Annotated in this window: 60 protein-coding genes (1 of these 60 only partly in view); 40 read left to right on the top strand and 20 right to left on the bottom strand. The window is 65.5% G+C overall.

Translation table 11 applies throughout. The features are described from left to right. Nucleotides 1–828, top strand: partial view of an FUSC family protein gene (locus VL52_RS16415; RefSeq protein ID WP_046158029.1) — the 3' portion only. Its footprint begins 102 nt before the window's first position; 828 of the gene's 930 nt are visible here — the last part of the coding sequence; the start codon falls outside the window, past its left edge; its stop codon occupies nucleotides 826–828. Between the two features lie 25 nt (nucleotides 829–853). On the opposite strand, the gene VL52_RS16410 is transcribed toward VL52_RS16415, so the two are convergent. Further along, the gene (locus VL52_RS16410; protein ID WP_046158028.1) at nucleotides 854–1,744 is read right to left on the bottom strand and encodes a sensor domain-containing diguanylate cyclase; all 891 of its coding nucleotides are present in this window, start codon (nucleotides 1,742–1,744) and stop codon (nucleotides 854–856) included. 114 nt (nucleotides 1,745–1,858) lie between these two features. On the opposite strand from VL52_RS16410, the gene VL52_RS16405 reads away from it, so the two are divergent. Beyond that, nucleotides 1,859–2,428 carry a TetR/AcrR family transcriptional regulator gene (locus tag VL52_RS16405; protein ID WP_046158027.1) on the top strand — a complete coding sequence of 190 codons (570 nt, stop codon included), beginning with the start codon at nucleotides 1,859–1,861 and terminating at the stop codon, nucleotides 2,426–2,428. On the opposite strand, the gene VL52_RS16400 is transcribed toward VL52_RS16405, so the two are convergent. Both VL52_RS16400 and VL52_RS16395 read right to left on the bottom strand, forming a co-directional pair. Next, nucleotides 2,416–3,207, bottom strand: a complete 792-nt coding sequence (locus VL52_RS16400) for a substrate-binding periplasmic protein (protein ID WP_052729360.1) — start codon at nucleotides 3,205–3,207, stop codon at nucleotides 2,416–2,418. The two genes, VL52_RS16405 and VL52_RS16400, sit on opposite strands and share 13 nt — an antisense overlap. A 134-nt stretch (nucleotides 3,208–3,341) precedes the next feature. Further along, complete coding sequence (locus tag VL52_RS16395) at nucleotides 3,342–4,763, bottom strand: DEAD/DEAH box helicase (RefSeq protein WP_046158026.1); 1,422 nt, start codon at nucleotides 4,761–4,763, stop codon at nucleotides 3,342–3,344. Nucleotides 4,764–4,997: 234 nt separating this feature from the next. Here VL52_RS16395 and VL52_RS16390 point away from each other — a divergent pair, with 234 nt between their 5' ends. Both VL52_RS16390 and VL52_RS16385 read left to right on the top strand, forming a co-directional pair. Continuing rightward, complete coding sequence (locus VL52_RS16390; RefSeq protein WP_082107183.1) at nucleotides 4,998–5,669, top strand: MliC family protein; 672 nt, start codon at nucleotides 4,998–5,000, stop codon at nucleotides 5,667–5,669. Between the two features lie 74 nt (nucleotides 5,670–5,743). Then, nucleotides 5,744–6,280, top strand: coding sequence for a YaeQ family protein (locus VL52_RS16385; RefSeq protein ID WP_021475672.1), 537 nt, complete (start codon nucleotides 5,744–5,746; stop codon nucleotides 6,278–6,280). Here VL52_RS16385 and VL52_RS16380 read toward each other — a convergent pair. Continuing rightward, a complete protein-coding gene (locus VL52_RS16380) occupies nucleotides 6,244–6,480 on the bottom strand; it encodes a hypothetical protein (protein WP_046158024.1) in 237 nt (78 codons plus the stop codon). The genes VL52_RS16385 and VL52_RS16380 overlap by 37 nt on opposite strands. A 151-nt stretch (nucleotides 6,481–6,631) precedes the next feature. Between VL52_RS16380 and VL52_RS16375 the strand changes: the two genes are divergently transcribed. From VL52_RS16375 to VL52_RS16340, 8 genes are all read left to right on the top strand, one after another. Further along, complete coding sequence (locus VL52_RS16375; protein ID WP_046158023.1) at nucleotides 6,632–7,162, top strand: GNAT family N-acetyltransferase; 531 nt, start codon at nucleotides 6,632–6,634, stop codon at nucleotides 7,160–7,162. A 43-nt stretch (nucleotides 7,163–7,205) separates the two neighbouring features. Further along, nucleotides 7,206–7,703 carry a YgjP-like metallopeptidase domain-containing protein gene (locus VL52_RS16370; protein WP_046158022.1) on the top strand — a complete coding sequence of 166 codons (498 nt, stop codon included), beginning with the start codon at nucleotides 7,206–7,208 and terminating at the stop codon, nucleotides 7,701–7,703. A gap of 107 nt (nucleotides 7,704–7,810) precedes the next feature. Then, on the top strand, nucleotides 7,811–8,401 hold the full coding sequence (locus tag VL52_RS16365) for an alpha/beta hydrolase (protein WP_046158021.1): 591 nt from the start codon (nucleotides 7,811–7,813) through the stop codon (nucleotides 8,399–8,401). 39 nt (nucleotides 8,402–8,440) lie between these two features. Further along, a complete protein-coding gene (locus tag VL52_RS16360; protein WP_046158020.1) occupies nucleotides 8,441–9,382 on the top strand; it encodes a substrate-binding domain-containing protein in 942 nt (313 codons plus the stop codon). Nucleotides 9,383–9,460: 78 nt separating this feature from the next. After that, complete coding sequence (locus tag VL52_RS16355; protein ID WP_046158019.1) at nucleotides 9,461–10,003, top strand: DUF2059 domain-containing protein; 543 nt, start codon at nucleotides 9,461–9,463, stop codon at nucleotides 10,001–10,003. A gap of 189 nt (nucleotides 10,004–10,192) precedes the next feature. Next, entirely contained in the window at nucleotides 10,193–11,026 is an 834-nt protein-coding gene (locus VL52_RS16350; protein ID WP_052729359.1) for a substrate-binding periplasmic protein, read from the top strand. 53 nt (nucleotides 11,027–11,079) lie between these two features. Next, complete coding sequence (locus tag VL52_RS16345; protein WP_046158018.1) at nucleotides 11,080–11,967, top strand: NYN domain-containing protein; 888 nt, start codon at nucleotides 11,080–11,082, stop codon at nucleotides 11,965–11,967. Between the two features lie 66 nt (nucleotides 11,968–12,033). After that, nucleotides 12,034–12,561, top strand: coding sequence for a GNAT family N-acetyltransferase (locus VL52_RS16340; RefSeq protein WP_046158017.1), 528 nt, complete (start codon nucleotides 12,034–12,036; stop codon nucleotides 12,559–12,561). Here the strand turns inward: VL52_RS16340 and VL52_RS16335 are convergent. From VL52_RS16335 to pyrB, 3 genes are all read right to left on the bottom strand, one after another. Next, nucleotides 12,518–13,825, bottom strand: a complete 1,308-nt coding sequence (locus VL52_RS16335) for a chloride channel protein (protein WP_046158016.1) — start codon at nucleotides 13,823–13,825, stop codon at nucleotides 12,518–12,520. The two genes, VL52_RS16340 and VL52_RS16335, sit on opposite strands and share 44 nt — an antisense overlap. A gap of 172 nt (nucleotides 13,826–13,997) precedes the next feature. Next, nucleotides 13,998–14,456 carry an aspartate carbamoyltransferase regulatory subunit gene (gene pyrI / locus VL52_RS16330; RefSeq protein WP_021477474.1) on the bottom strand — a complete coding sequence of 153 codons (459 nt, stop codon included), beginning with the start codon at nucleotides 14,454–14,456 and terminating at the stop codon, nucleotides 13,998–14,000. A 24-nt stretch (nucleotides 14,457–14,480) separates the two neighbouring features. Next, complete coding sequence (pyrB, locus tag VL52_RS16325) at nucleotides 14,481–15,401, bottom strand: aspartate carbamoyltransferase (protein ID WP_046158015.1); 921 nt, start codon at nucleotides 15,399–15,401, stop codon at nucleotides 14,481–14,483. A 403-nt stretch (nucleotides 15,402–15,804) separates the two neighbouring features. Between pyrB and VL52_RS16320 the strand changes: the two genes are divergently transcribed. Then, nucleotides 15,805–17,019 (top strand): HD-GYP domain-containing protein, encoded by a 1,215-nt coding sequence (locus tag VL52_RS16320; RefSeq protein WP_046158014.1) that lies wholly within the window; start codon nucleotides 15,805–15,807, stop codon nucleotides 17,017–17,019. 95 nt (nucleotides 17,020–17,114) lie between these two features. Here VL52_RS16320 and VL52_RS16315 read toward each other — a convergent pair whose 3' ends face one another. Further along, entirely contained in the window at nucleotides 17,115–17,840 is a 726-nt protein-coding gene (locus tag VL52_RS16315) for a 16S rRNA (uracil(1498)-N(3))-methyltransferase (protein WP_046158013.1), read from the bottom strand. 94 nt (nucleotides 17,841–17,934) lie between these two features. Between VL52_RS16315 and VL52_RS16310 the strand changes: the two genes are divergently transcribed. Next, on the top strand, nucleotides 17,935–18,726 hold the full coding sequence (locus VL52_RS16310) for an inositol monophosphatase family protein (protein WP_046158012.1): 792 nt from the start codon (nucleotides 17,935–17,937) through the stop codon (nucleotides 18,724–18,726). Between the two features lie 123 nt (nucleotides 18,727–18,849). Beyond that, complete coding sequence (locus VL52_RS16305; protein WP_046158043.1) at nucleotides 18,850–20,091, top strand: anion transporter; 1,242 nt, start codon at nucleotides 18,850–18,852, stop codon at nucleotides 20,089–20,091. Nucleotides 20,092–20,209: 118 nt separating this feature from the next. On the opposite strand, the gene VL52_RS16300 is transcribed toward VL52_RS16305, so the two are convergent. The 3 genes from VL52_RS16300 to VL52_RS16290 form a co-directional block, all read right to left on the bottom strand. Then, on the bottom strand, nucleotides 20,210–21,544 hold the full coding sequence (locus VL52_RS16300; protein WP_235429319.1) for an SGNH/GDSL hydrolase family protein: 1,335 nt from the start codon (nucleotides 21,542–21,544) through the stop codon (nucleotides 20,210–20,212). 231 nt (nucleotides 21,545–21,775) lie between these two features. Continuing rightward, the gene (locus VL52_RS16295; RefSeq protein WP_046158011.1) at nucleotides 21,776–22,789 is read right to left on the bottom strand and encodes a class I SAM-dependent rRNA methyltransferase; all 1,014 of its coding nucleotides are present in this window, start codon (nucleotides 22,787–22,789) and stop codon (nucleotides 21,776–21,778) included. Nucleotides 22,790–22,897: 108 nt separating this feature from the next. After that, a complete protein-coding gene (locus tag VL52_RS16290) occupies nucleotides 22,898–24,244 on the bottom strand; it encodes an SGNH/GDSL hydrolase family protein (RefSeq protein WP_235429318.1) in 1,347 nt (448 codons plus the stop codon). 236 nt (nucleotides 24,245–24,480) lie between these two features. Between VL52_RS16290 and VL52_RS16285 the strand changes: the two genes are divergently transcribed. Together VL52_RS16285 and VL52_RS16280 are read left to right on the top strand one after the other, a co-directional pair. Beyond that, the gene (locus tag VL52_RS16285) at nucleotides 24,481–25,356 is read left to right on the top strand and encodes an HD-GYP domain-containing protein (RefSeq protein ID WP_046158010.1); all 876 of its coding nucleotides are present in this window, start codon (nucleotides 24,481–24,483) and stop codon (nucleotides 25,354–25,356) included. A gap of 86 nt (nucleotides 25,357–25,442) precedes the next feature. Then, nucleotides 25,443–26,375 carry an alpha/beta hydrolase gene (locus VL52_RS16280; protein ID WP_046158009.1) on the top strand — a complete coding sequence of 311 codons (933 nt, stop codon included), beginning with the start codon at nucleotides 25,443–25,445 and terminating at the stop codon, nucleotides 26,373–26,375. Between the two features lie 73 nt (nucleotides 26,376–26,448). Here VL52_RS16280 and gmhA read toward each other — a convergent pair whose 3' ends face one another. Both gmhA and VL52_RS16270 read right to left on the bottom strand, forming a co-directional pair. Continuing rightward, complete coding sequence (gmhA, locus tag VL52_RS16275) at nucleotides 26,449–27,033, bottom strand: D-sedoheptulose 7-phosphate isomerase (RefSeq protein WP_082113795.1); 585 nt, start codon at nucleotides 27,031–27,033, stop codon at nucleotides 26,449–26,451. 154 nt (nucleotides 27,034–27,187) lie between these two features. Continuing rightward, complete coding sequence (locus tag VL52_RS16270; protein WP_052717522.1) at nucleotides 27,188–27,934, bottom strand: S24 family peptidase; 747 nt, start codon at nucleotides 27,932–27,934, stop codon at nucleotides 27,188–27,190. Between the two features lie 339 nt (nucleotides 27,935–28,273). Between VL52_RS16270 and VL52_RS16265 the strand changes: the two genes are divergently transcribed. The 21 genes from VL52_RS16265 (at nucleotide 28,274) to VL52_RS23465 (ending at nucleotide 46,597) form a co-directional block, all read left to right on the top strand. Then, nucleotides 28,274–28,693 (top strand): Mor transcription activator family protein, encoded by a 420-nt coding sequence (locus tag VL52_RS16265; RefSeq protein WP_046158008.1) that lies wholly within the window; start codon nucleotides 28,274–28,276, stop codon nucleotides 28,691–28,693. Nucleotides 28,694–28,773: 80 nt separating this feature from the next. Next, complete coding sequence (locus VL52_RS16260) at nucleotides 28,774–29,178, top strand: M15 family metallopeptidase (RefSeq protein WP_021475234.1); 405 nt, start codon at nucleotides 28,774–28,776, stop codon at nucleotides 29,176–29,178. Between the two features lie 2 nt (nucleotides 29,179–29,180). Continuing rightward, nucleotides 29,181–29,402 (top strand): hypothetical protein, encoded by a 222-nt coding sequence (locus VL52_RS16255; protein WP_046158007.1) that lies wholly within the window; start codon nucleotides 29,181–29,183, stop codon nucleotides 29,400–29,402. Beyond that, entirely contained in the window at nucleotides 29,399–29,962 is a 564-nt protein-coding gene (locus VL52_RS16250) for a hypothetical protein (RefSeq protein ID WP_046158006.1), read from the top strand. The genes VL52_RS16255 and VL52_RS16250 overlap by 4 nt, the downstream gene beginning before the upstream one ends. Further along, complete coding sequence (locus VL52_RS16245) at nucleotides 29,959–30,156, top strand: TraR/DksA family transcriptional regulator (protein WP_046158005.1); 198 nt, start codon at nucleotides 29,959–29,961, stop codon at nucleotides 30,154–30,156. The genes VL52_RS16250 and VL52_RS16245 overlap by 4 nt, the downstream gene beginning before the upstream one ends. Nucleotides 30,157–30,166: 10 nt before the next feature. Continuing rightward, entirely contained in the window at nucleotides 30,167–30,382 is a 216-nt protein-coding gene (locus VL52_RS16240) for a hypothetical protein (RefSeq protein ID WP_021475230.1), read from the top strand. 74 nt (nucleotides 30,383–30,456) lie between these two features. Then, nucleotides 30,457–31,155 carry a DUF1834 family protein gene (locus tag VL52_RS16235; protein ID WP_046158004.1) on the top strand — a complete coding sequence of 233 codons (699 nt, stop codon included), beginning with the start codon at nucleotides 30,457–30,459 and terminating at the stop codon, nucleotides 31,153–31,155. A 67-nt stretch (nucleotides 31,156–31,222) separates the two neighbouring features. Further along, nucleotides 31,223–32,647 carry a phage tail sheath subtilisin-like domain-containing protein gene (locus VL52_RS16230; RefSeq protein WP_046158003.1) on the top strand — a complete coding sequence of 475 codons (1,425 nt, stop codon included), beginning with the start codon at nucleotides 31,223–31,225 and terminating at the stop codon, nucleotides 32,645–32,647. Nucleotides 32,648–32,769: 122 nt separating this feature from the next. Beyond that, nucleotides 32,770–33,144 carry a hypothetical protein gene (locus VL52_RS16225; protein WP_046158002.1) on the top strand — a complete coding sequence of 125 codons (375 nt, stop codon included), beginning with the start codon at nucleotides 32,770–32,772 and terminating at the stop codon, nucleotides 33,142–33,144. Nucleotides 33,145–33,225: 81 nt separating this feature from the next. Next, nucleotides 33,226–35,337 (top strand): NlpC/P60 family protein, encoded by a 2,112-nt coding sequence (locus VL52_RS24130; protein ID WP_082113794.1) that lies wholly within the window; start codon nucleotides 33,226–33,228, stop codon nucleotides 35,335–35,337. Beyond that, nucleotides 35,337–36,641, top strand: a complete 1,305-nt coding sequence (locus VL52_RS16215; RefSeq protein WP_046158001.1) for a DNA circularization protein — start codon at nucleotides 35,337–35,339, stop codon at nucleotides 36,639–36,641. Before VL52_RS24130 ends, VL52_RS16215 begins: the two co-directional genes overlap by 1 nt. After that, the gene (locus VL52_RS16210; RefSeq protein ID WP_046158000.1) at nucleotides 36,625–37,671 is read left to right on the top strand and encodes a phage baseplate assembly protein; all 1,047 of its coding nucleotides are present in this window, start codon (nucleotides 36,625–36,627) and stop codon (nucleotides 37,669–37,671) included. Before VL52_RS16215 ends, VL52_RS16210 begins: the two co-directional genes overlap by 17 nt. Before the next feature lie 10 nt (nucleotides 37,672–37,681). Beyond that, on the top strand, nucleotides 37,682–38,311 hold the full coding sequence (locus VL52_RS16205) for a phage baseplate assembly protein V (RefSeq protein WP_046157999.1): 630 nt from the start codon (nucleotides 37,682–37,684) through the stop codon (nucleotides 38,309–38,311). Between the two features lie 80 nt (nucleotides 38,312–38,391). Beyond that, nucleotides 38,392–38,742 (top strand): phage GP46 family protein, encoded by a 351-nt coding sequence (locus VL52_RS16200; RefSeq protein WP_046157998.1) that lies wholly within the window; start codon nucleotides 38,392–38,394, stop codon nucleotides 38,740–38,742. Then, nucleotides 38,742–39,830 carry a baseplate J/gp47 family protein gene (locus VL52_RS16195; protein WP_046157997.1) on the top strand — a complete coding sequence of 363 codons (1,089 nt, stop codon included), beginning with the start codon at nucleotides 38,742–38,744 and terminating at the stop codon, nucleotides 39,828–39,830. The genes VL52_RS16200 and VL52_RS16195 overlap by 1 nt, the downstream gene beginning before the upstream one ends. Beyond that, nucleotides 39,827–40,405 carry a YmfQ family protein gene (locus VL52_RS16190; protein ID WP_046157996.1) on the top strand — a complete coding sequence of 193 codons (579 nt, stop codon included), beginning with the start codon at nucleotides 39,827–39,829 and terminating at the stop codon, nucleotides 40,403–40,405. Before VL52_RS16195 ends, VL52_RS16190 begins: the two co-directional genes overlap by 4 nt. 94 nt (nucleotides 40,406–40,499) lie before the next feature. Next, nucleotides 40,500–42,275, top strand: coding sequence for a tail fiber protein (locus VL52_RS25445; RefSeq protein WP_052729356.1), 1,776 nt, complete (start codon nucleotides 40,500–40,502; stop codon nucleotides 42,273–42,275). Between the two features lie 10 nt (nucleotides 42,276–42,285). Further along, nucleotides 42,286–42,861, top strand: a complete 576-nt coding sequence (locus VL52_RS23475) for a tail fiber assembly protein (RefSeq protein WP_052729355.1) — start codon at nucleotides 42,286–42,288, stop codon at nucleotides 42,859–42,861. Between the two features lie 183 nt (nucleotides 42,862–43,044). Continuing rightward, a complete protein-coding gene (locus VL52_RS25595; RefSeq protein ID WP_052729354.1) occupies nucleotides 43,045–44,562 on the top strand; it encodes a glycine-rich domain-containing protein in 1,518 nt (505 codons plus the stop codon). 8 nt (nucleotides 44,563–44,570) lie between these two features. Beyond that, complete coding sequence (locus VL52_RS24715; RefSeq protein WP_046157995.1) at nucleotides 44,571–44,975, top strand: hypothetical protein; 405 nt, start codon at nucleotides 44,571–44,573, stop codon at nucleotides 44,973–44,975. 290 nt (nucleotides 44,976–45,265) lie between these two features. After that, entirely contained in the window at nucleotides 45,266–46,597 is a 1,332-nt protein-coding gene (locus VL52_RS23465; RefSeq protein ID WP_052729353.1) for a phage tail protein, read from the top strand. Between the two features lie 58 nt (nucleotides 46,598–46,655). Here the strand turns inward: VL52_RS23465 and VL52_RS16155 are convergent, their stop codons facing one another. From VL52_RS16155 to VL52_RS16145, 3 genes are read right to left on the bottom strand one after another with little or no spacing between them, the layout of a single operon-like run. Next, nucleotides 46,656–47,543 (bottom strand): DMT family transporter, encoded by an 888-nt coding sequence (locus VL52_RS16155; protein WP_046158032.1) that lies wholly within the window; start codon nucleotides 47,541–47,543, stop codon nucleotides 46,656–46,658. Further along, the gene (locus VL52_RS16150) at nucleotides 47,543–48,187 is read right to left on the bottom strand and encodes an alanyl-tRNA editing protein (protein ID WP_046157994.1); all 645 of its coding nucleotides are present in this window, start codon (nucleotides 48,185–48,187) and stop codon (nucleotides 47,543–47,545) included. The genes VL52_RS16155 and VL52_RS16150 overlap by 1 nt, the downstream gene beginning before the upstream one ends. Further along, a complete protein-coding gene (locus VL52_RS16145) occupies nucleotides 48,184–48,624 on the bottom strand; it encodes a GNAT family N-acetyltransferase (protein WP_046157993.1) in 441 nt (146 codons plus the stop codon). The genes VL52_RS16150 and VL52_RS16145 overlap by 4 nt, the downstream gene beginning before the upstream one ends. Nucleotides 48,625–48,799: 175 nt before the next feature. Here VL52_RS16145 and VL52_RS16140 point away from each other — a divergent pair, with 175 nt between their 5' ends. After that, nucleotides 48,800–49,108 (top strand): superinfection immunity protein, encoded by a 309-nt coding sequence (locus tag VL52_RS16140; RefSeq protein ID WP_144410300.1) that lies wholly within the window; start codon nucleotides 48,800–48,802, stop codon nucleotides 49,106–49,108. A 58-nt stretch (nucleotides 49,109–49,166) separates the two neighbouring features. Beyond that, nucleotides 49,167–50,360: an amino acid aminotransferase gene (locus VL52_RS16135; protein WP_046157991.1), complete on the top strand. Its 1,194-nt coding sequence runs from the start codon at nucleotides 49,167–49,169 to the stop codon at nucleotides 50,358–50,360. Nucleotides 50,361–50,443: 83 nt separating this feature from the next. On the opposite strand, the gene VL52_RS16130 is transcribed toward VL52_RS16135, so the two are convergent. From VL52_RS16130 to VL52_RS24710, 4 genes are all read right to left on the bottom strand, one after another. Then, a complete protein-coding gene (locus VL52_RS16130; protein WP_046157990.1) occupies nucleotides 50,444–51,430 on the bottom strand; it encodes a questin oxidase family protein in 987 nt (328 codons plus the stop codon). A gap of 189 nt (nucleotides 51,431–51,619) precedes the next feature. Next, nucleotides 51,620–52,165: a GNAT family N-acetyltransferase gene (locus tag VL52_RS16125; protein ID WP_052729351.1), complete on the bottom strand. Its 546-nt coding sequence runs from the start codon at nucleotides 52,163–52,165 to the stop codon at nucleotides 51,620–51,622. Nucleotides 52,166–52,337: 172 nt separating this feature from the next. After that, nucleotides 52,338–52,847 carry an REP-associated tyrosine transposase gene (locus VL52_RS16120; RefSeq protein ID WP_046157989.1) on the bottom strand — a complete coding sequence of 170 codons (510 nt, stop codon included), beginning with the start codon at nucleotides 52,845–52,847 and terminating at the stop codon, nucleotides 52,338–52,340. Nucleotides 52,848–53,329: 482 nt separating this feature from the next. Further along, nucleotides 53,330–53,764: a hypothetical protein gene (locus tag VL52_RS24710; RefSeq protein ID WP_144410299.1), complete on the bottom strand. Its 435-nt coding sequence runs from the start codon at nucleotides 53,762–53,764 to the stop codon at nucleotides 53,330–53,332. Between the last annotated feature and the right edge of the window lie 212 nt (nucleotides 53,765–53,976).

Here is a 53,976-nt window from a genome sequence, read left to right as displayed (position 1 = left end):
GCCGCCAACTACAGCGCGCTGTGCATGATGCTGGCGCGCCGGCTGCAGCCGCTGTCGCTGCTGGCGATACCCGGGCTCTACCTCGCCGGCCGCCTATGCGCCGGCCACCCTGCGGTCATGCTGGCCCTGCTGGCGGCGGGCCTGGCGCTGCAGGCGCTGAGCGCGCGCCGCGGCCTGCACAAGGGCGTGCAGTTCTGGCTGTTCGCGCTGCTGCTGGGAAACATGACGCCGGCGGCGGCGATTCCGCCGTGGCAGGAGGCCGCCTGGATGCTCGCCGGCGCCGGCTACGGCGGCGCGCTGGCCCGATTGGGGCTGCGGGACTGGTTCCGCATGCTGCCGGCTGCCTCGTCCGCCGACGCGCGGCGCTACGCCTGGCATCTGCTGCCCTGGGGCATCCTCGCCTGGCTGGCCGGCGGCTGGATGCGGGGCGCGCACGCGTGGTGGCTGCCGATCGCCGCCGTCGCCATTCCCGACCCGTCGCCGGACCAGATGCTGTGGCTGGCGCGCGAACGCACGATAGGCACGCTGGCCGGCGCGCTGCTCAGCGGCCTGCTGTACTGGTCGCTGCGCGCGCTGGACGCGCCGCCCTTGTGGCACGTGCTGGCGCTGGCGCTGCTGCAGATGGCGATGCTGATCGCGATGCGGCACAGCTTCCGCGTCTTCGTCGCGCTGCTGACCGCGCTGGTGCTGTCCCTGCTGCCGCCCGGCCAGCTGGCCAGCGGCGCGCTGGAACGGGTGGAGGACACCCTGGTCGCCGCGCTGCTGTTCGCCGCGCTGGCGTGGTTCCTGCGGCAACGCGCTCCGGCCGCACCGGACGGCAAGGGCTGAAGCCGGCTTCCGCCGCCTCGCTCGGCTAGCCCCCCGCGTCCGAGCGCTGATCCTCGCCCCGCAAATTCCCGCGCGCGCGCTCCAGCGCCTGCTCCGGGGTCCGGTCGCCCGCCCCGGCCAGGCACAGGCCCGCCCGCAACGCGAGGTAGGCGCCGTCGGGCAGGCCGGCCTCAATCAAGCCGGCGCTCAGCCGCTCGCGGATCCGCGCCAGCACCACCTGCGCCTCGGCCTCGCCGGTCTCGGGCAGCAACAGGCCGAACTCCTGCGGCGACAGGCGGCCGGCGACGTCGCTTTCCCGGATCGCGGCGGCGATGGACTGGGCGGCGATGCGCATCAGCATCTGGCTCACCAGCTGGCCGTAGGATTTGTTCAGCCGGCACAGGTCGTCCACCTCCAGCAGCACCGCGGCCAGCGGCTTGCCCTGGCGCAAGGCCAGCTGCATGCATTTGGCGCCGACGTCGAAGAACATCTGGCGGTTGAACAGGCTGGAGGCCTCGTCCGACACCACGATGCGGTACAAGGCCTCGCTGCGGATATGGCGCGCGGTGGTGTCCTGCTGCAGCGCCGCGAAATGGCTGAGCTCGCCGCTCTCGTCGAACAGCGGCAGCAGATGCAAGCGGGCCCAGTACGGGGTGCCGGAGCGGTGGTAGTTGAGCAGCTCCACCGTGGTCTGCCTGCCGTCGCGCAGCGCGGCGCTCAGCTGCAGCAGCGCGGCGGGATCGGTCAGCGGCCCCTGCAGCACGCGCGGCGAGCGCCCCAGCAGCTCGCTGGCGTCGTAGCCGCTCATCCGGCACATCGCCGGATTGACGTAGACGATGATGGGGCCCGGCGGCTGCAGCGGCGCCACCTCTGTCACCATCACCGCGTCATGGGCGTGGTCGACTATCTGGCGGAACAGATTGAGTTGGAATGGCATGGCGGCGGCCCGCGTCGATTGGCGTCATGCTTTATTGATAGCAGCGCCGGCCGGCTCCGGCATCGCGCCGTCTTGTTTATATTATGAGAATCATCTGAACTGCCGGGAGACGGCATGCGCTATCCGGATTCGCACAAGGCCCAGACCCGCCGGCGCATCGTGGCGATCGCCGCGCTGCGCTTTCGCGCCGAAGGACTGGCCGGCGTCGGCATCGCCAACCTGATGGCCGACCTGGGTCTGACCCACGGCGGCTTCTACGCCCACTTTTCCGGCAAGGACGAACTGGTGGCCGCCGCCTGCGGCGAAGCGCAAAAGCAGATGGCGGAACAATGGCGGCCGCTGCTGGAAAACAGCGCGGACGGCGGCTGCCTGGCCGCGCTGGCCGACCACTACCTGAGCCCCGCCCACCGCGACTTCCCCGACTCCGGCTGCGCGGCGGCGGCGCTGGCGGGCGAGATCGCGCGCCAGGACGCCGGCGTGCGCCGCGCGTTCGCCGCCGGCCTCGGCCCGCTGCTGGCGCAACTGGAAGACGCCAGGCGCCGGGACGGCGCGGGGCCATCGCCCGAGGCCAGCCTGGCGATGATGGTGGGGGCGCTGCTGCTGGCGCGGGCGGTGCCGGACGCCGAACTGTCGCAGCGGTTTCTAGACGAGGCGCGCGCCGCGCTGCGCGCTCAGGGCGAGTAGGCGCGCGGCTGCAAACAGGCTTCGCGGGTTTCCTGCAGCAAGCGGTCGAAGTCGCCGCTGTCCTGCAAGACCTTCAGGCCGCGGTTGAAGCGCTCCACCAGTTCCTTGCCCTGCGCGTGCTTGCGCCAGATCACCACATGCAGCGGCGCCGACCAGAACGAACGGTTCTGCGCCTCCAGCTGCGCGCCCTGGGCCGGCGGGAAATGATGGGCGATCAGGTAACGGCCCACTTCCAGATCGATGGGAAACAGATCGATGCGGCCGGCCAACAGCTTGCGCAGGTTGACCAGGTCGTCCGGCGCGCTGTCCACCGCCAAGATTCCGTTCTTGGCCTGGGCGTCGAAATCGTCGGAATAGTAGTTGCCGACGGTGATGCCGACGCGGGCGCCCTTGAGCTCGGCCCAGCGGCTCCAGTCCAGCTTGTGGCTCTTGCGCTGATAGAACACCATTCGCGCCGACAACACCGGCAAAGTGTACAGCAGGTCGCGCTTGCGCTCCGCGGTCGGCGCCCAGCCGAAGCTGCCGTCCACCTGGCCGTTGCGGGCCGACTGCAGCGTGCGGTTGTTGGGGTAATAGCGGAAGGCGACATCGACGCCGCCGCGGGCGAAGGCTTCCTTCACCAGCCGCGACAGAATGCCGTCGTAAGGCAGTTCCTGGCCCATGTACGGCGGCCATTCCTGATTGGAGAGAGTGATTTTGAGGCGTTGGGCAGCCTCAACCGGAGCCGCCAGCAGCGCGGCCCAGCTCAGGATACCCAGCGCCAAGCCGTGGTATCGCATCGTATTCCCGATCTTGCAAAATGCCCGGAGCCGTCCTTGTTTTATATGCTGCGGACAGTCTCCAGGCGAGCATAACCGTCAATGCGATATGCATCAATGCGAACCTTTTCGGTGCAATTCACACCGAGCCCGGTTTAGCGGCCTTTCGGCGGGCTGAACAGCGCGGGCTTCGACCCGGACGGCTTGGCGGCGCGACCGCCCTGGCCGGCGCCCTGACCCTGGCGCGGACCGCCGTTGCGGCCATGGCCGGCCGGCTTGCTTTCGGTCTGGTGGCGCGGCTTGGCCGGCGCGTTGCGCGACTGGCCCTGCCCCTGGCCACGGTGTTGGCCTTGCCCCTGGCCGCCCCGTCCACCTTGGCCTTGTCCGCGGCCGCGCGCGCCGCCGCCCATCGGAATCGGCTCCGGCTTGACGTTGAGATCGGCCTCGAAGCCCGGCACCGTGAAGCGCTCGATCGACATCTTGATCAGCTTCTCGATGTCGCGCAGGAAGCTGAACTCGTCGACGCACACCAGCGACAGCGCTTCGCCCGGGGTGCCTGCGCGGCCGGTGCGGCCGATGCGGTGCACGTAGTCTTCCGATACGTTGGGCAGCTCGAAGTTGACCACGTGCGGCAGCTGGTCGATGTCCAGGCCGCGCGCGGCGATATCGGTGGCGACCAGCACCTGCAGCTCGCCGCTCTTGAAATCGGCCAAGGCGCGGGTGCGCGCGTTCTGGCTCTTGTTGCCGTGGATCGCCGCGGCCGGGATGCCGATCTTGTCCAGCTTCTCAGCCAGGCGGTTGGCGCCGTGCTTGGTGCGGGTGAACACCAGCACCTGGAACCAATTCTGCTCGCGGATGAGGTGGATCAACAGATCGGTCTTCTTATCCCGGTCAACCAGGTGTACCTTCTGGGTCACCAGCTCGTTGGTGGTGTTGCGGCGCGCCACTTCCACCAGCTTGGGATTGTCCAGCAGCTTGTCGGCCAGCGTCTTGATCTCATCGGAGAAGGTGGCCGAGAACAGCAGGTTCTGACGCTTGGCCGGCAGCTTGGCCAGCACCTTCTTGATGTCGTGGATGAAGCCCATGTCCAGCATGCGGTCGGCTTCGTCCAATACCAGGATCTCGACGCCGGACAGGTCGACGGTTTTCTGGCCGACGTGGTCCAGCAGGCGGCCCGGCGTCGCCACCAGGATGTCCACCGGCGCGCGCAGCGCCTTGATCTGCGGATTGATGTTGACACCGCCGAACATCACCAGCGACTTCAACGGCAGGTATTTGCTGTAAGTGCGCACCGACTCTTCCACCTGGGCGGCCAGCTCGCGGGTGGGGGTCAGCACCAGCGCGCGCGGGCGGCCGGCATGATGGCTGGGCGAGCGCATCAAGAGCTGCAGCAGCGGCAGCGTGAAGCCCGCGGTCTTGCCGGTGCCGGTTTGGGCTGCGGCCAGCAGGTCGCCGCCTTGCAGCACTTGCGGGATGGCCTGGGCCTGAATCGGAGTGGGCGTGGTATAACCGGTATCGGCGACAGCGCGCAGCAAAGGGTCGGCCAGGCCTAGGTCGGCGAAGGTAAGATCGGACATAATATGCTCCTGCGACGGCCTATCGCAGAACTGCGACCAATCCAGGCTGACGGGAAAAAGAAGTTGAACTCGGATGAGAAAGGCGCGCGGGACTGGTACTCGCGCGAAGCGTCGCAGTGTACAGCCAATCGCCGGCATTGGGAACTCGCCGCCGCGAATGGCTGCAGGAAGCCGATGACGCCGCAGCGTACGGCAAACCGGCTCGCTATAATACGTCGTATTCAAGGATAGATTATGCCCGTAGCCCCATCTCGGCTGATAGGCTTGTTTTTGCTGCTGCCCACGCTGGCCATGGCCGCCAAGGGCGGCCATGGCCATGCCGGCGGAGAAGGCGTCCCGCCGGCGCCGCCAGCCGCCGTCTTGCCGCCGGTGGCCACCGACTTCCACTGCGACCAACCCGCCAATATGGTGGAAAGCATGGTGTGCCAGGACGATGGCCTGACCCGGCTCGACAACCGGCTGGAGAAAGTTTACGCCCAGGCCCTGAGCCAAGCCGAGCAAAGCCGCAGCGGCGCGCAGGCCAAGCTGATCGCAGAACAGAAGCGCTGGGTGAAAAGCCTGAAGGACTGCATGAAGGACGAAGATCCCCACATGTGCCTGGGGGACACCTACATCCTGCGCATCACCCAGCTGCAAGCCACCTGGAACCTGGCCCAATCGCTGACGCCGTTGCGCTACCTGTGCCGCGGCCAGCCCGGCGCCACCATCCTCGCCACGTTCTACCGCACCCACCCCGCCACCGCCAAGCTGGAGCGCGGCAACGCGCTGGTGATCGTCCACCAGGGGCTCAGCGGCAGCGGCTCGCGTTATCAGGGCCAGGGCGTAGAGTTCTGGATCAAGGGCCGCGACGCCAGCGTCAACTGGCGCGGCGAATCTCTGGAATGCACCAGCCAGCCCTCGCCTTGACGCCGGCCGGCGGTTAGAATCGGACGCCCTGCCGCAATGTCGCGCCGGGCGAACCCGATTCAGCGAAGATCCCCATGGCCCTGACCGCCACCATATACAAAGCCACCCTGACGCTGTCCGACATGGACCGCGGCTATTACGCCACCCACCCGCTGACGCTGGCCCAGCATCCGTCGGAAACCCTGGAACGGATGATGCTGCGCATCGCCGCCTTCGCGCTCAACGCCAGCGAGACGCTGGCCTTCACGCGCGGCCTGTGCGCCGACGACGAGCCGGAGCTGTGGCAGAAGAATTACGCCGACGAGATCGAGCTATGGGTGGACCTGGGCGAACCGGACGAGAAGCGGCTGAAGAAAGCCTGCTCCCGCTCCGAGCGCGTGGTGCTGTACAGCTACGGCGGCCGCGCCAGCGAAGTGTGGTGGGGGCAGAACGAGGGCAAGCTCGCTCGCCTGGACAAGCTGGAAGTGTTCCGCATCGACTTCGACGCGCTGCAGTCGCTGGCCGCGCTCGCCACGCGCAGCATGCAGCTGACCGCCACCATCCAGGACGGCCAGCTGTGGCTCAGCTGCGGCGATCAGACCATCCTGCTGGAGCCGATGCGGCTGAAGTGACGCGCCAGCCAAGCGCCCAGGCGCCGCAGCAGATTGGAACGGGCAGGCTGGCAATGGCGGCCGGCTCTCATGCCCGCCAGCAGCCGGCGCTGGCGCAGCGTCTGTTCGCCGTCTTTTCTCGCGGGCAGGCGGCTGAGGATCGCCACGCCGGATGCCTCGCGGCAGCTGCGGCGCAGCGCGGTTCTGACGGGTATGGCCATCCAACGTTTCTCCATGCGGCGGAATCACCCGTCCATGCTAGGCGGCCGCGGCTCAATTTCCGGCAAAAATCGCCCGCCTCCGCATAAACAAAACCTAAATCTCCATCCTGCGATATGCTGTTCCACGTGAAACCCGCCAAGGAACAGCCCGATGCTCGCCCTCCGCCCGGCCCATGCCGACGACGCGCCCGCCATCGCCGCCCTGCACACCGCCAGCTGGCGCGCGAGCTACCGCGGCATCCTGCCGGACGATTATCTGGACCAGCGCGCCGCTGACGAAAGGCTGGCCTTGTGGCGCAGCCGCTTCGACGCGGCCTCTCCGCCCTGGGTGCGGCTGGCCTGCTGGAATGGCGAGCCGGTCGGCTTCGTCTGCCTGCTGCCAGAGGAAGCCCCCGAGCTGGGCGTCTACCTGGACAATCTGCACGTGCTGCCCGGCCAGCAAGGGCGCGGCATCGGACGCGCGCTGATGGCCGCCGCCGCGGCCGAGGCCTCGCGGATCGCGCCCGGCCGGCCGCTCTATCTATGGGTGTACGAGCGCAATGCCGACGCCTGCGCCGTCTACGGCAAGCTGGGCGGCGAAATGATGGAGCGCCGCGAGGTGGACACCCCGGCCGGCACCCGCGCTGCCGCGTTGCGCTACAGCTGGGCCGATCCCGCGCGCCTGATCGCCGGCAAGGCTTGAGCGGCGGCAACACGCATCGCCGCCGCGGCCTTACAATATCCCCATGCCCACTCTCAAATACCTGCCGCATTACCCGTCCGCCCTGGTGCAACAGGCGCAGGCGCTGTTCGATTCCGGCGAGCTCGGCGCCTTGCTGCGCAGCAAGTACCCGGACGACCACGACGTGCAGACCGATAAGGCGCTGTACCAGTTCGTCTCCGCGCTGAAGCAGCGCCACCTGAAAAACGCGCCGCTGCCGGCCAAGGTGCTGTACGACAACCAGCAGCATCCGCTCAAGGGCACGCTGGGCACCAATACCACCATCTCCCGAGTGCAGGGAGGCCGGCTGAAGAGCAAGAGCGAGATCCGCATCGCGTCGCTGTTCCGCGAGCTGCCGCTGCCCTTCCTGCAGATGATCGTCGTGCACGAGCTCGCCCACCTGAAAGTGCGCGATCACGACAAGGCCTTCTACCAGCTGTGCTGCCACATGCAGCCCGACTACCACCAGCTGGAGTTCGACCTGCGGCTGTGGCTGAACTGGCGCGAGCAGCGGCTGGATTGAGCGGCCGCGCCATTTATGGCGCAAAAGAATAACAAAACAATTCATTATTATTTTTCAAGCTATTCCGGCCGCGCTACAGTCAGACCATCGTCTCCCGCGAGTCCGCCATGTTCGCCACCCTGCAGCCGTTCGACCTGATCATCCAGCCCGGCTGGAACAATTCCGGGCCGCGCCACTGGCAAAGCCACTGGCAGCGCCGATTAGGCGCCCGGCGCGTCGACAACGCCGACTGGACCCATCCCCTGCTGGACGACTGGCTGGACGGCCTGGACGCGGCGCTGGAGCGCTGCGTCAAGCCGGCGCTGGTGATCGCCCACAGCCTGGGCTGCATCGCGGTCGCCCACTACGCGCGCCAGCGCCCGGAGCGCATCGCCGGCGCGCTGCTGGTGGCGCCGGCCGACGTCGAGCGCGCCTTCGTGCCCGCCGAGCTGATGAATTTCGCCCCGGTGCCGCGCCAAGCGCTGCCGTTCCCGGCCAAGATCGTCGCCAGCAGCAACGACCCGTTCTGCAAGACCGCCCGCGCCGCGCGGCTGGCCGGCTACTGGCAGGCGCCGATCACCTGGCTGCAGCATGCCGGCCACATCAATGTCGACTCCGGGCACCAGCAGTGGGAAGAAGGCTGGCCGCTGCTGCGCCAGCTGGCCTGGCGCGCGCAGCGCCATCTCGAGTCCAGGACAGTCGCAACCGCGACCGGATGAGCTAGACTGATACCAGTCCGACTCCATGCCCAACCCGCCATGCCCCGCATTCCGCTATTCAGCCTCGCCCTGCTCGCCAGCTCCGTTCCCGCCGCCGCCACGAATCTATCCCGGATCGGCATTTCGGTCGGCGCGCTGGACAACCCCTTCTACCAGGCGCTGGCGCGCGGCGCGGTGCAGGCCGCCCACCGGCTCAACCCGGCGGTGCGCATCACCTCGCAGTCGGCCAATTTCACGCTGGAGCAGCAACAGGAACAGCTGCGCCGGCTGATCGCGCAGAAAGTGGACCTGATCTTGCTGGGCGCGGTGGACAGCCGCGCGGTGGCGCCGCTGGTGCGCCAGGCGCGCGCCGCAGGCATCACCGTGGTGGCGGTGGATGTCGACGCGCCCGACGTCGACGGCACCGTGAAGTCGGACAACCGCCAGGCAGGCGAGATCGTCTGCCGCTACCTGGCGCAGCGCCTGAACGGCCGCGGCACGCTGGTGGTCCAGGGCGGACCGCCCATCACCTCGGTCAGCGACCGCGCCGCCGGCTGCCACGCCGCGCTGGCCGCCTTCCCCCGCATCCGCGCGGTCGACGACGGCGTCAACGCCCAGGGCTCCAGCCTGGGCGGCCAGCGCGCGATGCAGCAGGCGCTGCTGCGCTGGCCCGATCTGGCCGCGGTGTTCGCCATCAACGACCGCCAGGCGCTGGGCGCCGAGAAAGCCTTGCGCGCGGCCGGCCGCAAGCAGGCGCTGATCGGCTCGGTGGACGGCTCGCCCGACATCGAACGCGCGCTGAAGCTGTCGGGCCAGATCGTCGCCTCCGCCAGCCAGTCTCCATACCTGATAGGCCGCGAAGCGGTGAAGCTGGGCGCCAGGCTGCGCGGCGGCGGTGCCACCACCCGCCAGGTGACCGTGCCGGTGGGGCTGGTCACCCGCGACAACCTCTCCCGCTACCAGGGCTGGCAGGCGGCGATGCCGTCCGCCGCCCAGCCCTGACCGCATGGGCTTTGACCTGGGCACCGGCCGGTGTCACACTGCCGGCTCGACATCCATTACCCGATCAAAGGATTTGCCATGTTTGCTTCCCGCTCGATCAAGGCCGGCATCGCCGCCCTGCTGCTGACCATGCCGCTGCTGGCTCACGCCGACGCCGCCCAGGAAGCCGGAGCCAAGGAACTGGCCGCCACCCTGAATCTAAACAATATGCTGCCGGAACTGGCGCAGCGCACCTCCGCCAGCGCGCTGCCGCTGTTGCAGGAATACTTCGTCAAGAACAAGATCAAGCTGACCGAAGCCCAGCAGAAGAAAGCGCAAGCCGGCCTGAAGGGCTACGGCGACGGCATCCAGAAACTGGCCGCCGACTACTTCGGCTCCGCCGCGGTCAAGACCCAGTTCGAGCAGACCGTGGTGAAGAACTTCAGCGCCCAGTTCACCGCCGACGATCTGAAACAGATCAACGCCTTCTACAAAACGCCGGCCGGCCAGAAGATGCTGAAGCAGCAGCCGCAAATCATCAACGGCATCGCCGGCGAAACGCTGAAGTCGGCCGAAAAGGCGTTGCTGCCCAAGATGCAGGCCTCCGCCGAAGCCTACGGCAAGACCGTCGCCAAGAAGTAATCCGTCCGCCTCAGACCAAGCCGGCGCGCGCGCTCCCGCGCAGCGCCGGCTTGGTCTTGTTCATCCCGCCAGACTCATCGCGCGTTCCGCCCCCCAGGGTCGCCCGCGCCGCCTCCGCCGTCTCCTTCGCCAACGCAAAAGCCACGCCACCGGCCACGCGCTATAACGATGGTATTCCTCTCTCGGAGCATGACCGCGATGCGCCAGTCCATCGCCCGCCGACTGTTGCCGATGCTGTGGTCCGTCAGTTGCGCGGCGGCGGCGGCGCCGCAGACCGTGACCATCCTGACCGACAACGGCTACCCGCCTTACTCGTACGAAGCGGCAGGCCAGGCGCGGGGCATCTACAACGACATCCTGCGCGCCGCCTCCAGCCGCCTGCGCGGCTACCGGATAGAACTGCATCCGGTGCCATGGAAACGCGGGCTGGCGGAACTGGAGGCCGGCCGCGCGCTGGCGCTGTCCCCGCCCTACTTCCGGCCCGGCGAACGCCCCTTCATGCGCCCCTATTCGCTGCCCATGCTGCGCGAAAAAGTCGTGGTCTATTGCCGGCTCCCGGTGATGGCGCAGCCGCGCCCGGCCTGGCCAAACGACTATCTTGGCCTGCGTTTCGGCAACAACGCCGGCTTCCGGCTCGGCGGCAACGCCTTCTGGGCGCTGGTGGACCTGGGACGGATTTCGATGGAGGAAGCGCCGGACGTCCGCACCAACCTGCTGAAGCTGATCCGCGGCCACCTGGATTGCTACCAGAACGACAAGCTGGCGATAGACATGGAACTGGCGAAACTGCAGCGCCAGGGCCTGTACCGCGACGGCCAGCTGGCCGAGGCGGCGACGGTATCGGAGGAGCAGGGTTATGTCGGCTTCACCGACCGCGACGACGGCCGCTTCCCGTACAAGCAGGACTTCATCCGCGAACTGAACCAGGCATTGGCCGGCATGAAGCGGGACGGCACCGTCGACCGCATCGTCGGACGCGCGCTGGACGCCGCGCGCGGCCAAGCGGCGTCGGCCAGTTTTTGACAGCCGGGAAAGCCCCGGCATAGCATGTGCTGTCGCCCTACCCGAAAGACTCAATGGAAAACCGCAAACTGGCGGTGCTGATAGACGCCGACAACGCCCAGTCCTCGCTGATCGCCGAACTGCTGGCCGAGGTGGCCAAGTACGGAACCGCCGTCGTCAAGCGCGCCTACGGCGACTGGACCACCACCCAGCTCAAGGGCTGGAAGGAAGTGCTGCACCAGTACGCGATCTCGCCGATACAGCAGTTCGCCTACACCAAGGGCAAGAACTCCACCGACTCGGCGCTGATCATCGACGCGATGGACCTGCTCTACACCGGCAATTTCGACGGTTTCTGCCTGGTGTCCTCCGACAGCGACTTCACCCGCCTGGCCACCCGGCTGCGCGAAGGCGGCCTGACCGTGATCGGCCTGGGCGAACAGTCGAAGACGCCGCGCCCTTTCATCGCCGCCTGCGACAAATTCGTGTTCACCGAGATTCTGCGCCCGGCGCCGCCGGCCAAGCCGAAACCAGAGACGGCGACGGCGGCGGACAAGCCCAAGGCCCGCAACAGCCGCTCGCGCGCCAAGGCCGCGCCGCACAGGGAAAAACACCCGCTGCAAGACATGTTCACCTCGGCGATCGAAGCCGTGGCGCGCGACAGCGGCTGGGCCGAACTGTCCGCCGTCGGCTCCTACCTCGCCAAAAACGACCCCTCGTTCGACCCGCGCAACTGGGGCCATGGCCGCCTGTCGCAGATGGTGAAGAAACTGGATTTCCTGACGGTGCAGGAGAGCCGGAACGGCTCCAAGCTGCACAGCGAGATCCGGCTGCGCCACGATGGCGAGCCCGCCGTCATCGAGCCGACGGCGCCCGTCGAGACGCCGACCCCGCCCGAGGAAAGCGCCGCGCCGCCGCGCAAGAAGCGCAGCCCGCGCAAGAAAATCGCTCCCACGGGTTGAATATTGGCACGTTAATTGCTCAGGCCTTGGCTCAAGGCCCCGAACGACCTCAAGCAAGGACAGAACATGCAGATTCGTGAAGCCACTCTTGAAGACCTGGCCGCGATACTCGACATCTACAACGAAGTGATCGCCACCACCACCGCCGTCTACAACGACGATCCGCTGACGCCGGGGGAGTTCGCCGTCTGGTTCCAGGACCGCGCCGCCGCCGGCTACCCGGTGCTGCTGGCGGAAGACGAAGACGGCCGCGCGCTGGGCTTTTCCAGTTTCGGCGATTTCCGCGCCCGCCCCGGCTACCGCTTCACCGTCGAACACAGCGTGCACCTGACCGCCGACGCCCGCGGCCAGGGCATAGGCACCGCGCTGGTGCAGGCCTTGCTCCCCTATGCCCAGGCGCTGGGCAAGCACACCATTCTGGGCGCTGTCGACGCCGACAACGAGGGGTCGATCCGCTTCCACGAAAAACTGGGCTTCGTCCAGGTGGGCCGCTTGCCGCAAGTCGGCTTCAAGTTCGGCCGCTGGCTGGATCTGGTCTACCTGCAGCGCTTCATCGACGAAACCAGCAGCAGCGGCCCGGCGCCGGACGCCTGATCTCCGCCTCGTCCTGATACAGCGCGCGGCCGCCCACCCGGCGGCTTATCCTGGCCGCCAGCCATGCGGCCAGCGCCACCGGCGGCAGCATCGCATAGGCGCCGGTCAGCTCCATCAGCATCAGCGCCGCCAGCACCGGCGCGCGCGCGGTGGCCGCCAGAAAAGCGGCCATTCCCACCAGCGCCGCGCCGCCCGCCGGCAACCAGCCCGGCAGCAGGATATTCAGCAATTGGCCGGCCAGCGCGCCGCCGGCCGCGCCGGCGAACAACATCGGCGTGAAAATGCCGCCTACCGCGCCGGAGCCGCTGGTGGCCGCGGTGGCGGCCAGCTTGCACACCAGCAGCGTCAGCACCAGCCGCCAGCCGGGATCGCTGACCAGCAGCCACGACACCGTGCTGTAGCCATTGCCCCACATCTGCGGCCAGAACCAGGCCAGGCCGCCCACCACCGCCCCGCCCAGGGCCATCCGCCATGGCAGGCGCAGTTTCAGCCTGCCCAGCGCGCGGCGGCCCAGCTCCATCGCGCCCATGAACAGCGGGGAAGCGGCGCCCAGCAGCAAGGCCAGCAGACAGTAGCCGGCCAGGGCCAGATGATCGGGAGCGGCCAGAGGAGCGGGCTGGTATAGCGGGGAAAGGCCAAACAGCCTATCCACGGTGAGGCTGGCGGTCAGGGCGGCCAGCAGCAGCGCCGGCAGCGCGCGCCAGTCCAGCCGCCGCCACACCACCTCGCAGACGAAGACTACCGCCGCCAGCGGCGCATGATAAGCGGCGGCCCAGCCGGCGGCGATGCCGCAGGCCACCAGCAGGCGGCGGCGCGGCAAGCCCAGCGACGCCAGCCGGGCCAGCAGCGAACCGCCCAGCGCGGCCAGCGCCACCATCGCGCCCTCGCGGCCGATGGAGCCGCCGCTGGCTACCGTGCACAGGGAAGAGAGGCTGTTGACCAGGGTGCGGCGCAGGCTGAGGCGGCCGTCGCCGACCCGCACCGCCTCCAGGTAATCGCCCTCGGCGGCGCCGCGCAGCAGATGCCTTCCCTGCTCCAGCACCAGTCCGGCCAACAGGCCGCCCAGCGCCGGCGCCAGCGCGCGCTGCCAGGGCGCCAATTGCCGCGCGATCTCGACCAGGCTGCCGCGATGGCCGCTCAGCCCCTCCTCGATTGCATGCAATGCGAATTGAAAGCCCAGCACCAGCAAGGCCCCTAGCGCGCCGCAAGCGGCCGCCAACGGCAAGTTCAGGACAAAAGCATGACGCCACCACCATGGCTTCATCGTTTGGCCGCCTCCCGCGACCGCGTCCGGAGACCCGCTCTCCCGCATCAGCCGGTTGCGAGTCGCAAAAAATGAAAAGCGCCGCGGTCTCCCGCGGCGCTTTCCCTATTTTTACAACCACTGTCGAATGCAGTGTTTTCTTGATATTTCTCTATCTCATCCTTTGTACGACTTAGCGCACTTCTGCAACAATATCCCTACTGAACACCTTTTCGCAATACTTGCACTTCATTTTTGTGTCATGCCCCAGTGTTTTTACGTAGAAGACGCTCTTAACCGGCTCATTATGCGAAATGCAGTTGGAATTAGGGCAAGAGAAAATGCCTTCCACCGCGTCAGGCAGGGTCAATTTATGCTTTTTTACAACTTCGAAGTTGTCGATGACGTTTACTGTCGCTTTAGGTGCGAATAGAGCAAGTTCATTGGCCTGTTCCTCGGTCAAGGCTACATTCTCCACCTTGATCAGGTCCTTGCTGCCCATGTGGCGGCTGACCAGGTTGAGGCCGACGGTGACGCGCTCGCCGGTTTCGGTCAGCTTGAACAGGCGCAGGATCTTGACGCCTTCGCCGGCCGGGATGTGGTCGATCACGGTGCCTTGCTTCAGCGCTTCCACGGTGCGGGTGTATTGCATGGTCTTTGTCCTTTGCTTGCCTGATTACACGGTTTCGTTCAACACCAGCGACAGCAGCGCCTGGCGCGCGTAAACGCCGTTCTTCGCCTGCTCGAAGTAGTAGGCGTGCGGGGTGGCGTCCACGTCCACCGCGATCTCGTCGACGCGCGGCAGCGGATGCAGCACTTTCATGCCCGGGCGGGCGTTCTTCAGCATGTCGGCGCGCAGCGCGTACTGGCCCTGGATCTTCCGGAACTCGGCCTCGTCGAAACGCTCGCGCTGCACCCGGGTCATGTACAGCACGTCCACCTCGGGAATCACTTCCTCCAGGCTGGCCGCCACCGTGTAAGAAATGCCCTTCTCGTCCAGCTCCTCGCAAATGTAGTCCGGCATCGCCAGCACTTCCGGCGACACGAAGTAGAAGCGCGCGCCGAACAGCGACAGAGCCTGCGCCAGCGAGTGCACGGTGCGGCCGTACTTCAGGTCGCCGGCGAAGGCGACGGTCAGGCCGTCCAGCCGGCCCTGGGTCTCGCGGATCGAGAACAGGTCGAGCAGGGTCTGGGTCGGATGTTGGTTGGAACCATCGCCGCCATTGATCACCGGCACCGCCGAGAACTCGCTGGCCAGCCGCGCCGCGCCCTCTTTCGGATGGCGCATCACCACCGCGTCGGTGTAGGAGCTGATGATCTTGATCGAATCGGCCAGCGTCTCGCCCTTCTTGGCGCTGGTGTTGCCGCCGTCGGCGAAGCCGATGATATTGCCGCCCAGACGCTGCACCGCTGTCTCGAACGACAAGCGGGTGCGGGTAGACGGTTCGAAGAAGCAGCTGGCCACCAGCTTGTCCTGCAACAGGTCGCCGCGCGGGGTTTGCTTGAGGCGAGCGGCGGTGTCCACCACCAGTTCCAGTTCCTCGCGGCTGAAGTCGGGTATGGAGATGATGTGTTTCCGGTACAGTGGATTGGCCATGGTCGCTTTCCTCGTGTTGGCGGTTGCGGGCGAAAAAAAAGCCCCTGTCGTCAGGGGCTTTTTCTCGTGGATGCGGGAATGTCGGGAACGGCCGCGCCTCGCAGCAACGCCGCCGCGCCGCCCGCCAGGGTGTCGCTGATGCCGCTTCGCTGCCATGCTGCTTGTCTCATTACATCCGTTCCGAACAAAACTGCGGGAATATATCCCATGATCGCCGCCTTCGGCAAGTCCTCGCCCCCGGAATGAGGCGGCGGCAATCGCCTTCGGTGGCCGGATTCTTGCAAATCCGCCCGCTCCGGCTGATGCTGAAAAAAGACGCCTTGTCCGCCAGGGCGGCGGCCCGATCCGTCGCACCGCGACGATTTGCTGAATTCCACTCCGCGGCAGCAGGCCGCCAAGCGCCATGATCAAGTGCATTGATGTCAGCGAGCTAAAAGTCGGCATGTACATCCACGACCTGAACTGCGACTGGATGTCCCACCCTTTTCTGATCAACCGCTTCAAAGTGAAGGACGACAGCGAGATCCAGAAAATCGCCGACGCCGGCATTCACGAAGTCTACATCGACACTCGCAAGGGCCTGGACCTGCCCTCCGCCCGCAGCGAAGGCGAAGTGCGCAAGCAGCTGGAAAGCGAGCTGCGCGAAATCGCCTCCCGCGAGAGCACGGTGGTCCGCCGCGTGGAGGCGGCCGAGGAGTTCGGCCGCGCCCGGGTCATCCACGACGAAGCCAACCAGATCGTCCGCGACATCCTGCAGGACGTCCGGCTGGGCAAGCAGGTGGAGCTGGAGCAGGTGGAGCCGCAAGTGGAAAGACTGACCGAGTCGATTCTGCGCAACGGCGGCGCGCTGCTGTCGCTGTGCCGGATCAAGGACAAGGACAACTACACGTTCCAGCATTCGGTCAGCGTCGGCGCGCTGATGGTCAGCTTCTGCAACGGCCTGGGCATGAGCAAGGAAGTGATACACCACGCCGGCATCGGCGGCATGCTGCACGACATCGGCAAGATGAGGGTGCCCAACGAAATCCTGAACAAGCCGGGCAAGCTGACCGAGCAGGAATTCCAGGTGATGAAGTGCCACGTGGTGGAAAGCCAGAAAATTCTGCACGCCACCCGCGGCATCTCGGAAACCGCGGTGCTGGTGGCCGGCCAGCACCACGAGCGCCACGACGGCAGCGGCTACCCCGCCGGGCTGAAGGGAGAGCAGATTTCGCAGCTGGGACAGATGGCGGCCATCGTCGACGTCTACGACGCCCTCACCTCCGAACGCTGTTACCACCAGGGCATGTCGCCGACCGACGCGCTGCGCAAGATCTACGAATGGTCGAAATTCCATTTCAACCCGGAACTGGTGCAGGCCTTCATGCGGGTGATCGGCATCTATCCGATCGGCACGCTGGTGCGGCTGGAGAGCGGCCGGCTGGGCGTGGTGATCGAGCAGAACGACAACAATCTGGTCTCGCCCAAGGTGAAGGTGTTTTTCAGCACCAAGAGCAATACCCACATCGCGCCGGAAATCGTCGACCTGTCGCGCAAGATGGGCTTCGGCGGCGGCGACCGCATCGTCAAGCACGAGTCGCCGGAGAAATGGCACATCGACCCGCTGCGTTTCCTGTAGGGCGCATCGCCCTGAAGCGACGCGCCTCATCTCCAATCAAGCACCTGTCACCCGCCCACGACGGCATGACCGGCGCCTCGCCGGAATGGCGCGCCCTAGTGGTAATCCCCCCACACCGCCTGCATCGCCGCCACCGCCGCCAACGCCGCGGTCTCGGTGCGCAGGATGCGCGGCCCCAGCTTCAGCGGCGTCCAGCCGGCCGCCAGCGCCGCGTCTTCCTCCTGCGCGGAAAAACCTCCCTCCGGCCCCGCCATCAGCCAACTGCGCGCCGGCCTGTCGGCCAGTTGAGCCAGGCTCTTGTCGCCGCGCGGCGACAGGATCAGCCGGATATCGGCCTCTTGCCGCTGCGCCAGCCATTCGTTCAGCGTCAGGATGGGCAGCACTTGCGGCACCGTGTTGCGGCCGCTCTGTTCGCAGGCGGAGATCACGATCTCCTGCCAGCGCGCGACGCGCTTGTCGGCGCGCTCGCCGCTGAGCTTCACCACCGAGCGGCCGGCGGCGATGGGCTGGAACACCGACACCCCCATCTCCACGCCCTTCTGCAGCGTGAACTCCATCTTGTCGCCGCCGGAAATGCCCTGGGCCAGGCCCAGCCACAACGGAGTTTCACGTGAAACGTCGTCGAAGCGCTCGACCACGCATTGCGCGTCGCGCTTCATCACCGCACAGAGCGCGGCCTGGTGCTCGCCGCCGCGGCCGTTGAACAGCGTGATGGCGTCGCCGGCATTCAGCCGCAATACTTGGATATGACGCACCACAGCATCGGGCAGGGACAGGTGCTGGCCGACCGCGAGATCGGCATCGAGATAAAACCTTGGCATCGGATATTGAAAGTCGCTGTTGATACCGGTATTTTGCTAGGTTTGCTCCATTCGGCAAACCGCTTTCGCGCGGAAACCACGCAGGGAGAAAAGGATGCAGGTGCTAGAACAGGTGATGCAGCTGGTACGCGACGTGGCCGCCCGCGAGGTGATGCCGCGCTTTCTGCGCGTCGGCAAGAGCCGCAAGGACGACGGCACCCTGTTCACCGAGGCCGATCTCGCCTGCCAGGAAGAACTGCAGCGGCGTCTGCCCGCCATCCTGCCCCATCCGGTGCTGGGCGAGGAAATGGAGCGCGATGAGCAAGACGCGCTGTGGGCGGCCAACCGCGACGGTCTGTGGGTGGTGGACCCGATAGACGGCACCACCAACTTCGTCAACGGCCTGCCTTATTTCGCGATCTCGGTCGGCCTGATGGTGGACGGCAAAAGCGAGCTGGGCGTGATCTACAACCCGGTGTCGGACGAGATGTTCTACGCCCGCCGCGGCCAGGGCGCCTGGCTGAACGGCCACCGGCTGCCGCTGAAAACCATCAATAACTGCATGGGCGACGCCATCGCCAGCGTCGAGGTCAAATACCTGCGCTCCGGCAAGCTGGCGGCCCGCATCGGCAGCGTGGCGCCGTGCGGCAGCCAGCGCAATATGGGCTCCAGCACGCTGGATTGGTGCTTCCTGGCCGCCGGCCGCTACGACCTCTACCTGCACGGCGGCCAGCGGTTGTGGGACTACGCCGCCGGCGCCGTCATCGCCGAGGAGGCCGGCGCCCGCCTCGCCAGCCTCAACACCGACGACTACTGGACCGACGTGGTGTGGAAGCGCTCGGTGATCGGCGCGATCACGCCGGAACTGTTCTCGCAATGGCACCGCTGGGTGCGCGCCAACCAGTAGCCTCCTCGCCATGGACATGCCGCGCGCGCGCAACCGCCTCCCGGCCGCCATGAAACAGCCGCCTCTCCCACTCCCAAGCTCGGCCCGCCTCCGCGCAGGCCGATGCGCGCCGGCGCTTACGACATGACCACGACCATCCTCGCCATCTTTCTCATCGTCTATCTCGGCATGATTCTCGGCGGACTGCCGTTCCTGCAGCTTGACCGCACCGGCGTCGCGCTGCTCGGCGCGATCGCGCTGATCGGCGTCAACGCGCTGAGCCTCGAGCAAGCGGTGGCCGCCATGCATCTGCCCACGCTGATCCTACTGTTCGCCTTCATGGTGGTATCGGCGCAGATGCGCCTCGGCGGCTTCTACGACTGGGTGACCCGCAAATTGGCGACCCTGTCGCTCGGCCCCGCCGGACTCTTGGCGGCGCTGACCGTCGTCAGCGCGGCGTTGTCGGCGGTGTTCAGCAACGACATCGTCTGCCTGGCCGTCGCCCCGGTATTGATCGACGTCTGCAGGCAGCGCCGGCTGGACCCAGTCCCGTTCCTGCTGGCGCTGGCCTGCGCGTCCAACATCGGCTCGGCCGCGACGCTGATCGGCAATCCCCAAAACATGCTGATCGGCCAGACGCTGCGCCTGGACTTCGGCGGCTATTTTCTGGCCGCCGTCATCCCGGTGGGATTCGGACTGCTGGCATGCTGGGCGTTGATCGTCCGGCAGACCGGCGGCCGCTGGCAGGATGCCGGCCCCGCCGAGCCCCCCGCCGCCGAGCCGCCGCGCGAGGGAGCGCCTTTCGATGGCTGGCAGACCGCGAAAGGCCTCGTCATCGCCGCGGCGCTGCTGGCGGCGTTCCTGGCGGCGCCGTGGCCCAGGGAGCACATGGCGCTCATCGGCGCGGGCATCTTGCTGATGAGCCGCCAGCTGCATTCCCGCAAGATGCTGGGGCTGGTCGACTGGGAGCTGCTGGTTCTGTTCATGAGCCTGTTCGTCGTCAACCATGCGCTGCAGCGCACCGGAATCCCATCGGACACCGTCGCCGGCCTCGCCGCGCTCGGCGTGCGGCTGGAGCAGCCCGGCCCCTTGTTCGCCGCCACCTTCCTGCTGTCCAACATTGTCTCCAACGTCCCGGCGGTGATGCTGCTGTTGCCCGTCGCCCATCACGAGACGAGCGGCCTGCTGTTGGCGCTGGTCAGCACGCTGTCGGGCAATCTGCTGATTGTGGGCAGCATCGCCAACATCATCGTCGTCGATGCCGCCGCCAGGCGCGGCGTCGCCATCGACTGGAAACGCCACGCCCGCGTCGGCGTGCCGATCACCCTGGCGACCCTGGCCGTCTCCGGCGCGTACCTGGCGCTGCGGTTCCAGCTCGGCTTCTGAATCCGGCCGCGCGGCATTCGAATGCGGCGGGAACCCGCCCTCATCCTCGAAACGACGGCGACAAAAAACCGCATGCCGGCAAGGCATGCGGTTGGCGGGTAGCCTCAACTCCGGCGGCTCAGCGTCTGCGCGCCTGCGCCGACAGGTTCAGGTTCTGCTGGCGCAGGAAGTCGGCCACCATCTGGCCCAGCAGCACGTGGGTGTGCGTGGTCGGGTGCAGATTGTCCCAGAACACGTAGGCGTCGGCGTTGGCGCACTCCGGCCGCGGCGTCTGCGACGAGATGTAGGGCAGGCTGGCGTTGGCCGCCACGTTCAGGCAGGGCTGGGTGGTGTTGCTCACCTGGTACTTGGCCGGATTCGTCAGCAGGTCGTTGAACATGGCGTAGGCGTCGAACAGGCTGAGCTTGAGCGCCGCGCCGTGCTTCTGCTTCAGATTGGCCACCAGCGTCGCCAGCTTGGCGTTGTAGTCCTTCACCTGCTGCGCCAGCTGCGCCGCCTTGCCGCCGGCCGAGCCGGACGGCGTGCGCGACAGGTCGGGCAGCGTCAGCACCACGATGTTGCGGCCGCCGGCGGCGATGATCTTGTCCAGCGCCTTGCCCTGGTCGGCGATCACCTGATCGACGGCGCGGCCGTAATTGAGCAGGTCGTTGCCGCCGATCAGCATGGTGAACAGCGTGTTTTCCGGACGGTAGCCCGGCGCCTTCTGCATGTACTGGGTCCAGGAATCCACCTGCTGCAACAGGCCCGGCACCACCAGGTGGCTGTCGGCGGCGGAACCGCCTATCGCCCAGTTGTAGAACGGCAGCTTCAATTGGTCGGCCAGATGCTCGACCCAGACCCGGCCGTTGCTGAAGCGGCCGACGTACCAGCTGCTGGCCACCGGCAGCCGCCATTGCGAGGCGCCGTACATGTTCTGGGTATCGGACAGGCTGTCGCCGAACACCACCATGCGGTTGATCGCATTGCCCTGGCTGGCGCTGTCCAGCGTCCAGATGGTGTGGTTGTACGACATCACGTTGTTGGCGGCGGCGAACAGCGCCAGCGGACGGTTGACGCCCTGCTTGGCCAGCGTCTGCTGGCACACCGAGCGCAGCGTGTCCTGGCTGGTTTCGCTGTAGAACATGTTCTTCAGCGCGACGAAGCTGCCCGACCACCAGTAGCCGTTGACGCGATAGTAGTCGCCGCTGGATGGATCGGTGGCCCACACGTAGTCGGTCTGCGGCTGGTTGGCCGCAGGACTCTTGCGGTAATAGCAGCGCAGATAAGTGTAGGTGGCGCTGCCGGGCTGCGGCTTGGCCTGGCCCGAGGCGGCGCGGGCCTCGCTGCCGGACAAGGGCTTGCCGGCGGAGATCACGCCGTCCAGTTCGTCGCTGGGAGGCTGTTCGGACTGGGCCTGCGCCTGAGCGCAGGCCAGCATGCCCGCCAGCAGGGACAGAACGATGGTTTGTTTCATGTATTCACCCGATACCTTGTTTGTTATGTGTGGAATGCCCGTCGTTTTCATCCGGTCGCGTCTAAGGCTCCGCGCCGGCCGGGGCTTCCTGTCAAACAGAATATCAGTCGTTTACATTTAAAATAAAGTGTTAATTTTAAACAATTAAACTGACTTCACGCTTAGTTGTCTTGTCTCAAACTATGCAAAAAGCCGCGACTGGGTCGCGGCTTTTTTTCTTGATAATGCGTCTCAAACGCTAAGCAAAACGATCTTCAGCGGGGGTTTGCCGTCAATGCTGGGGAAGTCTTCGTCGGGGACGATCCACTCGGCGGCGCGCACTTCGCGGCCGGCCTTGGCGGCGCTGCGCTTCAAACTTTCCAGCCAGGCGTCGCCGTCCACTTCTGCAACATTATTGCAACAAACCAGCATCCCGCCCGGCGCGGTGGCCAGCAAAGCGGGCTTGAACAGCGCCTGATAATCGTTGACCAGGTCCACCACGCCAAACGGGCTCTTGGAGTAGCGCGGCGGGTCCAGGAACACCAGATCGAACTGGCGCGGCTCCAGTTTGGGGAAGGGAGGCATCCTCTTGCCGCGCACGCGGTCCGGCTGGCCGATGCCGGACAGCTGGCGCACCGCGGCGAAGACATCGCTGTGCAGACAGCGCGGCCGGGAGGCCAGCAGGTTCAGCTTGGCGTTGGCGCGGCCGACGCTGAGGCTGGATTCGGCGAAATCCACATTCAGCACAAAGCTGGCGCCGGCCTTGGCCGCCGCCACGCCCACGCCGCAGGTGTAGGCGAACAGGTTGAGCACGCTCTTGCCCTCGGCCAGCTGCATCACGCGGCGGCGCGCGGCGCGCAAGTCGAGGAACAACCAGGGGTCCTGGCCCTTGTGGCGCGCCTGGTAATGGAAGGCGACGCCGTTTTCGCGGATGGCCACGTCTTGCTGGGCCACCGCCTGCTCGGCCAGCGACAGCGCGTTGCTCACGCGCGAGTTGGCGTCGCTGCGGTCGTTGTACACCAGCGCCAGCTCCGGCAGCGCTTCGCGATAATGCGCGCGGATTTCCTCCAGCTCGGCGTCGGTCAGCGGCTTATGGAAGGTCTGCGCCAGGATCTGCTCGCCGTAACGGTCGATGGCGAGGCCGGGCACGCCCTCCACGCTGCCGTGGAACAGGCGGTAACAGTTGGTGTCTTCGGCGGCCAGGCGCTCGATCAGCGCGGCGCGCGCCGCGTCGGCGCGGCGGAGGAGTTCGGTCAGGGTGGACATGGGGGCTTTCGATTACAGTTCGGCCGGGCCGCGGGAAACCCCGCGGCCGGATCAAAACCGAATTGTAAGCCCTGGCGGACGGCGCGCCAAACGCCGTCCGTCCGCGCGTCAGCGCGCCTTGCTCAGCATCGGCATCGCGCCGGACGAGCCGAGGAAGTCGGCCACCGCGTTGCCCAGCAGCAAATGGGTATGGGTGGTCGGGTGCAGCGTGTCCCAGAACACGAAGCTGTCGGCATTGGCGCAATTGGCGCGCGGCGACTGGGTCTGCATGTAGTTCAGCGCCGAGTCGGCGTTGATGTTCAGGCAGGACTGGGTGGTGTTGCTGACCTGGTACTTGCCCGGATTGGTCAACACATCGTTGAACATCGCGTAGCTGTCGAACACCTGGATGTTGACGCCGTACTGCTGGCGCAGCGAGGCGGCCAAGGCGTCCAGCTTCTGGTTCAGGTCCTTCACCTGCGCCGCCACGGTGGCCGCGCCGTCCTTGTACTGGAACACCGGCGCGCGCGACACGTCAGGCAGCTTCAGCAGCAGGATGTTGCGGCCGCCGGCCTTGATCAGATTGGTCAGCGCCTGCTGCTGGCCTGCGATCACCTTGTCCGGCGTGCTGCCGTAGTTGACCAGATCGTTGCCGCCTATCCACATCGTGAACAGCGTGGTGGCCGGGTTGTAGTTGGGCGCCTGCTTCATGTAGTCCTGCCAGGACTGCACCTGCTGCACCACGCCCGGGATCACCAGCTTTTGCGTCGACACGCCGGCACCGCCGATCGCCCAGTTGTACATCGGCAGCTTCAAACGGCCGGCCAGGTATTCCACCCACACCGGGCCGTTGCTGAAGTGGCCGATATACCAGCTGTTGCGGTTGGGCAGCGTCCATTGCGAGGCGTTGTAAACGTTCTGGTTGTCGGACAGGCTGTCGCCGAAGGCGATGATCTTGTTGATGCCGCTGCCCTGCCCGGCCTTGTCGTTGGTCCACACCGTGTAATTGAACGACATCGCGTTGTCTGCGGCGAACACCATCGCCGGCTGCGACGGCCTGCCCTTCTTGGCCAGCGTCTGCTGGCAGACGGCGCGCAGCGCGTCCTGCGTCACATCGCTGTAGAACATATTCTTCCAGTCGAAGATGCTGCTGGACCACCAGTTGCCGTTCAGGCGGTAGTAGTCGCCGCTGGACGGGTCGAGCGCCCACTCGTAATCGGTGCCCGGCTGGGTGTTGGCGCTGCCGGTGCGGTAGAAACAGCGCACATAGGTATAGGTGGCGGGCCCCGGCACCGACATCGCGGAAACGCGCGCGGCGGCTTGCTGCTTGGGCAGGCCGCGCTTCAGCAGCTCGGCGCGGCTCAGCGGGCCGGACGACGACAGCACGTGGGCATAGCGCGGATCCGGCGCGCCGTCGTCATTGCCGGCCCAGGCCAGCGAGGAAAGGGTCAGTCCCAGCAGCAACCATGACTTCATTCGCACTCCTCCTTGGATTTTCGCGTGTGGATCGCGCCGGTCCAGCGGCGCGTCATTACACACTACGGAGGAAAGATGAAAATTGCATGATTTGAATCATTAAGTTACGACAAATTTAGATCAAACGCTCGAATGATGTGGCGGTATCGCCAGCGCAGCATGATATGCGAGCCGGCGGTTTCCCGCCTGCGCGTATGCCATAGTGAAGTGGTCGCCACTCATGCCGCGAGGAAGCCATGCAAGCCAGCCGCGAACTACTGAAAACCCTGTACACGATGGCCATGCTGGTGGAGGCGCGCGACGCCTACACCGGCGGCCACCTTTGGCGCGTGTCGCGCTACAGCCATCTTCTGGCTTCCGACTTGCAGCTGCCCCAGGCCGAGGTGGAAAGGATCGCGCTGGGTGGATTTCTGCACGATCTGGGCAAGGTGGGCGTGCCGGACGCGGTGCTTAACAAGCCCGGCAAACTCAGCGACGAGGAATACGAGGTGATCAAGACCCACCCACAAGTCGGCGCGGAACTGCTGAAAGACCACCCATTGGCCGAGCTGGTGATCGACGCGGTGCTGCGCCACCATGAAACCCCGGACGGCAACGGCTACCCCGACCGGCTGTCCGGCAAGGCCATCCCGCTGGTCGCCCGCATCGTCGGCATCGCCGACGCCTTCGACGCGATGACCAGCACCCGGCCCTACCGCCAGGGCATGCCGGTGACGCAGGCGCTGTCCATCCTGCGCGACAATCTGGGCCGCCAGTTCGACGCCGAACTGGGAGCGCGCTTCGTCCAACTGGGCGAGGCCGGCCGGCTGGACCACGTTCTGGGCCACAGCGAACCCGGCGTGCCAATGCAGCGCTGCGCGGCCTGTGGCCCCATCATCGCGGTGCCGGCGGCGGCGGACGACGGCGATGAATTGTTCTGCCCGGCCTGCGCCGGCGGCTACCGCCTCAGCCGCCGGGACGGCGCGCTGGCGCTCACGCCCACCGGCGCGAATGACCCGGTGCGCGCCCGCCGGCCGCGCGCCGACAACGCGCTGATAGACCGGCTACTGGCCGACAGCGGCCGCCTGCGCGCGCGCGGCAAGCCCGGGCTGCTGGACCTGCTGTTCGGCTGAGACAGCCGATCAGGTCATTGCGCTTGCCGTTAAAATGCGAATGGTATAGCCTGATGAATCAACACTTTGCATAGACGGGACAGACCATGCACCGACTGCATCCCAATCTGCGCCCCTGGCTGGCCGAGCTCAACCAACAGACTGCGCAACGCCTGGCCGAAGGCTACAAGCCGACGGCGATAGGCGCGCGGGAAGCGTTGGCGCAGTTGACCGCGCAGATGGTCGCGCCCGGGCCGGACATCGCCTGGGTCAACGACGACCTGGTGCCGGGCGGCGCTTACGCCGTGCCGGTGCGCATCTACCATCCCGCGCCCCAAGAGGCGTTGCCGGTGTTGGTCTTCCTGCACGGCGGCGGCCACATGGCGGGAAGCGTCAGCGTCTACGACGGCATCAACCGCCGTCTCGCCGCCGCCAGCCGGCACATCGTCGTCGCTGCCGAATACCGTCTGTCGCCGGAAAACCCCTATCCGGCCGGCCTCGACGACGCGCTGAGCGTGGCCAGGCATGTGTGGCGAACACTTGACGACCGCGGACTGGCCTACCGGCGGCGCCTGTCGCTGGCCGGCGACTCCGCCGGCGGCGCCCTGTGCGCCAGCCTCTGCGGCCTTGCCGACCCATCGCTTGAGATCTCGCGCCAGGCGCTGATCTATCCCTGCGTCGACTACACGCTGGCGCAGCCATCGGTGGCGGAAAACGGCGAAGGCCTCTTCCTGACCCGGGCCCGCACCGACTGGTATTTCGACAATTACTTCCAGCATGGCGAAGACCGCGGCCGGGCATCGCCGCTGCATTGGGCGCTGGCTGCCCCGCCGCCGGCGACGCTGGTGATCACCGCCGGCCGCGACATCCTGCGCGACCAAGGCCAGTTGTATGCGGAGAAGCTGCAGGCGGCCGGCGCCGAAGTGGAGCGGCTGCATCTGGAAGACCAGGTGCACGCCTTCCTCAACATGGAGGCGCTGGTGCCGGAAATATGCGGCCTGGCTTATCGCCGCATCGGCGCCTTCCTCAACGCCGGCTGAACGCCGGCCCCACCGCCTGCGCGCTGAAATGCGTCAACTTCGGAGACGCGCGCCGCCCGGCGCATGATGCGTCTCAGTAGTTTTCCGGGAAGAAGTGCCGCTCGGTCAGCTCGATCAGGATATGCAGCACCTTGATGTGCAGTTCCTGCACGCGGTCGGCGTAGCTGCCGCCCGGGGTGTTGACGTAGACGTCGGCCAGCGGCTCCAGCTTGGCGCCGGCGCGGCCGGTCAGGATCACCACCTTGACGCCCAGCTCGCGCGCCACTTCGGCGGCGCGGATCACGTTGCGGCTGTTGCCGCTGGTGCTCAGGCCGATCAGCACGTCGCCGGCGCGGGCATGGCTTTCCAGATAGCGGGCGAAAATCTCGTCGTAGCCGTAATCGTTGCCGACGCAGCTGATGTGGCTGGAATCGCTGATCGCGATCGCCGCCATGCCGCGGCGGTTGCCGCGGTAACGGCCGGTGAGTTCTTCGGCGAAATGCATCGCGTCGCACATCGAGCCGCCGTTGCCGCAGGAAAACACGCGGCCACCGGATTCGAGCGCGCCGATGACGGCCTGCGCCGCCGCCTCCACCGAGGCGAGCGCCTGCGGGTTGGCCAACAGATTGTCGAGCGCGGTCTTGGCTTCGCCCAGACTGGCGCGGATATGGTCTTGCATGATGAATTCCGTTGCTTGGTCAGCCTCTAGTGTACACCTGATGATCCGGCGGCACGGAGCGGCCGGGGTCTGGCCGGGCCCGGCAAGGGGGCATCGATCGCGCAACGGCGGCAGCCGGGAAACCCGGCGCGCGCCAGGATGCGCGCCGACGCGCTCAGGCGATCTGCCGGCCGAACCACACCACCCGTCCGATCACCTCGAACTCGCCGGCGGAGCGGGACAGATCCACGGTGAAAGTTTCATATAAGGGATTGGCGCTCTTCACCTGCACCGCGCCTCCGGGCAAGCGTTGCAGCTGCTTGACGAAGATGTCATCGCCGATGCGGATCACGAACAGGCCTTCGCCGGGATTGCGCTCGGCCGTATTGACCAGGATGGTGTCCCGGTCCTCCAGCACGCCGCTCATGCTGTCGCCCTTGACGCTGATCACCACCAGATCGCGCGGCGAAGCGTTCAAATAGTTCTTCACCCAATAACGGCGGAAGGCCATATAGAACATCGGCTGCTCGCCGGCGGCGCTGGTTCCAAAGCCGGCCGACGCCTTCAGGTTATAACGCGGGATGAAACAGAACTCATCTTGCACTCCGGCAGGAATTTCGTGCTCATCCGCGTCGCCGCGCGCGGGCAAGGACGGCAGTTCGGCCGGTTGCGCGGCCTCCTGCGCCTGCGCGCGCTCGTCCTGCATCGGCCCCTCGCCGTACAGCAGCCACTCGACCCGGCAGCCGCTGCCGGCCGCGATCTTTTGCGCGGTTCCGACCCGCGGAACGCCGCCCTTGTACCACATATTGGTGAACGACCCCTTGTTGAGACCGTGGCGCGCCGCCCAAGCGTAGGGCTTCTCGCTGCCGATCAATAGTTCCAGGCGCTGCCGGAAATCGGTCTGTTGCTGCGAATTTTCCATTTGGAACTCCATCGGAAGTCATGCACGGTTGGAGCGGCGCCCCAGATTACCATCGCATTGTCATTTTGTCGAATGTAACTGACATAAGTAGTGACATCCCGTTGCTTGTTTAGTTCAAAAGCAAGGCATACAATAGCAATCATACTTCATAAGTAGTTCTACTAATTAGCAATGATACTTATAAAAGTGCTAAAATATATGCACTCAACTACCGCAGTAGTTCTAATAATTGCCTGCATAAAACCCAGGCTCTCCCTGGTTTAGCCTTGCTCAAACTATAACTCATTTAGAACTATTTGTCTGCCAAGGCCCTTAGAGGGGCTTTCAGGAGCTCACGTGATGAATACCGCCGCGCAATATCCCGCTCTGCCCTCCACCATGCAACTGGTCGCTCAGCTGATTGGCATGCCGCGCACTTTGCAGTTAGTGCAGGCGCTGGGCGGCACCACCCTGCCTTTCTCCAAGAACCAGAGCCGCGCAGGCCAGCTGCGCTTCGCCGCGCTGGTGGAGGTGATCGGCCAGGAGGCGGCCGAGCGGCTGACCGGCCATTTCGGCGGCGACATCCTCTATATCCCGCGCTGCAGCACCGCGCTGCGCCAGGCGCGCAATCAGCAGATGATCCGCGACTTCGACGCGATGCTGGTGGAAGGACTCGGCGCCAACGAGGCGGTGGGCGTACTGGCGATGCGCTATCGCCTCAGCGACCGCATGGTCTGGCGCGTGCTGAAAACCCCGCCGGCCGATTACGAAGTGCACTGACCCCCCGGCACGGCGCCGCCGAGGGCCGCCTACCCGCCTCCCAGGCCGAGCAACGCATTTCATCAGGCAAAGGAGACCCCATGGCAAGCCGAGCCATTTCCGATCTGCACCCGCAACTGCAGCCGCTGGCTGAAACCTTTCTGCGCCTGTGCCGGGACCAGGGCGTGGACCCATTGCTGATCTGCACCTGGCGCTCGGCCGCCGAGCAGGAACAGTTGTACCGCCGGGGCCGGGAACTGCCCGGCGTCATCGTCACCTACGCGCGTCCCGGCGAATCGGCCCACAACGCGATGCTGCACGGCAATCCCGCCGCCCGCGCCTTTGACGTGGTGCCGCTGCACGCCGGCAAGCCCATCTGCGACATCGACCACCCTCACTGGCAGGTGATGGGGCGGATCGCCCAGTCCTTGGGCTTGTACTGGCACGGCACGCTGGAAGCGCCGCTGCATGAGATACCCCATTTCCAACTGTCACTGGAGAAATGAGCATGCGCCTCGCCGACCTGCTCCGCCATCCGCGCAGCCGCCGCCTCAGCCACAGCCGGCTGTGGGCCAATATCGCCTGCGCCGCGGCCACCATCATGTTTCTGGTCAATGGCTGGCGCGGCACGCTGACAGCCGACATCTGGCTGATCTATATGGGCGTGGTCGGCGGCTACTCGGCCACGCTGCGGCTGATCGCCGCCTATCGCGACCGGAGCCGGACATGATCCCCGCCTCCTTCCTGCGCCTGGGCTCCGGCCTGCTGCTGCCGCTGCTCGCCGCTGCCGGCGGTTACGCGCTGGGCCACAGCCAGAGCCGCCAGTACTGGCAAACCAAGCTGCAGGCCACCGTCGCCGAAATGCAATCGGCGGACAGCCGCGCGCAACAACAACGCCAGGCCGCGGCCATGGAATTGCAGCGGCAGTGGCGCCAGCGCATCGATCAACTGGAAAGCCGGCTGCTGGAACAACAGCAGGCGCTGCAAGCGCAACAACGGCGACAAGCGCAAAGGATAGACGATGTCACCCGCAACGATGGTCCCCGCTTTACTGGCCTTGGCCCTGACAGCCTGCGCCTCTACCGCCAGCTCCTCGGCTATCCCGACGAGCTGCCCGGCGCCCAGCCCCTACCTGCTGGAGCTGCCGCCCAAGCCTCCGGCGCCGATGCCGGGCTACCGGCGCCCGATCTCCTCGCCCACGCCGCCGACTACGGCGCCTGGTGCCAGCAACTGGAGCAACGCCTTGTCGCCCTGAAACAACTCTACCCTCAACAGGAACCCACACCATGACCGACTTCTTCGACCGGGCCAGCGAGCTGGAAACCGAATTCCGCGAGCAGGCGCTCGCCCGCCACTTCGAACAATGGCGCCAAAGCGGCCTCAGCCATTGCGAGGACTGCGGCGATCCGATTCCCGGCCCCCGCCGGGCGGCCATCCCCAGCTGCACCCGCTGCGTGCTGTGCCAGCAACTGGCCGAGAAGTGAGAGGTTTCACGTGGAACACGACAACCTGCTGGCCCTGGGCCGCATAGAAGGCAAGCTTGACATGATCGTCGCCCACCTCGCCAAACAGGACAAAAAACTGGAAGAGCTGGACGGCCGCCTACGCGACGTCGAAATCCAGGCCGCCAAGAGCGGCGCGGTATCCGGCGCCCTGTCCGCGCTGCTGGTCACCCTGGCCGGCGAACTGCTCAAGCGCCTAGTGCACTGACACCCCTCAGCTAAGCCCCGGCGCCGCCCGGCGTCACACTCTCCCCATCCTCACCATCGTTCCAAGGAATGACCATGTCCATGCTGATTTCCGTGCAAACCGCCATCGCCGACCGCCTGCGCCAAGGCATGGGCCGGATGGTGCGCGAAGTGGCGGCGGACCTGGACGAAACCGCCCTGTGCGGCCTGCAGCTGGCCCACGGCGACTACGCCAGCCGGCTCACCCCGGGCCAGTCCAGCCCCACCATCAATCCCCAGGCGCTGGCCAGGCTGCCGGCGCTGTGGACCGTGGCCGGCGGCATCACGTCCAGCCAGCCTCAGGCCAGCCAGCGTCTGCGCTACAAGGCCAACGCGCTGTTCACCGTCATCGTCGGCGACCGCTTGCAAGCCGACGCCAACTACGCCGGCGCCGGCGTCTGGCAATTGGTCTACGCCGCGCGCCGCCTGCTAGCCTCGCAGGATTTCGGCCTGGCGGTGAATCCGCTGCTGCCGGAAAAGGTGCGACCGCTGGGCCAGGCCCCGCGCGACGGCCAGCCATGGAGCCTGGTGGCCTGCGACTTCAGCACCTATTGGCTGGACGAGGCGCTGGACAACGGCCACTGGCCGTCGCCGCAGACCGACGCCGACCCGGACGCGCTGTTCCGCGCCTTCGGCGGCCGGCTGGAAGACCCGGCCAAGACCTGGCAGAGCACTCAGCTCAACTACAGCCTGGCCGGTTCTGCCGGCGTCAAGGCCCAGGACGTGGTCGCCAATCCCGCGCCGCAACCCAAGTAACCGCTTTCCCCTCGCCGCGCCAACCGGCGCGGCACCTCCCCAACCGCCACACCAGGAGCCTTTCCTTATGGCTAGCGCCAACATCAGCTTCGACCAGATTCCGGCCTCCATCCGCAAGCCGGGCAAATACTTCGAGTTCAACACTAAACTGGCGGTGCGCACGCTGCCGGGCAATCCGCAGCGCGTGCTGGTGATCGGCCAGCGCCTGGCCGACACCGCCGCGCAGCCGGCGCTGGCCGCGCTGGATGTGTTCAGCGACGACCAAGCCGCTCAGGCCTTCGGCCGCGGCTCCAACGCCCACCTGATGGCGCGCGCCGCGATCAACGCCAACCCCTACCTGCAGCTGACCGTCATCGGCGTCGATGACGCGGCCGCCGGCACCGCCGCTTCCGGTTCCTTCACCTTCAGCGGCCCGGCCGCCGCCGCCGGCGTGCTGAGCCTGTTCATCGGCGCCGTCCGCGTCGATGTGGCCGTCGCCGCCACCGACGATCCGACCAAGATCGCCGCCAACGCTCAAGCCGCCATTGCCAAGCTGACCGACCTGCCGGTAACCGCGTCCGCGGCCAAGGAAGTGCTGACCCTCACCGCCCGCCACAAGGGCAGCATCGGCAACGGCGTCGCGCTGAAGGCGCAGGAACAGATCGCCGGCCTCGGCGTCGTCATCGCTCCGATGAAAGGCGGCACCGGCGATCCGGACCTCGCTCCGGCCCTGGCCGCGGTGGTGAGCGGCGGCCACCAGATCATCGCCAGCCCGTTCACCGGCGACGCCGCGCTGACCGCGCTGCGCAATCACCTGGACTTCGTGTCCGGCCCGCTGGAACAACGCGGCGCCATCGGCGTGATCGCCACCACCGGCGCGCTGGCCGACGCCTCCGCCTTGTCCGCCAAGCTGGACAGCGGCCGCGTCACCGCCGCCTGGTACCGCGGCTCGGCCAAGCTGTCGGCCGACATCGCCGCCGCCTACGCCGCCGTGATCGCCAGCGAGGAAGATCCGGCCCGTCCGCTGAACACCCTGGAGTTGAAGGGTCTGGACGTGGTGGACCTGGCTTCCCGCACCAGCCGCACCGAGCAGGAAAACGCGCTCTACAACGGCGTGACCCCGCTGGAAGTGGCCGCCGGCGACCGCGTGCAGATCGTGCGCGCCATCAGCACCTACACCAAGGACGCGCAGGGCGTGGACGACGTGTCGTTGCTGGACATCACCACCATCCGCACGCTGGACTACGTGCGCCGCGCCTGCCGCGAGCGCATCGCGCTGCGCTTCCCGCGCGAGAAGCTGTCCGACCGCACCCCGTCCAAGGTCCGCTCCGAGCTGCTGGACGTGCTGTACAAGCTGGAAGAGCTGGAAATCATCGAACAGGTGGAAGCCAACAAGGCCGGCCTGATCGTCGAGCGCGACCTGCAAGACGCCAACCGCCTGGACGCCAAGATCCCGGTGGACGTGGTCAATGGCCTGCACGTGTTCGCCGGCCGCATCGACCTGCTGCTGTAAGCGCGCGGCAAGGCGGCTGATCCCGCAGCCCTCGGCCGCCCCGCCTCTCCCCCTTCCTCCAACATCCCAGCCGGCCGGGCCGCCGCCCGGCCGCCCAATCCCGAATCGAAAAGGAAAGTCTCATGGCTTTGAAAGAATACGCAGGCTCCATCGTCCTGGAAGTGAACGGCCAGGAAATCGACGTCATCGACCTAAACGTCAGCAGCCGCACCGGCCGCAAGGTGGTGAAGACGATGAACTCCAGCGGCCGCGCCAAGGGCTTCGCCCGCGGCATCTCCGAATACGACCTGGCAGTCACCGTCTCCATCCCGCTGACCGGCGACCTGGACTGGGAAGCGATCGAAGGCGCCAAGCTGACCGAATTCCCGCTGGCCCCGGGCGGCAAGCGCACCAGCTACCTGGACTGCTTCACGCTGGAAGTCGGCGAGAAATACGGCGTGGAAAGCGAAGCGCGCCGCGATATCAAGTTGATGTCGCTGCGGAAGGTGGTGGAATAAAACTTAAGCCCACTTTTAGAGAGCTGCCTGCAGCATGGCAGGCAGCTCTTTTCTTATATCTCCCTCAAGAGGATATCGCTCATGGCAAGTAGGAAAAAAGCAAGACCACGTGCACAGCCTCGTGGTCATGTATTTGATTATGTTGATCATGCATTAAAATTTCAAAGCGAAGAAAAAATTAATGGTTTGAGCGGCCCAGAGACCAAAGCATATGCATCTGCAATCATGCAAAGGGAGAGCGGAGGGGTTCTTAATCAACACAATAAAAAGGGATACTTTGGCCAATATCAATTTGGTGCTGATGCTTTAGTAGAAACTGGATTAGTTGATCGAAAGAAATATGAAAACACAATAAAAGAATTAAAGAAGAACCATAAGGGCGAGGAATGGAAGAGCATATGGTACAAAGAAGGAGACAGTCTGCAAGAGAAATTTCTACGCGATAAGTCGAACTGGAAGATTGATGGTGGATTAGATACCTTTCTTTCAGACAAAACATTACAAGATAAAAAATTTGTTGAATATACCAACAAACAGATTCAGCAAGGCATTCATTTCAAAGCAATTAGTGGGCAAGAGCCATCAGACACAATAGCAGCATATGCGGCAGCGGCACATTTAACGGGTGCAGGAGGAGCCAATAAGCTATTCAAAAATAATGTCGCCACTCGAGATGCCAACGGAACATCATCGGAAAAATATGCGCAAATAGCTCAGAAGGCTATTAAAGAACTAGCCCCTAAGATTGCAGAAAAAAAAACCACTCCAGGAAAAGATCAGGGTATACCTCTAGGAAAAGGCCCTCAAAAGAAGAGTAATCAAAAGCAAAGCTCACTCCTAGAAACCATGGAAGAGGAAATTAAAAATCAGTTAGCTAGAGTTGCTGATATCACTCAATTAACTGGTAAAAACACAGACATCACCCCATCCAATAACAACAATCATCAGGGTGAGAAGATAATACAAGCAGCTAAATCTTACTTCAAACCAGGGAAATTTGAGTACGGCCGGCCAGATGGCAGAAGCAAAAACAAATCACGAGATGGCAAAACTGACACAAGCCGACTGGAAAAAGATGCCGATGGTGATGGGCTGAAAGGCGTAGACTGCTCAGCACTTGTTTGGCGTGCATTGAAAGAAAGCGGAGTCCCCCTTGCCGGACTCCCTTCACAGGCTGGATTCACAACTAGCAGCTTATTTAATGGAAGTACCGTTACAGAACTCGCCAAAAAGAACTTTACTCCTATTTCGAAAGATAAAGCCCTTGAACCAGGCGCAATGAAGCCTGGCGACCTAATGATGTTCAGTGGTAAGGGTGGGCAGCACATAGCTATTTTTGAAGGCTATGACAAAGATGGAAAAGCGAAATTCTTTGGCTCTCAAACTAGCACAGGGCCTGCTTCGACCTATTTGCAGAGCTGGGAATGGAAAAAAAGATTCAAAGGTGCCTTACGATTAAAAAGCAATGGCAATCAAGAGAAAGTCAATGCAATTGAGGGGAAAGCATCGGAAGCAGCCAATACGGTCATACCCAACAAGGTAGCCCCGACTACTCCCCATAATAAAAAAACGAGCCAAACCAGTTCCCAACAACAAGCAGATGCCAATGCTGTGGCTGAAAAGGCGAAAGCCAAACAGCACGCCGACGCCGAAGCTGCGAAGCAGAAAACGGCCGAGCAGGCGAAAGCCAAGCAGCGCGCCGACGCCGAAGCTGTGAAACAGAAAGCCGCTGAGCAGGCGAAAGCCAAGCAGCGCGCCGACGCCGAAGCTGTGAAACAGAAAGCCGCTGAGCAGGCGAAAGCCAGGCAGCGCGCCGACGCCGAAGCTGTGAAGCAGAAAGCGGTCGAGCAGGCGAAAGCCAAGCAGCACGTCGACGTAGAAGCTGTGAAGCAGGAAAAAACTGAGCAAGCTCAGACCAAAATCGAAGCTGCAGGAAAGAAAGAACCCGCTCAGCCCAAACAGCAAGCCGCGGCGAAGCCGGCTCAAAAGCAGTCCGCTCAAGCTAAGCCCGCCCAGCAAGCTGGTCCCGTCAATCTGGATGCCCAGCTAGCCCAGCTCGCCGTCCTGATCGGCCAGTTGAATGCCACGCTGGCCCCGTTGGCCAAGCCCATCCAAATCACCGTCGACGTGCAAAACGGCAACATCGTCGCCGCCGTCAACGCCGCCAACAGCCAACAACAAAGGAGGAGCTGATGTTCAGCCTCAATGTGTTCGCCGGCCTGTCCGCCGGCCCCCTGGTGGACGCCAGCTTCCGCGGCGTGCGCTTCGATTGCCTGAAGAGCGTGGACAGCGCGCAGCGCGACCAGGCGATGCACGAATACCCGTACAAGGACGGGGCCGACGTGGAAGACCTGGGCCGCAAGGCGCGCAAGGTGTCGCTGTCGGCCATGTTCTGGGGCAAGGATTACCAGCACCGGCTGCGCCAGTTCGTCGCCGCGCTGGATGCCGCCGGCCCCGGCGAGCTGGTCCATCCGGTGTTCGGCAGCATGCCGCAGGCCCAGGTGGTGGATTACCAGATCAGCCACGACGCCGACGCCACCGACTCCTGCACCGTGGAAATCAACTGGGTGGAAGCCACGCCGGGCAATCCTTTCTTCGCCGCCAAGAAGACGCTGCCGCAAGTGGAAGCCATCTCGTCGCAGGTGGACAAGCTGCGCCAGATGGCCGGCGAGGCCTTTTCCAAGGCCCAGGGCCTGGTGGCCACCGCCAAGGGCGCCCTGGCCCGCGTCGCCGCGCTGCGCCAGCAGCTGACCGCCACCGTCCGCCAGCTCGCCGCGATGGCCAACCAGGCCGTGGCCCAGGCGACCGATCTGCTCGCCTATCCGCAAGCCTTCGTCGCCCAGGCCAAGCAGCTGGTGGATGAGGCGGCCAACTGGCGCTTCGATCTGAAAGCGGAGATCGGCCCGCTGCCGGCGCTGAAAACCGCCGCCGAGATGTCGTCGGCCACGCTGGCCGACTGGAAGGCGCTGCGCCGCCGGCTGGAAGGCTTGCCGGACGCGGTGCGCCAGGGCATCACGCCGGTGTCCGCCAGCGCCTCGCTGTCGGTGTGGAGCGACGACCAGCGCCGCATCGACGCGCTGCTGCAGCTCAACGTATCCACCAAGCTCGCCTCCGCCGCCGGCGGCATCTTCGCCAGCGAATCGCAGAAACCGACGCTGACCCCACCGGCGCTGGAACAGATCGCCGGCGACGTGCGCGCCTCGCTGCAAACCACGATAGACCAGTGGCGCGCCGCGCTGCCGGCCGAGGACGCCTACAAGGTGGTGTACGGCCTGCGCGAGCTGGGCCTGCAGGTGCAGCAAGGCGCCGCCGCGCTGATCGCCGCCAAGCCGCCGCTGCTGAAACGCAAGGTGGAATCCGCCTGCAATCTGCGCCAGCTGGCCCACCTGTGGTACGGCGACAGCGAGCGCGCCGCCGAGCTGCTGCGGCTGAATCCGCAGCTGTCCCAACCCAACCATCTGACTCCGGGGACCCTGGTCTATGGCTACGCCAGCTAATCACACCGTCAGCCTGCAGATAGGCGGCCGCCAGCACGGCGACTGGACCCACTACTCGGTCGACTCCGACCTGGTCGTCGCCGCCGACGCCTGGCAGGTGTCGCTGGGCCTGCCCGGCGGGGTGTTCCCGCCCGACGTGGAACCGGGCGCGATGGTCAAGGTGCAGGTCGGTGGCGAAACGGTGCTGATGGGCCGCATCGACGACATCAGCCACAGCGTCGCCTCCGGCAGCCACCAGCTGGCGCTGTCCGGCCGCGACCTGGCCGGCATGCTGCTCGATTGCAGCGCGCCGCTGTTCACCGGCAAGGGCATGACGCTGCAGGACGTGCTGGACAACGTGGTGAAGCCGCTGGGCATCGCCAACATCCGCGTCGACGCCAAGGCCAAGGGGCAGATCGAGAAGATCAACGTCGATCCCGGCAACAGCGCCTGGGACGTGCTCACCCGCGCCGCCCAGGCCAACGGCCTGACCGCCTGGTTCGACCCGGACGGCACGCTGGTGGTGGGCGGCCCGGACTACAGCCGGCCGGCCAGCGCGCGGCTGATCCTGCGCCGCGACGGCAAGGGCAACAACGTGCTGAGCCTGGCGGAGACCCGCTCCCACGCGCAGCGCTATTCCGAGCTGACGCTGCTGGGCCAGGGCCACGGCCAATCGCTGACGCCGGGCCGCCACGCGATGACACACCACGTCTTCGATTCCGACGTCTGCTACCACAAGCCGCGCATCCAGGTGGAGCCGGACGCCGCCAGCCCGGCCGAGCTGGCCGCCCGCGCCGACAAGATGCTGGCCGACGCCCGGCTGGCCGGCTACACGCTGACCGCCACCGTGGCCGGCCACCGCGACAGCCAGGGCGCGTTGTGGACGCCGGGCCAGCGCATCGAGGTAGAAAGCGAGCCGCACGGCATCAACGGCACCTATTTCCTGATGTCCCGCACTTTCGAGGGCGGCCGCGGCCAGGGCAGCGTCACCCGGCTGACGCTGAAGGAAGACAAGTGCTGGATTCCGGTGATGCGCGCCGGCAAGCAATAAGGAGAAAAACATGTGGCATGAAGTAGACCAACGCATCCGCCGCGCCTTCAGCAATGTGCGCCAGGGCTTCCGCGCGGTGCTCACCCACGTCGACAGCGACGGCGGCGTGCAGGCGGCGCAGGCCGACGCGCTGGCCGGCGAGCGGCTGCAGGACGCCGAGCTGTTCCAGCATTACGGCTACACCTCCAACCCGCCGCCGGGCAGCATGGCCATGGTGCTGCCGCTGGGCGGCCGCACCACCCACAGCGTGGTGATCGCCACCGAGCACGGCAGCTACCGGCTGCAATCGCTGCAACCCGGCGAAGTGGCGCTGTACAGCGACGAAGGCAGCAAGATCGTGCTCAAACGCGGCAGGATCATCGCGGTGGAGTGCGACACCTTCCAGCTCGACTGCAAGACCTGGCAGGTCAATGCCAGCGAACAGGCCAGCTTCACCACGCCCAAGCTGAACGCCAGCGCGCAGTTCATCGCCCAGGGCCAGATCAGCGGCAACGGCGGCCTGGCCATCCAAGGCGGCGGCGGCGCCAAGGTCACCGGCAGCGTCAGCGCCAGCGGCGATGTGAAGGCCGGCGGCATCAGCCTGCAAGGCCACATCCACAACGGCGACTCCGGCGGCGTGACCAGCCCGCCCAAAGGCTGAGCCGGCCCCAGGCCGCGCCTCGCGCGGCCACTGACCCCCGTCCCCTGATCCTCCAACCGCCAAACCCGGAAAATAACGCCATGGACCCACTATTGGACCCCATCACCGGCGACTACGCCGGCGGCTCCACCGACACCCTCGCCAACGCCGTCTACCTGCGCCTGATGACCCCGCTGGGCGGCTGGTGGGCCGACCCGACGCTGGGCTCGCGCCTGCATGAGCTGTCCCGCAGCAAGGACAGCAGCCGCATCGACCTGTTGGCCTGCCAATACGCCGAGCAGACGCTGCAGCCGCTGCTGCAGGACGGCCGCGCCAGCCGCGTCCAGGTGTCGTCGCAGCGGCAAGGCGCCGGCCGGCTGCTCCTGAACATCGAAGTCGCCGAAACCGGCGGCCACATCCGCCATTTCCAACACCAAGTGAGGATAGCCTGATGCCTCTGTCCACTCCCGATTTCGCCAGCATCCGCGACACGCTGCTGCGCGACCTGCAAAACCTGCGCGCCGACGCCGACATCGCGCCGGACAGCGATTACTTCGTCCGCGCCAGTTCGGTGGCCAGCGCGGTGGAGGGCCTGTACCAGCACCAGAGCTGGATCGCCCGCCAGATCTTCCCCGATACCGCCGACAGCGAATACCTGGAACAACACGCCCGCCTGCGCGGCATCGTGCGCAAGCCGGCCACCGCGGCCAGCGGCACACTGCGCATCAGCGGCAATGCCGGCGCCGTCGTCACCGGCAGCCTGCAACTACGGGTGGGCGAGCAACTGTACGCCACCCCGGCCACCAACCCGGATGGCAGCCCGTATTCGGTCCGGCTGGACGACAACCAACAGGCCGAGCTGCCCATCTTCGCCAGCCAGGCAGGCGCCGCCGCCAATCAACCGGACAATCTGCCGGTGGAGCTGATGCAGGCGCCCTCCGGCGTCAAACCCAAGGCGCTGCTGCTCAGCATGCGCAACGGCGTGGACGTGGAAGACGACGCGGCCTTGCTGGATCGGCTGCTGGAACTGATCCGCCGTCCGCCGGCCGGCGGCAACAGGCACGACTACCGCCGCTGGGCGATGGAAGTGAAAGGCGTCTCCGCCGCCTACGTCTATCCGCTGCGCCGCGGCCTGGGCACCGTGGACGTGGTGATCACCGCCAACGGCGACCTACCGTCCCAGGAAATTCTCGCCAATGTGCAGAGCCACATCGAAGACCTGCGCCCGGTCACCGCCAAGAGCTGCCTGGTGCTGGCGCCGACGCCGCGCCCGGTGGACATCGACGTGGCGCTCAATCTGGGCGGCGCGAACCTGGACGCGTTCACGCCGCTGTTGCAGCAAACGCTGCAGGCCTACTTCGCCGGCCTCGCCCCGGGCGAACGGCTGGTCAAGAGCCGGATCGAAGCGCTGATCTCCGACCTGCCCGGCGTGCAGGACCGCCAGCTCAACTCGCCGGCCGGCAATGTCGATCCCGTCTCTGATCCCTCCAAAGTGGAATGGCTGCGGCTGGGCAAACTGACAGTGGGGCTGCTGAAATGACGCCGCAACCGCCCTATCAAGACCTGCTGACCCGGCTGCTGCCGCCGGTCAGCTACAACCCGAACGGGCCGCGGCTGCAAGCCGAGCTGGCCAGCGAGGGCGCGGCGCTGGACCGCGCGCAGAACTCCGCCCGCCAGCTGGCCGGCGCCGTCACCCCCTTTCAGGCAGAGGCGATGCTGCCGGAATGGGAGCGGGTATGCGGCCTGACGCCGCCGTCCGACGCCACCTACCAGCAACGCCGGCAGGCGGTGCTGGCCAAGCTGGCCGAAACCGGCGGCCTGTCCATCCCCTACTTCACTCGGCTGGCTGCCGGCATGGGCTATAAGATTCAGATCGACGAGCCGCAGCCGTTCCGCGCCGGCGTCAACCGCGCCGGCCAGCAGCTGTGGAGCGCCGACATCCCCTGGGTATGGCAGGTGACCGTGTTCGGCAGCAAGGTGCGCCCTTACCAGTTCCGCGCCGGCCAGTCGCTGGCGGGCGAACGATTGTGCGCCTTCGGCGACCCCAGGCTGGAAGAGCTGTTCAACGATCTCAAGCCGGCTCACACCTTCGTCTACTTCGCCTACCAGCCGTAACAGACGCGCGCCCCCGCGCGTTTCTCTCCGCTTCCCCCCCCCGACGCTGATTCCCATCAGCGCCCCCGTCCCATCCTTACTCCAGGAGCGCTCCATGCAAGACCCGATCAAGCCCGTTCCCACGCCGGACCAGAAATTCCACGATGGCGACCCCAGAACCGGCGAGCTGGGCACCATCGTCTCCGCCGACTGGCTGAACACCGTGCAGTCCGCCATCCAGACCACTCAGCAAGAAGTGCTGTCCGTGATCGGCAGCAACAACGGCCAGAAAGCCGACCCTGCGCGCCAGGACCAGCTAGTGCAGGCAATCAAGCAGCTGGCCTGGGGCGGCAATGCCAAGCCGACTACCCTGGCGGGCTACGGCATCGCCGATGGCCTGACCCTGCGGCCGCAGCTGGGCGACAGGGTCGACTTGAACAACATCGCCGACGACGGCCTGTATCACAATCCCGCCAACGCTTACGCCGCCAACGGCGCCAATTACCCGGCGCCGTACGCCGGCCTGCTGTTTGTCTTTGCCGATGGCGAAATGGTCTACCAACAGTATCAGTGCTACAACAACGCCGGCTGCTGGTACCGCTGCCGCTACCGCGGCAACTGGAGCCAATGGCAGAAGCTGGCCGACGCCGCCACCACGCTGGCCGGCTACGGCATCACCGATGGCGCGACCAAGGCCGAGCTGAAGGCGGCGGTGGACGGGCTGGTCAGCGGCGCGCCGGGCGCGCTGAACACGCTGCAGGAACTGGCGGCGGCGCTGGGCAACGACAACAACTTCGCCTCCACCATCACCAACAAGCTCGCCGGCAAGGCCGACAAGTCCAGCTCGCTGGCCGGCTACGGCATCAACACGCTGGAGCTGTCCACCGGTCAAACTGCGCGGGTCATTAAGACAACAGCCAACAATTACGACAATGGCATTTACAGCAACGGCACACTGGAATTGCGCTCCACCGGCACCGACTTCCCGTCGCTGGGCCTTCACCGCCCAGGCAACAGCGCGGTGGCGCTGGTCCATAAAGGCTATGGCGACGATACCCTCATGCTGAAAGAAGGATCGGGCAATGAATACCGTGTCTGGCACGGCGGCAACGATGCCTCTTTCATCAAGAGACGCCGCTATCGCATCAGCATTGACGATAAAACCTCCCTCGACGACGCCATCACCGCTTGCGAGACCGGCTTCAACTACGGCACCTCCAGCGGTGTCACCGGTCCTTACATCGCTTTCGGCGGCCTGGGAGAGGCAAACAGCAATCTCAATTACCCCTGCCAACTGACCGCCGATTACACCACCGGTTACGTGATGCGCTTTCGCACCCGCAACGATGACGCCAACCGCTGGAATCCTTGGCATACCTTGATTCATGACGGCCACTTGACCGGCCAGGTGGCGTTCTTCGCGATGGCCACCCCGCCCGATGGTTGGCTGCCGGCCAATGGCGCAGCGATCAGCCGCAGCACGTTCGCCTCTCTATTCGCCGCCATCAGCACCACCTACGGCGCCGGCGATGGCACCACCACCTTCAATCTTCCTGACCTGCGCGGAGAGTTTGTGCGCGGCTGGGATGCCAACGTGGATCAGGGCCGGGTATTTGGCTCCAAGCAGAAAGGATCGCTGGTCATTCATAACGACGACCAAGACACCTACGCGGGCGGCATCATCAACAATATGACCAACAAGGCCGTACGCGATGTCGCGGGCTATGACTTTGTGCCCGAAGTGAAGGATTACACCAGCGGGCTGGTTATCAATAACCTGACCCTGCTCAACCAGCAAACCATCAGCCAAGTCTTCGCTGGCAATCCTCAAAACTGGATGTACATGACCCGCCCCCGCAACATCGCCCTGCTCCCCTGCATCAAGTACTAAGGAAACCGCCATGCAAGACAACAAAACCGTCTACGACTACCACCCGCAAACAGGGGAGTATCAAGGTCCCATCGCAGCTACGCCCTCCCCGCTGGAGCCCGGCGTCTGGCTGCTGCCCGCCCACAGCACCGAGCAGCAGCCTCCGGCCACCGCCGAGCGCCAGACTGCCGTCTTCCGCGAGGGCGGCTGGACCGTGTCGCCAGACTGGCGCGCCGTCAAACTATGGAGCATCGACACCGCGCAACCCATCCAGGCGCGCCTGGGCGACACGCCTGAAAGCCTGCGCGCCACGTTGCTGCAGCCCTGCGAATTCCCGGCCTGGGACGGCAAGAGCTGGAGCATCAACAAGACCGCGCAGTCCGCCGCGCTGGCGCAGAAGACCAGCGCCGAGCTGAAACAGCGCCTGGCCGACGCCTACGCCGCCCGACGGCCGCTGGAAGACGCCGAATCCATCGGCATCGCCACCGCCGACGAGCTGCAAAAACTGGCCGCCTGGAAACGCTACTGCGTGGACCTGTCCCGCCTGCCGGACCTGGCGATGTGGCCGCGGCTGGTGGACGCCGACTGGCCCAAGCAACCAGGCTAAACCACTCAACCCCAGCCCCCCGAAACGGTAGCCCCGCGCTGCCGTTTTTCGCGCTTGCCGCACTGACATCCGTCCACTGAGCCGCCGCGCCCGCTTCCCGCACAATCACCGTCATTCCAGATCAGCGACATCTGTCATCGGCCCCGGCGGCCGATTTCTCTTTACCAGCGGGAGGCGCCCCACATGCAAGACCAGCTCAAACCCATCAACAGCCCGGATGGCCTGTTCCACGACGGCAACCCCTACACCGGCGAACTCGGCACCGTGGTCACCTCTGAGTGGCTGAACGGCATGCAATCGGCGGTACAGTCCGCCCAGCAAGAAGTGCTGACCCTGCTCAAGACCAGCGGCCAAAGCCCCGACCCCTCGCGCAAGGATCAGCTGCAGCAGGCAGTGCAGAACATCGCCTGGGGCGGCAACAGCAAACCCACCACGTTGGCTGGCTACGGCATCGCCATCGCCAGCCAGGCTGAGGCGGAAGCGGGCACCGACAACGTCAAGGCGATGACGCCGCTGCGCGTCGAGCAGGCGCTGAACGCCGCCGGCTTGTCTGGCTACGCCAAAAACCTCACCAGCGGCTCGCTGCAAACCGTGCGCCCCAACGGCCTCTACCACGTCGACAGCAGCCTGGTGAACGGAACCCCGGATAAAAGCAACGGCATGCTGCTGGCTAACTTCCTCAGCGACAAATGGGGCAGCCAGGTCTACTGGATGTGGGGTGGCGCCACTTACGAACAGCGGCTGGAAAACGGCAACTGGCAGCCCTGGGTCAAGCTGCTGAAAACCGGGCAGCAAAGCACGCTGGCCGATTACGGCATCACCGACGGCGCCAGCAAGAATGACCTGCAAAAAGCGATCAATGATCTGGTAGCCGGCGCACCCGGCGCACTGAACACCTTGCAGGAGCTGGCTGCGGCGCTGGGCAATGACCAGAACTTCGCCGCCACCATCACCAATCAGCTAGCCGGCAAGGCAGGCAAGGCCACTACCCTGGCCGGCTATGGCATTGCCGATGCCGCCGCCAAAAACGGCGATACAAACCAAGCATTCAATGTCGCGCCCGCCACTCAAGGCCAGCATGCGGTACAAGTGAATCAACTATTCGGCGGTTTGAGAGGCATGCAACTGTTTGCCTCCAGCGGCGCATTCACAGTGCCTCCCTGCGTAACGCGGCTATATGTGACGCTGGTCGGCGGCGGTGGTGGTGGCGCGGGCGCCATTGCCGGAGCACCGTATACGCCAGGCGGCGGCGGTGCCGGCGGCGTTCTTTTCAAGGCTCCCCTCGCCGTCACCCCGGGACAGACCATTCCGCTGACGATAGGCGCTGGCGGCGCTGGCGGGATCGGCTCCGGCAACGGCGGTACCTATGCCAACAGCACGGGGGGAACCGGCGGCACCACCACCTTCGGCAACCTGAGTATTCCCGGCGGCAACGGCGGCGCATGCCAGCCCTCCCACTCCAACGGAGGCGCACCCGGCAGCGCATCGCTGGCTGGGTATGGCGGCCCCGGTAGCGACTTGCCGAATACCCGACCCGATGGCGGCGCGGGAGGATCCAATATCTTCAGCGCCCCGTCATTTGCTGGCCATGGGCCGCAGCCCAGCGTTTTGTATGGCGGCGGCGGCGGCGGCGGCCGGGCCGCAGGTTATAACCAGAATGGCCAAATTGGCGCATCCGGCTTAGTCATCGTTGAATGGTAGGAGGAATCATGAGCAACGCGCAGCGCTATATGCTGATCGACCAGAACAGCAACGTGGTAAACGTGGTGATGTGGGACGGGAGCGACGGCTGGCAGCCCTCCAGTGGACTTCAAGCCATCGCATCGGATAACGCCGGCCCAGGCTGGACATACGCCAATGGCGTATTCACCCCTCCCGCGCCGCCTGCATCCACCGCACCGGCAACTGAGCAAGCTTGGGCGCTATACCAACTTCAAGCACAGTCGGCCCTTGCCGACTCGGACAAGACCATTCTTCGTTGCTATGAGGCCGGCGTGGCGGTTCCATCCACATGGGCAAGCTATCGCAAAGCGCTACGCAGCATCATCGGCGCAAGCGCTGGCGACTCGTCTAAACCGCTTCCCTCTCGGCCGGAGTATCCAGCCGGAACATAGGCAAGTCCAACAAACAATTGCCTAGCCCTCCGCATGAACTAGGCAAATGCGGTCCGGCGTCTTTAGCGTATCAAACAACGAAATAAATGTTGGCGTTTGGTACCGGAAAGTCACCGGGCTCCACTCTATTTTTCCCGTGCGATATCACAGGTCTCACCAACGGAATGTACTGAAATCCGTCCACTCATTTCATCGTGCTCGCTCCCGCACAATCACCGTCATTCTCAAACAACGACATCCGTCATCGGCCCTGCGGCCGATTTTTCTTTACCCAGCGGGAGGCGTTTTCCATGCAAGACCTCAAACCCATCAATAGCCCCGACAGCCTATTTCATGACGGCAATCCCGCCACTGGCGAGCTCGGCACCATCGTCGCCGCCGAATGGCTGAACAGCGTGCAATCGGCCGCGCAGGAACTGCTGACCGTGATCAAGAACAGCGGCCAGGCCCCAGACTCGACGCGTAAGGACCAGCTGCTGCAAGCCGTTCAGAGCATCGCCTGGGGCGGCAACAGCAAACCCACCACGCTGGCCGGATACGGCATCGTCGTCGCCAGCCAGGCCGAAGCCGAAGTGGGCACCGACAACGTCAAGGCGATGACGCCGCTACGCGTCGAACAGGCACTGAACGCCGCCGGCCTGTCCGGCTACGCCAAAAACATCAATAGCGGCTCGCTGCAAACCGTGCGTCCCAACGGCCTCTACCACGTCGACAGCAGCCTGGTGAATGGAACTCCGGACAAAAACAACGGCATGCTACTGGCCAACTTCCTCAATGACAAATGGGGCAGCCAGGTCTACTGGATGTGGGGCGGCGCCACTTACGAACAGCGGCTGCAAGACGGCAACTGGCAGCCCTGGGTCAAGCTGCTGAAAACCGGGCAGCAAAGCACGCTGGCCGATTACGGCATCACCGACGGCGCCAGCAAGATGGATCTGCAAAAAGCGGTCAATGATCTGGTAGCCGGCGCACCTGGCGCGCTTAACACCTTGCAAGAGCTGGCTGCCGCGCTGGGCAACGATGCCAACTATGCAGCCTCGATTACCAAGCAATTGTCGAACAAGGCCGACAAGGCCACCACGCTGGCTGGCTACGGGATTGCTGACGGCGCAACTTCGACTCAGGTCAATGCCGTCGCGCCAGCCGGCATGGTGGCCTACTTCGCGATGAAAGACGCGCCTGCCGGCTGGCTGATCGCCGACGGGCGGGCAGTTGTACGCAAGGACTACCCGGCGCTGTTCGCCGCGATTGGCGGCCTCTATGGAAATGGCGATGGCTCGACGACATTTGGATTGCCCAACCTCTGCGGCGAATTCATCCGCGGCTGGGATAATGGACGCGGCGTTGATTCCGGTCGAATACTAGGCGGATCTCAGGGTGCGACCAGCGTTGTTATCACTAGTCGCCTGGATGGTACTTATCCTGGCACAAGTTGGCATGACGGAGTTCGCCCTCATAACTTTGACAGCCGAAGCGGTGTCGCAGCCAGTAGCGGCGGCGGTGGCAATTGGGGGGGCAAGCTTGCATATGAGTCTAGCGGTGACTCAACTAGTCAAATCGGCTTAGAAGAATTCACAGTTCGCCCCCGCAACATCGCCCTGCTCGCCTGCATCAAATGCTGATGTGACCATCCGCGACGTTCCACGTGAAACCGCGCCTCCTGGCGCGGTTTCACATGGCTCAGCGCAACACCACCAGCGCGGTGCCGGCGCAGCTGACCGCCGCGCCCAGCCAGGCCAGAAGCGGCGGCGGGCGGCGCAATACCACCCACAGCATGGGCAGGATCAATACCGGGCTCAGCGCCGACAAAATGCCCACCGTCGCGACGTTGGCATGCTGCAAGGCCAGCATGATCAGCGTCATGCCCAGGCCCAGCGCCACCAGTCCGTTGAGCGCGGTCTGGCCCAGCATTCGCGGCGTGTACGGGCCGCGGCTCTTCGCCAGCTTCCAGCCGCTGAGCCACAGCAGGTAATGCGCGCCGCAGCTGACGCCCATGCGCAAGGCCGACGCGGTCACCGGCTCCAAGCCGGCCGCCATCGCCGGCTTGGCGAAGAAAGTGCCCAGCGCCTGGCACAACCCGGCGGCGAGGCCCAGCGCGACGCCGGCGGCCAGCTTGTCGTTGCGTTCCCACACATGGGCGTCCACCTCGCGCCGGCCAAAGGCCACCGCCAGCAGCACGCCGCCGAACACCAGCAGGCTGCCCAGCATCGCCCCCGCGCTCAAGCGCTCCGCCAGGAACAGCACGCCCAGCAGCACCGAAAACACCGAATGGGTGGCGAACAACAATCCGGTGCGGCGCGGCCCCAGCCGGTTCATCGACGCGAACATCACCGTGTCGCCGAGGAAAATGCCGGCCAGCCCCGACAACAGCGCCGGCCACAGGCTGGCCGCGCTGATGGAATGCCAGCCGCCGGACAGCAGGCTGACGCCGCCCAGCACCACGGTCAGCAGCGTCAGCCGCAGCCGGGTGAAGGCGAAGGGACCGAAATGGCGGGAAGGCGCGGCGCCGAGCAGTCCGCCCAGCGCCCAGCAGCCGGCGGCGCCGACCGCGGCAAGGTCATACAGCATCATTGATCCAGTAAATAGATTTCCACCCGTTCCTTGCCCTTGCCGATGTTGCGGCGCTTGAGGGCGATTTGTCCCACCTCGCCGCTGCGCTTGAGGTGGGTGCCGCCGCAGGGCACGCGGGCGAAGCCGGGCAGCTCCCAGTAGCGCCGCCCGGCCGCTTGGTCGGAAAAAGCGCTGACGATGGGCAGATCGTCGTCGATCAGCCGCTGCGCGGCGGCGGCGATATCGGCCAGCAAGGGCGTGATCGGCAGATCCAGCGCGAAGTCTATCCGCGCCTTGTCCTCGGCGATGTGGGCGCCGATCTTCTCCGCGTCTTCCATCTGTTGGCAGATCACTTCCAGCACCAGTTCGGCGGCGAAATGCAGGCGCATCAGCCGGTAGCGGCGCGGCCAGTCTATCTCCACCGCCACCGCGTCGCCGGCTTGCAGGCCGTGATCCGCGTCCAGCGTGTAGACGATGTCCACCCCCTGCTTCTCCGCCAACCGCACCGGATGGCCGGCGATGCGGCCGCTGTCGCTCTCCTGGCCGCCGGAGAAGGCGTAGAAGATGGTTTCCTCCAGCCACACCCGCTCGCCGTCCACCCGGCTGACGCGGGTGGCGAGCTCAGTCTGGTAGGGGTCATCCCAAAACTGCTTGCGCGTCACCGCCCCCCGCCTTTCACAAGGTATACGTCCTGATCCAGCCTCTCCATCATCCGCTCCGGCCGGTTCAGCGCGGTGAAGCCGTATCGCGCGTACAGGCCGTGCGCGTCGGCGGTGGCCAGCATCATCCGGCGCAGGCCGGCCAGGTCCGGATGCGCCATCGCCGCTTCCACCAGCCGCTTGCCCACACCCTGGCCCTGCCAGCCTTCCAGCACGAACACGTCGGCCAGATAGGCGAAGGTGGCGCGATCGGTGATGGCGCGGGCGAAGCCGATCAGCTGGCCGTCGTCGGCATAAGCGCCGAAGCACAGCGAATGATCCAGCGAGCGCTCGAACACCTCGCGCGGCAAGCCGCGCGCCCAGTAAGACTCGCCCGACAAATATTGGTAAATCCTCTCCCGGTCCAGCCGCGCCGGGTCGCTGTCTATCGCCACCGCCATCGCTATTTCTCGCCTTGAGAAAAGTTCCAGCGTAAACAAATGCTCGCCGCCAAACAAGCGTTTGGCATATAAACGGCAAGCAAATGGCTGATTCGGGACGATTTATGGCATTTTCCGCCAGCATCTCGCGCATCCTCCCGTTGCCAGCCGCGGCAAAAACTCGCAGGATAAGGGTTTGTCCACGCTAAGCCGCGCCATGTCCCTGCCCTTGCTGAGAAACCTGCTGTTCGCCCTGTTGCTGGCCGTCATCGCGCTGTGGTGCGCCGGCAGCTGGGGCCAGATGCCGCTGTTGACCGAGATCGCCATCTGGCTGGGCGACGCGCTGGTGATGGGCGGCGCTTACCTGCTGCCCACCGTCACCGCCGCGCTGGTGAAAAGCCCGCGGCTGAAGCTGGTGGCGCTGATCAACGTGCTGGGCGGCTGGCTGATCGTGCCGTGGATCGCGGCGATGGCGCTGGCGCTGAAACGCGACGACCTGGCCTGATTTCAAGGCGACCCGCCGGACTACAGCGCGGGCGCCCGCAAACCAAGAGGAGAAGACTGTGTTCCAACATGTAGACGCCTACGCCGGCGATCCCATCCTGTCGCTGGTGGAAGCCTTCGGCAAAGATTCCCGCGAGACCAAGGTCAATCTCAGCATCGGCCTGTATTACGACGAGGCCGGCCGCATTCCGCGCCTGAAAGCGGTGGAGCAGGCCGAGGCGCTGCTGGCCGCCCAGCCGCAGCCGCCGTGCACCTATCTGCCGATGGACGGCATGCCGGCCTACCGCAGCGCCATCCAGACGCTGCTGTTCGGCGCCGATCATCCGGCGGTGACGGGCGGCCGCATCGCCACGCTGCAGACGCTGGGCGGTTCCGGCGCGCTGAAAGTGGGCGCCGACTTCCTCAAGCGCTACTTCCCGGCGTCCGGCGTCTGGGTCAGCGACCCGACCTGGGATAATCACGTCGCCATCTTCGAAGGCGCGGGCCTGACGGTGGACCGCTATCCCTACTTCGACCCGGCCACCCGCGGCGTGGATTTCGCCGCCATGCTGGCCAAGCTGCAGACGCTGCCGGCCAAGAGCGTCGTGCTGCTGCATCCGTGTTGCCATAACCCCACCGGCGCCGACCTCACCGACGCGCAGTGGGACCAGGTGGTGGAAGTGGCCAAGGCCCGCCAGCTGATCCCGTTCCTGGACATCGCCTACCAGGGCTTCGGCGCCGGGCTGGAGGAAGACGCCTACGCCATCCGCGCGATGGCCGACGCCGGCATCGCCTTCCTGGTCAGCAACTCCTTCTCCAAGATCTTCTCGCTGTACGGCGAACGCTGCGGCGGCCTGTCCGTGGTGTGCGAAACCGCCGCCGAGGCGGCGCTGGTGTCCGGCCAGCTGAAGGCCACCGTGCGCCGCAACTACTCCAGCCCGCCGACGCACGGCGCCAAGGTGATCGCCACCGTGCTGAACAATCCGGAGCTGAAGGCGCTGTGGGTGTCCGAAGTGAACGAGATGCGCGAGCGCATCCAGGCGATGCGCGGCGTGCTGGTGCAGGTGCTGAAGGAAGCGCTGCCCGAGCGCGATTTCGGCTACCTGATGAACCAGCGCGGCATGTTCAGCTACACCGGCTTCAGCCAGGCTCAGGTGGACAAGCTGCGCGAGCAGTTCGCCGTCTATCTGGTGGGCAGCGGCCGCATGTGCGTGGCCGGCCTCAATGCCGCCAACGCGCCCTACGTGGCCCAGGCCTTCGCCCAGGTGCAGTAAGCGCCGCGTCGCCGGCCCGCATCGCGGGCCGCGCATTACGGCACAGCGGGCCCGTCGCGATGCGGCGGCCCGTCGTTTTCCATTCAGGCCGCCACCCGCTCCGGCCAGCCATGCGTCGCCACTTCGGTGGCCAACGCCAGCCAGGCGGCGTCGCCTTCCAATTCCGCCAGACGCATGCAGCTGAGCGCCAGCTTGACGCTGTGGCCGTCCCGTTGCTCCCGCGCCAGCCGGCGGATGTCGGCCAACGGCGGCAGCGGGTCCCGGCGCAGCGTCGGCAACGCCGGGCAGCCGTGGTAAATGAACGCCCCCAGCAGCGCCATCTGCATCTGCAAGACCGCGCAATCCGGCACTTCGCTCAAGCCTTGTCCGCGCGCCAGGCTCAAGCTGGCCTCCCAGGCGGTGAGCAGATGCAGGATATTGAACTGGCGCCTGGCCAGAAACAGCAGGCGGCACAGGCGGCGCTGCTCGCGCGCCCCGGCCAGCAAGCCGGGCGGCAGGCGCCACGGCAGCACAGACGCGGCCAGCGCATGTTCGATGTCGTCGGCGATCAGCCTGCCCTCCTCGCCCGGCGGAATCGGCGCGCGGTGCCAATCGCGCAGCAGCTCCGACAGGGTCAGCGGCACCGCGCTGCTGCCCGGCGACGGCAGCAGCCGCCAGTTCGCCAAGGCATAGGCTAAGGCGGCGTCAATCTCAGCCGCCACCTCGCCGCGCGCCGCGTAGGCCAGCCGGATCACGCCGTGAAACGACGCCGAAGCCGGCGCCTCCAACACCAGCCGCAGCCGTTGCGGCCAGCAGCGCTGCCAGCGCTCGCTTTCCCGCTCCCAGGCGAAACGCCGCCGCCAGGCGGCCTCGCTGGCCGCGTCGCCCAGCCAGCCGCTGGTGTCGGCGATGTCGCGGCCATCGTCCACCAGGGGTTCCAGATGCGCGCATGACGCGGCCCGCCGGCGCAGCTCGCCCTCGTCCGCGCCCAGTTCGGCCAGCGCCTGCAAAGCCATAGGCACATGATTGGACAAGCCTTGCCGGTAACTGCCGGAATAGGCCAGCAATGGCGGCAGCAACTGTCGCAGCATCCGCGTCTCCTTCGCGATCAACTCCTCTGCACTGTGCGTGGAAGCGGCGCGCAATGCCAATTGGATTTCAGGATGGCGACGATAGCAGATCGCTATCTGTACGGCACGCGCGGGCCAGGACGGAAACAGCTGGCGCGGCGACGCAAAAAAACCGGCCCCGCAAGGCCGGTTATTCGCGGAATCAACCGCTTACCACACCTCGCCCGGCCGCCAGTCGGTTTCCAGCGACGCGCTGATGTCCAGCGCCGACGGCGTATGGAACAAGCGATAGATCATCACCTCCTCCTCCGGCGTCTCCACCAGGCCTTCCCGGTCCTGGTAGGCCAACGGCCCCAGCCACAGCTCCCAACCGCGGCGGGCGTAGAAATCGGCCTCGGACGGCGACAAGGCGGCGATATCGTAGTCATCGCCGATCAAGGCCGGAATGGTGGAGAGCACCGCGCAGCCATAGCCCTTGCCCTGCCGCTCCGGCAGGGTGGCCATCGCCTCCACATAGGCGGAACGCAGCGGCGGCAGGCCTTCGGCGCGCAGTTCTCGCGGCAGCCAGGCGGCGTGGCTGACCAGCTCGCCCTCCTCGCTGACCATCAAATGAGTGGCGTCGCCCAACAACTCCATATACGGCGAAAAATCCTCTTCGTAGGCCTGAGAGCACAAGCTCAGGATGCGGTCGCGCTGCTGCGCGGTCAGATCGCGGTTGGGCACAACCGTGAAGCTGAGCGTGGACATATCGGTCATGGCGGGCTCCTATCGTCGAAAAACAAGAGCGGCTGACGCAAACGTCCGAAACCGGCGCGCCGACGCAGGCAACAGCCTGCGACGAAGGCGGCACGGCATCGGGATGTCTGGCCGGCCTCTCGAAAGAGGGCCAGGGGCACCAGTGGCTGAGACCCCGCCGCGCCGGCAGGGTTCAGCCCACCTGCCCTTCCATCCAGTCCGGCGGATACCGCCCGCCAGCCACATGGCGGTGGAAAGACGAGTACGGCCAATCCCGCACCCGCGCCGCCCAGCCGTGCCGGACCGGGCTGTAATGCAGGAAATCCAGATGGCGGGCCAGCTCCTCCGCCCCGGCCACCCGCCGCTGTTCGTAGCGCAGTTGCCAAAGCGCGTCCCGTTCTCTGGGCCGCCCGTCCGCGCGCAGATAATGCGCGCCCACCAGCCGCGTCACCCGGCGCTTGATCTCGCGCCAGCGCGCGCCGTGATCGGCGTCGCCGGCCGGCAGCGTCCAGATCGCGTGCATCCGGTCCGGCAGCAATACCCAGCCTTCGATCCGGAACGGCCGCGCCGCACGCACGGCGACGATGGCCCGCCGCAACGCGACACGGACCATCTCGTCGGTGAGCACCGCATGCTGGCGCGTGGTGGCCACTGTGAAGAAGAAGCACGCGCCCGCCACCACTCCTGGCGGAAGGGGAGACATCGCTCGCCCCTGGCAAAAGAAGCCAGAGTAGCGGAAACGGGGAGATCAGGGGACCGGCCGAAAGCCGGGGTGAGTGGCATGTCCATCGTTGCGACATTGACCCTTCGTGACAACAACCAGGCGGTTACCACTCACATACCCGCCTCTTTGAAAAAGCGAGCTCCGCCCAAAGGCGGGTCCGGGGGCTGCGCGGCCAGCCCCCTGACCACCCCAGGCCGCCCCTACCACGCGCGAAACCCCGCTAAACCGCCCGGCCAAGCGCCGCCGAACTCGCGTCGCGCTACCGTCGCGCCGCTCAAACAAGCGGCGGCTTAAAACCTGACCGGACGATTTTTGAGCGGCGCGCGCGGAAGGGGAATCAGGATACTGTCGATATACGCCTCTGCTTCTCAGGCAAAAAACGGATACACCATCCCGTCTCAATTTATCTCTTAACAGCCAACGTTAGTAACAAGCACGCCACTCAGCCATGGCACCACACCCTAGCCCTTTCGATCATTGGTGCCAGAGCACCATAACCGGTATGAGAAAGTCTCTGGATCATCAGCAGGAGAAATTTGCAGATCAAAATGGATAGCAAACATAAGCTTATTCAGTGCCTCGTCATGAGCCTTTCTTGATGGATTCGGATTGGATCGCGCAATTGCATCCTGAAACTGCCAAAGCGCCAGGAGCACTCTGTGGGAAGCAACCAAACCAATGGTATTGGCAGCTCGTGTCCAGCGCCGCTCCTCCTCAGGAGTCGAATCAGATCCTACCGTACCGCTAAGCGCATCCATAAACTCCCGATAATGCTCCAGCTTTTGTTTTTTCCACTCAGCTTCACACTCCTTTCGCTTCGTAAGAAAAAAAGTAACCGCTGCGACAACAATACTTGCTGCTGAAGAAATCACAGCAACCAAAATAGGAGCATCCATATTCAAAAGCCTCAGTGAACACGGGACTTTGCTACACCCAGTACAGCCTATCAGTCAGGAACAATGTTCCAACGCTGTAGAACCGAACCAATGCACTCTCTTCCCCATCAGCGCAAGCCGGTTCCGAGGCCATTTCCAAGGTCTTAAGCCGCCGGCTGTTCGACGTGGGGCGACGTTAGGGAAGCGCTGATCAAATCGCCATCATGCGAGGA

Source organism: Chromobacterium vaccinii, assembly GCF_000971335.1.
Taxonomy (GTDB): Bacteria; Pseudomonadota; Gammaproteobacteria; order Burkholderiales; family Chromobacteriaceae; genus Chromobacterium; species Chromobacterium vaccinii.
Note: the sequence above shows the minus strand (reverse complement) of the source record. Positions and strands in the feature narration are given on the sequence as shown.

What these genes read in the sequence shown, in the direction of transcription:
- VL52_RS16120 (WP_046157989.1), bottom strand. Translation starts at nt 52,847, where the DNA reads ATGTCTCCCCTTCCGCCAGGAGTGGTGGCGGGCGCGTGCTTCTTCTTC.
- VL52_RS16190 (WP_046157996.1), top strand. Translation starts at nt 39,827, where the DNA reads ATGACGCCGCAACCGCCCTATCAAGACCTGCTGACCCGGCTGCTGCCG.
- VL52_RS16290 (WP_235429318.1), bottom strand. Translation starts at nt 24,244, where the DNA reads ATGAAGTCATGGTTGCTGCTGGGACTGACCCTTTCCTCGCTGGCCTGG.
- VL52_RS16400 (WP_052729360.1), bottom strand. Translation starts at nt 3,207, where the DNA reads ATGCGATACCACGGCTTGGCGCTGGGTATCCTGAGCTGGGCCGCGCTG.
- VL52_RS16265 (WP_046158008.1), top strand. Translation starts at nt 28,274, where the DNA reads ATGAATACCGCCGCGCAATATCCCGCTCTGCCCTCCACCATGCAACTG.
- gmhA (WP_082113795.1), bottom strand. Translation starts at nt 27,033, where the DNA reads ATGCAAGACCATATCCGCGCCAGTCTGGGCGAAGCCAAGACCGCGCTC.
- VL52_RS16405 (WP_046158027.1), top strand. Translation starts at nt 1,859, where the DNA reads ATGCGCTATCCGGATTCGCACAAGGCCCAGACCCGCCGGCGCATCGTG.
- VL52_RS16205 (WP_046157999.1), top strand. Translation starts at nt 37,682, where the DNA reads ATGTGGCATGAAGTAGACCAACGCATCCGCCGCGCCTTCAGCAATGTG.
- VL52_RS16345 (WP_046158018.1), top strand. Translation starts at nt 11,080, where the DNA reads ATGGAAAACCGCAAACTGGCGGTGCTGATAGACGCCGACAACGCCCAG.
- VL52_RS16370 (WP_046158022.1), top strand. Translation starts at nt 7,206, where the DNA reads ATGCCCACTCTCAAATACCTGCCGCATTACCCGTCCGCCCTGGTGCAA.
- VL52_RS25595 (WP_052729354.1), top strand. Translation starts at nt 43,045, where the DNA reads ATGCAAGACCAGCTCAAACCCATCAACAGCCCGGATGGCCTGTTCCAC.
- VL52_RS16310 (WP_046158012.1), top strand. Translation starts at nt 17,935, where the DNA reads ATGCAGGTGCTAGAACAGGTGATGCAGCTGGTACGCGACGTGGCCGCC.
- VL52_RS23465 (WP_052729353.1), top strand. Translation starts at nt 45,266, where the DNA reads ATGCAAGACCTCAAACCCATCAATAGCCCCGACAGCCTATTTCATGAC.
- VL52_RS16215 (WP_046158001.1), top strand. Translation starts at nt 35,337, where the DNA reads ATGTTCAGCCTCAATGTGTTCGCCGGCCTGTCCGCCGGCCCCCTGGTG.
- VL52_RS23475 (WP_052729355.1), top strand. Translation starts at nt 42,286, where the DNA reads ATGCAAGACAACAAAACCGTCTACGACTACCACCCGCAAACAGGGGAG.
- VL52_RS16125 (WP_052729351.1), bottom strand. Translation starts at nt 52,165, where the DNA reads ATGACCGATATGTCCACGCTCAGCTTCACGGTTGTGCCCAACCGCGAT.
- VL52_RS16225 (WP_046158002.1), top strand. Translation starts at nt 32,770, where the DNA reads ATGGCTTTGAAAGAATACGCAGGCTCCATCGTCCTGGAAGTGAACGGC.
- VL52_RS16380 (WP_046158024.1), bottom strand. Translation starts at nt 6,480, where the DNA reads ATGGCCATACCCGTCAGAACCGCGCTGCGCCGCAGCTGCCGCGAGGCA.
- VL52_RS16385 (WP_021475672.1), top strand. Translation starts at nt 5,744, where the DNA reads ATGGCCCTGACCGCCACCATATACAAAGCCACCCTGACGCTGTCCGAC.
- VL52_RS16295 (WP_046158011.1), bottom strand. Translation starts at nt 22,789, where the DNA reads ATGTCCACCCTGACCGAACTCCTCCGCCGCGCCGACGCGGCGCGCGCC.
- VL52_RS24715 (WP_046157995.1), top strand. Translation starts at nt 44,571, where the DNA reads ATGAGCAACGCGCAGCGCTATATGCTGATCGACCAGAACAGCAACGTG.
- VL52_RS16300 (WP_235429319.1), bottom strand. Translation starts at nt 21,544, where the DNA reads ATGAAACAAACCATCGTTCTGTCCCTGCTGGCGGGCATGCTGGCCTGC.
- VL52_RS24130 (WP_082113794.1), top strand. Translation starts at nt 33,226, where the DNA reads ATGGCAAGTAGGAAAAAAGCAAGACCACGTGCACAGCCTCGTGGTCAT.
- VL52_RS16390 (WP_082107183.1), top strand. Translation starts at nt 4,998, where the DNA reads ATGCCCGTAGCCCCATCTCGGCTGATAGGCTTGTTTTTGCTGCTGCCC.
- pyrB (WP_046158015.1), bottom strand. Translation starts at nt 15,401, where the DNA reads ATGGCCAATCCACTGTACCGGAAACACATCATCTCCATACCCGACTTC.
- VL52_RS16230 (WP_046158003.1), top strand. Translation starts at nt 31,223, where the DNA reads ATGGCTAGCGCCAACATCAGCTTCGACCAGATTCCGGCCTCCATCCGC.
- VL52_RS16315 (WP_046158013.1), bottom strand. Translation starts at nt 17,840, where the DNA reads ATGCCAAGGTTTTATCTCGATGCCGATCTCGCGGTCGGCCAGCACCTG.
- VL52_RS16410 (WP_046158028.1), bottom strand. Translation starts at nt 1,744, where the DNA reads ATGCCATTCCAACTCAATCTGTTCCGCCAGATAGTCGACCACGCCCAT.
- VL52_RS16395 (WP_046158026.1), bottom strand. Translation starts at nt 4,763, where the DNA reads ATGTCCGATCTTACCTTCGCCGACCTAGGCCTGGCCGACCCTTTGCTG.
- VL52_RS16270 (WP_052717522.1), bottom strand. Translation starts at nt 27,934, where the DNA reads ATGGAAAATTCGCAGCAACAGACCGATTTCCGGCAGCGCCTGGAACTA.
- VL52_RS16340 (WP_046158017.1), top strand. Translation starts at nt 12,034, where the DNA reads ATGCAGATTCGTGAAGCCACTCTTGAAGACCTGGCCGCGATACTCGAC.
- VL52_RS16255 (WP_046158007.1), top strand. Translation starts at nt 29,181, where the DNA reads ATGCGCCTCGCCGACCTGCTCCGCCATCCGCGCAGCCGCCGCCTCAGC.
- VL52_RS16210 (WP_046158000.1), top strand. Translation starts at nt 36,625, where the DNA reads ATGGCTACGCCAGCTAATCACACCGTCAGCCTGCAGATAGGCGGCCGC.
- VL52_RS16155 (WP_046158032.1), bottom strand. Translation starts at nt 47,543, where the DNA reads ATGCTGTATGACCTTGCCGCGGTCGGCGCCGCCGGCTGCTGGGCGCTG.
- VL52_RS24710 (WP_144410299.1), bottom strand. Translation starts at nt 53,764, where the DNA reads ATGGATGCTCCTATTTTGGTTGCTGTGATTTCTTCAGCAGCAAGTATT.
- VL52_RS16260 (WP_021475234.1), top strand. Translation starts at nt 28,774, where the DNA reads ATGGCAAGCCGAGCCATTTCCGATCTGCACCCGCAACTGCAGCCGCTG.
- VL52_RS25445 (WP_052729356.1), top strand. Translation starts at nt 40,500, where the DNA reads ATGCAAGACCCGATCAAGCCCGTTCCCACGCCGGACCAGAAATTCCAC.
- VL52_RS16235 (WP_046158004.1), top strand. Translation starts at nt 30,457, where the DNA reads ATGTCCATGCTGATTTCCGTGCAAACCGCCATCGCCGACCGCCTGCGC.
- VL52_RS16305 (WP_046158043.1), top strand. Translation starts at nt 18,850, where the DNA reads ATGACCACGACCATCCTCGCCATCTTTCTCATCGTCTATCTCGGCATG.
- VL52_RS16360 (WP_046158020.1), top strand. Translation starts at nt 8,441, where the DNA reads ATGCCCCGCATTCCGCTATTCAGCCTCGCCCTGCTCGCCAGCTCCGTT.
- VL52_RS16145 (WP_046157993.1), bottom strand. Translation starts at nt 48,624, where the DNA reads ATGGCGGTGGCGATAGACAGCGACCCGGCGCGGCTGGACCGGGAGAGG.
- VL52_RS16335 (WP_046158016.1), bottom strand. Translation starts at nt 13,825, where the DNA reads ATGAAGCCATGGTGGTGGCGTCATGCTTTTGTCCTGAACTTGCCGTTG.
- VL52_RS16245 (WP_046158005.1), top strand. Translation starts at nt 29,959, where the DNA reads ATGACCGACTTCTTCGACCGGGCCAGCGAGCTGGAAACCGAATTCCGC.
- VL52_RS16250 (WP_046158006.1), top strand. Translation starts at nt 29,399, where the DNA reads ATGATCCCCGCCTCCTTCCTGCGCCTGGGCTCCGGCCTGCTGCTGCCG.
- pyrI (WP_021477474.1), bottom strand. Translation starts at nt 14,456, where the DNA reads ATGCAATACACCCGCACCGTGGAAGCGCTGAAGCAAGGCACCGTGATC.
- VL52_RS16350 (WP_052729359.1), top strand. Translation starts at nt 10,193, where the DNA reads ATGACCGCGATGCGCCAGTCCATCGCCCGCCGACTGTTGCCGATGCTG.
- VL52_RS16280 (WP_046158009.1), top strand. Translation starts at nt 25,443, where the DNA reads ATGCACCGACTGCATCCCAATCTGCGCCCCTGGCTGGCCGAGCTCAAC.
- VL52_RS16200 (WP_046157998.1), top strand. Translation starts at nt 38,392, where the DNA reads ATGGACCCACTATTGGACCCCATCACCGGCGACTACGCCGGCGGCTCC.
- VL52_RS16130 (WP_046157990.1), bottom strand. Translation starts at nt 51,430, where the DNA reads ATGCTGCGACAGTTGCTGCCGCCATTGCTGGCCTATTCCGGCAGTTAC.
- VL52_RS16355 (WP_046158019.1), top strand. Translation starts at nt 9,461, where the DNA reads ATGTTTGCTTCCCGCTCGATCAAGGCCGGCATCGCCGCCCTGCTGCTG.
- VL52_RS16320 (WP_046158014.1), top strand. Translation starts at nt 15,805, where the DNA reads ATGATCAAGTGCATTGATGTCAGCGAGCTAAAAGTCGGCATGTACATC.
- VL52_RS16375 (WP_046158023.1), top strand. Translation starts at nt 6,632, where the DNA reads ATGCTCGCCCTCCGCCCGGCCCATGCCGACGACGCGCCCGCCATCGCC.
- VL52_RS16195 (WP_046157997.1), top strand. Translation starts at nt 38,742, where the DNA reads ATGCCTCTGTCCACTCCCGATTTCGCCAGCATCCGCGACACGCTGCTG.
- VL52_RS16285 (WP_046158010.1), top strand. Translation starts at nt 24,481, where the DNA reads ATGCAAGCCAGCCGCGAACTACTGAAAACCCTGTACACGATGGCCATG.
- VL52_RS16365 (WP_046158021.1), top strand. Translation starts at nt 7,811, where the DNA reads ATGTTCGCCACCCTGCAGCCGTTCGACCTGATCATCCAGCCCGGCTGG.